The following is a 57441-nucleotide window of genomic DNA, read 5'->3' as shown; positions in this document are numbered from 1 at the left end:
CGCAAGGATCGGTCGGGCGATCGTCGGTCAGGGTATCGAGCAGTGTCTTGTCCGAGTCGGGACCGAGCGAGACGTCCACCGAGGACACTCGCTCGTTAAGGCCAAGCATGCGCTTGACCTCACCCACCGGTTTTTCCAGCAGGTTGGCAATTTCTTCCGCAGAAGGCTCATGGTCGAGCTTCTGGGTCAGTTCCCGAGCCGCACGCAGGTATACGTTGAGCTCCTTGACCACATGAATGGGCAAACGGATGGTCCGCGTCTGGTTCATGATGGCGCGTTCGATGGTCTGGCGGATCCACCAGGTTGCATAGGTCGAGAAACGGAACCCCCGCTCCGGATCGAATTTTTCCACGGCGCGAATCAAGCCGAGGTTGCCCTCCTCGATCAGATCGAGCAGAGAGAGACCACGATTGACGTAACGCCGAGCGATCTTCACGACCAGGCGCAGGTTGCTCTCGATCATGCGCTTGCGCCCGGCAGGATCACCCTTCTGCGCTAGACGCGCGAAGTGCACTTCCTCTTCGGGAGTGAGTAAGGGAGAGAAACCAATTTCGTTGAGATAGAGCTGAGTGGCGTCTAGCGCCCGGGTGTAGTCGATGTATTTGTGCTGCTTGGAGGGGGTGGCGTTCTTGGCCTTGGTACGTGCGACCGGTGCTTCCACCTCATCGCCCTGAACCTCGCCGAAAACGATGCCTGGCTCCATGAGGAGCAGTTCATCGTCGACGTCAAACTCCGGCGCTTCTTTTTTGATGAGAGCCATTGTTGTTGTCCCTAGCTGAGTTCGACAACAGACTCTGGCGGAACCGTCCTGGCCACACCTGAGCCCGTCCCTCCTACGTGATGGAACGGGTCAGCGACGGATCAACGACGTGGCAGATATTGCAGCGGATCGACAGGTTTACCTTGGCGGCGAATCTCGAAGTGCAGCTTCACCCGGTCGGCCCCTGTGGACCCCATTTCGGCAATGCTTTGCCCGGCTTTGACCTGCTGCCCCTCCCGTACCAACAACCTGCGGTTATGACCGTAAGCACTTACGTAGGTATCGCTGTGCTTGATGATGATCAACTCGCCGTAGCCCCGCAAACCACTCCCGGCGTACACCACTGACCCATCAGACGCAGCTAAAACAGGCTGTCCTAATTGCCCTGCGATATCAATGCCTTTATTCAAACTACCGTTTGAGGAAAAACGACTGATCACTGCGCCCTCGGTTGGCCAGGACCACCCACTGGCAGAGCGACTCACTGGTGTTACTGGTGTGGTCGCTGGCGTGTTGGCTACCGGCGGGCGGGCAGGTTGAGTTGCAGGTGGCGCAGTCACGGCAACCGGAGGACGACTGGGCACTGGCTGGGTGACAACGGGCGAGGTGGCTGGAGACGGTTTCGAAACGACTGGCTGAGAGCTACCCAACGGGCGGTTGTCGAAACGGATAGTCTGCCCCACGCGGATCAGATAAGGGTCGCGCAAGCCATTATGAGCAGCGAGTGCCTTCCAATCCCAGCCGAAACGAAAGGCGATCGAATAGAGCGTATCGCCGCGCTGCACCACATAGTGACCGTTGCGCACGGGCTGACGCTGTACCACCGGAGCACGCCCCTGATTCTGCCCACGGTCGACCACCTGCACACCGCCAGGAGGCGAACTGACGCAGCCGACCAACGCGGAGGCAGCAAGCATCGCGAGCGGCAGACGAGCGGCTGCAACTGCGCGGACTAGCACGTGAAGGACGGTCCAACTCACCCAACTGCTCCCTGAATGATTCCGAGTACGGCGCCTATTGTGCCGTATTTATTCCGTGCGGCCAGCATCGACCGGCCGACGACTTGCCAGCCATTCCAGGCCCAGCACCAGGACGATACCGCCGATTGCCAGCAGCACGGCGAGCAACAGCTGCGGATCCTGACCACTGATTTCGGCAAAATGTCCCGGCAACAGATTGTGCTCCAGTAGCGGAACCTGCTCGCCATTGCTGTCGATACGCCAGCTCAGGGTTTCTTTCCAGGGCCAGACCTTGTTCAGCGAACCCAGCATAAGACCGGCCAGAAACGCCAGGCTCATGTCGCGCCAGCGTGACAGCAGCCAGCTGAGCAAGCGAGCGAAACTGAGAATTCCAACCAGACAGCCGCTGGCGAATACCGCCAGGACCAGCATATCGAGGTCCTTCACCGCGCCCAGCACCACCGAATAGAGGCCGAGCAAAAGCAGGATGAAGCTGCCCGAGATACCCGGCAGGATCATCGCGCAGATGGCGATGGCACCGGCCAGGAACAGGGTTGGCAGGTCACTGCCCCACTGCATCGGGGCGGCAACAGTGATCCAGTAAGCGAAAACCAGGCCAAGCAGAAAGCTTGCCGCCCTGCTCCAGCTCCAGCGTTTGATCTCTCGCCCGACCAGATAGGTGGACACCAGAATCAGGCCGAAAAAGAACGACCATACCGGAATCGGATGGTGCTCCAGCAGATAGGTGATCAGGCGCGCGAGTGTGAGGATGCTGGTCAGGATGCCGCACAGCAGCACCAGCAGGAATGTCGCGTTGGCCATCTTCCAGGCGTCCTTGATGCGGCCTCGCAGTAGCAGCAGGAACGCTTCGGGAATACTGGCGATGGAGCGCAACAACTCGTCATAAATGCCACTGATAAAAGCGATGGTGCCACCGGAAACGCCGGGCACGACATCTGCAGCGCCCATCGCCAAGCCCTTGGCATAGAGCAGAAAATGTTTCTTCATGGATCCTTCCGCAGCGAAAAAGCGATCAAGCCAGCGGCCCGTTGAGTAGTGGCACGAAGCGCACCGCATCGAGCACGTGACGGGAGAAACCATCCTCTTCACGCACGATCAACAGCAGTTGCTGCACATCGCCACTGCCGACCGGAATGACCAGGCGTCCACCTGGTGCCAGTTGATCGAGCAGGGCCTGCGGCACTTGCGCGGCGGCAGCGGTGACGATGATGCCGTTATACGGACCGAGCGCGTTCCAACCTTCCCAGCCATCACCCCAGCGAAAGACCACGTTGCGCAGCTTGAGTTCGGCCAGACGCTCCTTGGCGCGGTCCTGCAGCACCTGAATGCGTTCCACCGAGAATACCCGCTCGACCAGTTGCGCCAGTACGGCCGTCTGGTAACCGGAACCGGTGCCAATCTCCAGCACCTTGTCCAGCGGGCCGGCAGCCAGCAGCAGCTCGGTCATGCGCCCAACCATATAGGGCTGGGAAATGGTCTGGTTATGGCCGATGGGCAGTGCAGTATCTTCATAGGCGCGATGCGCCAGGGCCTCGTCGACGAACAGATGGCGCGGTGTACGGCGGATCACTTCCAGTACCCGCGCGTTGGACAGCCCCTCCTCGTAGAGGCGCTGAATCAATCGCTCACGGGTGCGCTGCGAGGTCATGCCGATCCCGCTGCGCTGCATCTCGTCCTGTCCACGCATCAGAAGATGCCCTCCAGCCAGCCATCCATAGATTCGAGGGCCTCATTGAACGTGCGATCGAGCCGTAGCGGCGTGATCGATACATAACCTTGCATCACGGCATGGAAATCGGTGCCCTGACTGCCGTCCTCGACATCACCGGCGGCAGCGATCCAGTAGCCTTCCTTGCCACGCGGGTTGACCACCTTGACCGGTGCAGCCGCGCGCGCGCGATGACCGAGACGGGTCAGTTGCACGCCACGGATATGTTCCAGCGGCAGGTTCGGCACATTGACGTTGAGCACCGTGCGCGGTGGCAAATCCAGGGTCGCATGTGCCTCGACCAGCTTGCGCGCGAAATAGGCAGCGGTAGGCAGGTTATCGGGCAGGCGCGAAAGCAGCGAGAACGCGAACGCCGGTTTGTTCAGGAAACGTCCTTCCAGCGCTGCGGCGACGGTGCCGGAATAGAGCACGTCATCACCCAGGTTGGCGCCCAGGTTGATGCCGGAGACGACCATATCCGGCGTTTGCTCGAGCAGGCCATTGAGGCCCAGGTGCACACAGTCGGTCGGCGTGCCATTGAGGCTGATGTAGCCATTGGCCAAGGCCATGGGATGCAGCGGACGGTCGAGCGTCAGCGCACTGCTGGCACCGCTCTTGTCTTCGGCAGGCGCGATCACCACGCAATCGGCATAGTCAGCCAGCGCTTGGTGCAACGCAGCGATACCGGGCGCGTTCACCCCGTCGTCGTTGGAAATCAGAATTCGCATGGAGTATCCGTCTGCCCTGCTGGCACCAGATCGAGCAATTCGCGCACCACCACGGTGGCGAAACACCCGGCCGGCAGGACGAATGCAAGTTGCAGAATATCGGGTTCGGGATAATGCCATGACAGGCCGCCAATGGGGAGGCGCAGAATTCGCCGTTCGTGCGCCATGTCCGCCTTGATCAGCCATTGCACCAGTTGCGCAGCGTCATCGGCCACGCTTTGCTCGAGCTGCTGGGTAGCGCCGCTGGTCGGCAGAGCGCCATCGCCCCACAGCGGACCGGTGGGATGCAGATCGAGAATGGCCAGGCGCGGGTCAACGCACTCGGCCTCACCGGCCATGAAGAAACTGCGGCTGGCGGTGAAGGCCAGCAAGTCACCCATCTGTGCCTGGTTCCAGGTGCCCGCAGCGACGCGCTTGGCCAGCACCTGATTGAACAGATAGCTGCGCACCGAGGACAGCAGGCGCGAACGCAGGTTGCGCTGCACCGGCAGCTCCAGGCGCGCGGCAAAATCGCGGGCCTGTTCGACATTGCCGCCATCGAAACCGAAGCGCTGCGAGCCGAAATAATTGGGCACACCTTGCGCGGCGATACGCTGCAGGCGCTGCTCCAGCGCATCGCGGTCCGCCTCCAGGGCAGTCAGGCGCAAGGTGAAACCATTGGCGGCATGGGCACCACGCTGCAATTTTCGGTTGTGCCGCTGGCTGCGCAGGATGACCAGATCATCGCCCTGCGCGGCGGCCAGATCGGGATCGGCCTTGCCCGGCAGATGCAGGCTGAACCACTGGCGGGTCAGCGCCTGACGATCCTTGAGGCCCGCATAACTGACCGCCTTGAGCGGCAGGCCGGCAGCACGGGCGATACGCCGGGCGGCCTCTTCGGTATTCAGGCCGCGTTTTTCCACCCATAGCCAGAGGTGCTCGCCCTGACCAGTGAGCGGGATGTCGAGTACCTCGTCGACCTGAAAGTCCTCGGCCGTGGCCTTGAGTACCGCGCGCCCGCAGGCATCGCCGTGGGCACGCGGCCCGAGCAGTTGCAGCTCGTTCATCATGCCTTGACCAGCAAGGACACGGCGTGCACCGCGATACCTTCCTCACGCCCGGTGAAACCCAGCTTCTCGGTGGTGGTGGCTTTGACGTTGACCTGATCCAGCTCGATGCCCAGATCCTCGGCGATGCGCTCGCGCATGCTGTGGATGTGCGGCGCCATCTTCGGCGCCTGGGCGATGATGGTAGCGTCGACGTTACCCACCGCGTAGCCCTTGGCACGCACCAGGCCCATCACATGGCGCAACAGCGCGCGGCTGTCAGCGCCCTTGAAGGTCGGATCGGTATCGGGGAAGTGCTTGCCGATATCGCCCAGCGCCACGGCGCCAAGCAGCGCATCACTCAGGGCGTGCAGCAGCACGTCACCGTCGGAATGAGCGACAAGACCGAATTTATGGGGAATCCGTACGCCGCCGAGGGTGATGAAATCGCCTTCGCCGAAGCGGTGTACGTCATAGCCATGACCGATACGCATAAAGAACAACGCCCTGAAAAAGTCAGGGCGTGATTCTAACCGCATTGCCCGTAGCCCGGATGAAATCCGGGAAATTCGCACCCCGGATTTCATCCGGGCTACGCCGGCTGCCGCTGCAGGGTGCGCCGTGCGCCGTGCGCACCAAGGGCCAGGGTTTGCCCTGATGCGCGCAGCGCAGAACAACCTACGTCAACGCCTCGGCGTGATGACGCAGGTGGTCGTCGATAAAGCTGGCGATGAAGTAATAGCTGTGGTCATAGCCAGGCTGCATGCGCAGCGTCAGCGGATGACCGACAGCCTTGGCTGCCGCCTGCAACGCCTGGGGTTTGAGCTGACCCTCGAGGAAATCGTCACGATCACCCTGATCGATCAGAATCGGCAGCTTCTCGCTGGCCTCGGCGATCAGCACGCTGGCATCCCACTCACGCCAACGCGAACGCTCCTCGCCCAGATAGAGCGAAAAGGCCTTCTCGCCCCAGGGGCAGTTCATCGGATTGCTGATCGGCGAAAACGCTGACACCGACCGATAACGCCCCGGATTCTTCAACGCGCAGATCAGCGCCCCGTGACCGCCCATGGAGTGGCCGGCGATGCCGCGCTTGTCCGAAACCGGGAAGTTGGCTTCGATCAGCGCTGGCAACTCCTGCACCACGTAGTCATACATGCGGTAGTGCCGCGCGAAGGGCTCCTGGGTCGCGTTGACATAGAAGCCGGCCCCCAGACCGAAGTCATAGGCGCCGTTGGCGTCATCGGCCACGCCCTCGCCACGCGGGCTGGTATCCGGCGCGACGATGATCAGCCCCAGCTCGGCGGCCATACGCTGGGCGCCGGCTTTCTGCATGAAATTCTCGTCCGTGCAGGTCAGACCACTGAGCCAGTACAACACCGGCAGCTTGGCGCCCTGCTCGGCCTGAGGCGGCAGGTAGACCGCGAACACCATGTCGCAATTGAGGCTGCTGGAGCGATGGCGATAGCGCTTGTGCCAACCACCGAAGCTCTTGTTGCTGGAAACGATTTCGAGGGTCATGAGCATCTCCGTAGGGTGCGCCGTGCGCACCACTTGATCCTGGTGCGCATGGCGCACCCTACAGTCAGGTCACTCTGAAGTCAGAAATGAATGACGGTACGGATGCTCTTGCCTTCATGCATCAGCTCGAACGCCTCGTTGATGTCTTCCAGCGGCAGATTGTGAGTGATGAAGGTATCCAGCGGGATTTCACCGCTCTGCGACTTCTCGACATAGCTGGGCAGCTCGGTACGCCCCTTGACGCCACCGAAGGCGCTGCCACGCCAGACGCGGCCGGTCACCAGCTGGAATGGACGGGTACTGATCTCGGCACCGGCCGGCGCCACGCCGATGATGGTCGACTCGCCCCAGCCCTTGTGGCAGCACTCCAGCGCGGCGCGCATCAGTTGCACGCTGCCGATGCACTCGAAGCTGTAGTCGACGCCACCGTCGGTCATCTCGACGATGACCTCCTGGATTGGCTTGCTGTGCTCTTTCGGATTGACGAAATCGGTGATGCCCAGTTCACGCGCCACCGCCTCTTTGGCCGGATTGATGTCGATACCAATAATGCGCGAAGCCTTGGCCATCTTGGCACCGATGATGGCAGCCAGACCGATGCCGCCCAGGCCGAAAATGGCCACGGTGGAGCCTTCAGTGACCTTGGCGGTATTGAGCACCGCGCCGATACCGGTGGTTACACCGCAGCCGAGCAGGCAAACCTTCTCCAGCGGTGCATCCTTGGGAATCTTGGCCAGGGACACTTCCGGCAGCACGGTGTACTCGGAGAAGGTCGAGCAGCCCATGTAGTGGTAGACCGGCTCGCCGTTGTAGGAGAAGCGGCTGGTGCCATCGGGCATCAGGCCCTTGCCCTGGGTGGCGCGCACCGAGCTGCACAGATTGGTCTTGTTGGATTTGCAGAATTTGCACTCGCCGCATTCGGCGGTGTACAGCGGGATCACGTGGTCGCCGACCGCCAGTGAGGTGACGCCCTCACCCACTGCCTCGACGATACCGCCACCTTCGTGACCGAGAATGCAGGGGAACACGCCCTCGCTGTCCTGGCCGGACAGGGTGTAGGCGTCGGTGTGGCAGACGCCGGTCGCGACGATACGCACCAGCACCTCGCCGGCCTTGGGCGGCGCCACATCGACTTCGACGATTTTCAGGGGTTCATTCGGGGCGAAGGCGACGGCGGCGCGGGACTTGATCATGACAGTTCTCTCAGGGAGCGTGGACAGTGGTCGGCAGTCTAGTTCATGTCCAATACGAGATAATCAGCAGCAGAGCAAAACATTATTGCCGCACAGGGATAATATTGAGCCTCCTTACATCGCCCGCAAGCGGGCTCCTACAGGTGCAGCCGGATGCAATCGGGAGCACAGGAGAAGAAGCATCGATGAATCGCTGGGAAGGACTCGACGAATTCGTCGCCGTGGCTGAATGCGGGCAGTTCAGTGCCGCGGCCGAGCGCCTGGGATTGTCTACGTCGCAGGTCAGTCGCCAAGTGGCACGCCTGGAAGAACGCCTGCAGAGCCGCCTGTTTTATCGCAGCACCCGGCGAGTGGCGCTGACCGAGGCCGGCCAGTTGTTCCTGCAACACTGCCAGCGCCTGCAGGATGCCCGCGAAGAAGCGCTGCGCGCGGTCGGCGACCTCGGTGCGGAACCCAAGGGACTGTTGCGCATGACCTGTGCAGTGGCTTACGGCGAACGCTTCATCGTGCCACTGGTCAACGACTTCATGGCGCAGCATCCGCAACTGCGCGTGGAAATCGAACTGTCCAACCGCCAGCTCGATCTGCTGCACGAAGGCCTGGACCTGGCCATCCGCCTGGGGCGCCTGCAGGACTCGCGGCTGATGGCCGCGCGTCTCGCACCTCGCGAAATGTATCTGTGCGCTGCTCCCGACTATCTGCAGCGCTACGGGCGCCCGCACTCGCTATCCGAGCTGGCCCGACACAACTGCCTGGTGGGGAGCAGCGACCACTGGAGCTTCGCCGAGAACGGCCGGGAAACCCAGGTGCGAATACAGGGTAACTGGCGCTGCAACAGCGGCCAGGCCGTGCTCGACGCAGCACTGCGCGGTTTTGGTCTGAGTCAATTGCCGGATTATTACGTATTGGAACACCTGCGCAGCGGGAGACTGATCTCTCTGCTGGAGCAGCATCGCCCACCCAATACAGCCGTCTGGGCGCTCTATCCGCAGCAGCGTCATCTCTCGCCCAAGGTACGCCAGTTGATCGACTCGCTGCGCAAGGGCCTGAGCCGGCGCGCCGAGTACAGCGGCCCTGCCTGACGCTCTGCAACGACCCTGTCACCCGGCTGAACAGTCACGGAATGTCACAAGCCGGCGCGAAACTTGAGCGAGGCGACCGCGTCACACTCCATGCACCCCGCCCAAGCGGGGCCTCACGAACTCAGCGACATGAGGACATGGTTATGCAGGTTCTGGTCAACAGCGGTAAGCACGTCACCTCCTCGATGGACTTCAGGGACGGCATTGGCAGTCGCATCCGGGACAAGCTCCAGCGCTATGAGGATCACCTCACCCGGATCGAAATTCATCTCTCCGACGAGAATGCGCTCAAGAGTGGCCCACAAGACAAGCGCTGCAAGGTCGAGGCGCGGATGAAAGGACGCGATCCACTGACGGTCTCCCACGATGCCAGTGAACTGCAGCAGGCGATCGACGGCGCCATGAACAAGCTGACCAACGCGCTGGATCGCACTATTGGCAAAGACGCCAAACCCTGGACGCACTGATGCGGTAAATCCAGTTCAACGGCCTTGCGGCCATATGGACTGTAGATAGTGCAGATCTTCCGGGCGGGTGACCTTGAGGTTGTCCGCCCGGCCTTCTACAAGACGTGGCGCTTGCCCCGTCCATTCCATGGCCGAGGCTTCATCGGTCACTGCCACGCCTTCTTTCAGCGCTTGCGCCAGCGCTTCGCGCAGCGCACCCAGGCGGAACATCTGCGGCGTGTAGGCCTGCCAGATCACGCTGCGATCCACGGTCTCGGCCACGCGGCCGTCGCTTGCGGCACGCTTGAGCGTATCGCGCGCCGGCACTGCCAGCAGGCCGCCGACCGGATCATCGGCCAGACTGTCCAGCAGGCGCTCAAGGTCTTCCCTCGCCAGGTTGGGTCGTGCGGCGTCATGCACCAGCACCCAATCCTCGGCGCGTGCGCCCTCTGCAAGCAGCGCTTGCAGCCCCGCCAATACCGAATCGGCCCGCTCGCGTCCGCCAGGTGCCCGGCGGACACGCGGATCACGCGCCAGTGGCAACTGCGGCCAGTTCGGGTCATCCACGGCAACGCAAACCACCGCGCCCAAGAGGCCGGGATGGTCGAGAAAACAATGCAGGGTATGTTCGAGAATGCAGCGGCCGGCGATCTGCAGGTACTGCTTGGGTCGGTCGGCGGCCATGCGCGCACCAACGCCAGCGGCAGGGATCACCAGCCAGAATTTCGTGGTCATTCGGTCAGCAGATAGAGGGTTTCACCCTCTTTGAGCATGCCCAACTCCTGTCGCGCGCGCTCTTCCACGGTTTCCATACCGCGCTTGAGTTCCATCACCTCGGCCTCGAGGATACGGTTGCGCTCCAGCAGCCGCTCGTTCTCGCCCTGCTGTTCAGCGATCTGCTGTTGCAGACGGCTGGCAGCAGCCAGGCTGCCGTCGCCGATCCACAGTCGATACTGCAGACCGACCAGCAACAGGATCAGCACGATGAACAGCCAATACGGACTACGCATGGAGCGGCTCGCAGATTGAGTCATCGGCATGGTAGGGGCTGCGTTCATGCTTGAAAAGGAGCCGTCTGATGAGTGACATGGGGTTTCGGTACCTGCATCCGTGCATTGGTTCCCAAGGATCGACGAAGCGTCCACGAAAAAGGCCATGCCCGTAATGACGCTGCCTTTGTAGGAGCGGCTTCAGCCGCGAAAAATCGCGGATAAATCCGCTCCTACAGCATGCAGCACCAACGCTGGGATAACCACGAAAAAGGGCGACTTGCGTCGCCCTCTTCAGACTAAACGATCTTGCGAGCCAGAGACCTACAAGGCGCAACGACCAACGGGAGTAACAGCCGAAGGCTGCCCCGAAGGGTGAGCGCCAGCGAATCAAACAGGCGAGGAAGCGCAGTTTACTGAAGTAAATGAGCATTACTCGTTTCACTCGCCCTTCGGGCCGTCCTCCGGACGTTCAGTGACAAGTCACTGTCCGAGCCTGTTTTTAACGCAGTAGGTCCGACGCGCAGCAGATCGTGATCAGCCGCGGAACTCGGCACGGCCCTTGTAGGGTGCCTTGGCGCCGAGCTGCTCTTCAATACGCAGCAACTGGTTGTACTTGGAAACGCGGTCGGAGCGGCACAGCGAACCGGTCTTGATCTGACCAGCGGCAGTACCAACGGCCAGGTCGGCGATGGTGCTGTCTTCGGTTTCGCCGCTGCGGTGCGAGATCACGGCGGTGAAGCCGGCGGCCTTGGCCATCTGGATGGCTTCCAGGGTTTCGGTCAGCGAGCCGATCTGGTTGAACTTGATCAGGATCGAGTTGCCGATCTTCTCGTCGATGCCGCGCTTGAGAATCTTGGTGTTGGTGACGAACAGGTCGTCGCCTACCAGCTGCACCTTGGCGCCGATCTTGTCGGTCAGCACTTTCCAGCTGGCCCAGTCGGACTCGTCCATGCCGTCTTCGATGGAGATGATCGGGTAACGCTCGGTCAGGCCAGCCAGGTAGTCGGCGAAACCTTCACCGCTGAATACCTTGCCTTCGCCGGCCAGGTCGTATTGACCGTCCTTGTAGAACTCGCTCGATGCGCAGTCCAGCGCCAGGGTCACGTCGTCACCCAGGGTGTAGCCGGCGTTGGCCACGGCCTCGGCAATGGCAGCCAGGGCGTCTTCGTTGGAGGCCAGGTTCGGCGCGAAACCACCTTCGTCACCCACGGCGGTGTTCAGGCCACGAGCCTTGAGCACGGCTTTGAGGTGATGAAAGATTTCGGCGCCCATGCGCAGGGCATCGGCGAAATTCTTGGCGCCGACCGGCTGCACCATGAATTCCTGGATGTCGACGTTGTTATCGGCATGCTCGCCGCCGTTGATGATGTTCATCATCGGCACCGGCATGGAGTAGACGCCCGGGGTGCCGTTCAAGTCGGCGATGTGCGCGTACAGCGGCACGCCCTTGGCCTGGGCGGCGGCCTTGGCGGCAGCCAGGGACACGGCGAGGATCGCGTTGGCGCCCAGAGTCGCCTTGTTCTCGGTACCGTCGAGCTCGATCATCGCGCGGTCCAGAGCCTTCTGATCGACGGCGTCTTTGCCGAGCAGCAGATCGCGGATCGGGCCGTTGATGTTGGCGACGGCTTTCAGCACGCCCTTGCCCAGGTAACGGCTCTTGTCACCATCACGCAACTCCAGCGCTTCGCGCGAGCCGGTGGAGGCGCCGGACGGAGCGCACGCGCTGCCGACAATGCCACCTTCCAGAATTACATCCGCTTCCACGGTGGGGTTGCCGCGAGAGTCGAGAACCTCACGACCCTTGATGTCGACGATCTTTGCCATTGTTGTTTGCACTCCAAGGTTTGACGATAAGACTGCAGCAGCGGGCTGCGCGGGGCCGCCGACCACCTCGAGGGGCGGTCGACGACACAGTCTGACTCACGGGTCAGGGGGATCTTTTCTGGGGCGGCACTTTACCGGATTGCGTGCGGTTCAGGCAGTCTCGATCGGCGGAAAACTCTTGATCAGATCGTCAAGCTGCTTGAGCTGGGTGAGGAACGGCTCCAGCTTGTTCAGGCGCAAGGCGCACGGGCCATCGCACTTGGCGTTTTCCGGGTCCGGATGTGCTTCGAGAAACAGACCGGCCAGGCCCTGGCTCATGCCGGCCTTGGCCAGGTCGGTAACCTGGGCGCGGCGACCGCCAGCAGAGTCGGCGCGACCACCCGGCATCTGCAGGGCGTGGGTCACATCGAAGAACACCGGGTACTCGAACTGCTTCATGATGCCGAAGCCGAGCATGTCCACCACCAGGTTGTTGTAACCGAAGGAGGAACCACGCTCGCAGAGGATCAACTGGTCGTTACCGGCCTCTTCGCACTTGGCCAGGATGTGCTTCATTTCCTGCGGTGCGAGGAACTGAGCCTTCTTGATGTTGATTACCGCGCCGGTCTTGGCCATGGCCACCACCAGATCGGTTTGCCGCGAGAGGAAGGCCGGCAGCTGGATGATGTCGCACACCTCGGCCACGGCAGCCGCCTGGTGCGGTTCGTGAACGTCAGTGATCACCGGTACGCCGAAGGTCTTCTTCACTTCCTCGAAGATCTTCATACCCTCTTCCAGGCCAGGGCCACGGAAGGAAGTGACGGAGGAACGGTTGGCCTTGTCGAAACTGGCCTTGAACACGTAGGGGATGCCGAGTTTCTCGGTCACCCGCACGTACTCCTCGCAGGCCTGCATGGCCAGGTCACGCGATTCGAGCACGTTGATGCCACCGAACAGCACGAACGGCTTGTCGTTGGCGATCTCGATGTCGCGAACCTTGATGATCTTCTGCGCCATTGATCAGACCTTCTTCGCTTTCTGCGCCAGGGCAGCGTTGACGAAACCGCTGAACAGCGGGTGACCGTCACGCGGCGTGGAGGTGAATTCCGGGTGGAACTGGCAGGCGACAAACCACGGATGATCCGGTGCCTCGACCACTTCGACCAGCGCGCCATCGCCGGAACGACCGGTGACCTTGAGGCCAGCCTCGGTCAGCTTCGGCAGCAGGTTGTTGTTCACCTCGTAACGGTGACGGTGACGCTCGACGATCACATCCTTGCCGTAACAATCGTGTACCAGCGAACCGGCCTGCAGCTGGCAGTCCTGGGCACCGAGGCGCATGGTGCCGCCGAGATCGGAGCTTTCGCTGCGCTGCTCGGTGGCGCCAGTCGCATCCTGCCATTCGGTAATCAGACCCACCACCGGATGAGCGCTGGCCATGTCGAACTCGGAGGAGTTGGCATCGCTCCAACCCACGACATTGCGGGCATACTCGATCACGGCCACCTGCATGCCGAGGCAGATACCCAGATACGGGATCTTGTTCTCACGTGCGTACTGCACAGTCTTGATCTTGCCTTCAACGCCGCGCAGACCGAAGCCGCCCGGCACCAGAATGGCATCGACACCTTCGAGCAGCGCAGTGCCCTGGTTCTCGATGTCTTCGGAATCGATATAACGCAGGTTGACCTTGGTACGGTTCTGGATGCCAGCGTGGCTCATCGCCTCGATCAGCGACTTGTACGCGTCCAGCAGTTCCATGTACTTGCCGACCATGGCGATGGTGACTTCTTTTTCCGGGTTGAGCTTGGCATCGACAACGCGATCCCACTCGGACAGGTCGGCGCCGCCGCACTCCAGGCCGAAACGCTCGACGACGAAATCGTCCAGACCCTGGGCATGCAGCACGCCCGGAATCTTGTAGATGGTGTCGACGTCCTCCAGGCTGATCACCGCACGCTCTTCGACGTTGGTGAACAGGGCAATCTTGCGCCGCGAGGACACGTCGATCGGATGATCGGAGCGGCACACCAGCACGTCAGGCTGCAGGCCGATGGAGCGCAGCTCCTTGACCGAATGCTGGGTCGGTTTGGTCTTGGTCTCGCCGGCAGTGGCGATATACGGCACCAGGGTCAGGTGCATCAGCATCGCGCGCTTGGCGCCCACTTCCACGCGCAGTTGGCGAATGGCTTCGAGGAACGGCTGCGACTCGATGTCGCCGACGGTGCCGCCGATTTCCACTAGGGCCACGTCGGCATCGCCGGCACCCTTGATGATGCGACGCTTGATTTCGTCGGTGATGTGCGGGATGACCTGAATGGTCGCACCCAGGTAATCACCACGGCGCTCCTTGCGCAGTACATCTTCGTACACGCGGCCGGTGGTGAAGTTGTTGCTCTTGCTCATCGTGGTGCGGATGAAGCGCTCGTAGTGGCCCAGATCGAGGTCGGTCTCGGCGCCGTCGTGGGTGACGAACACCTCACCGTGCTGGAACGGGCTCATGGTGCCCGGATCGACGTTGATATAAGGGTCCAGCTTGAGCATGGTGACCTTCAGGCCCCGCGCCTCCAGGATGGCCGCCAGTGAAGCCGAGGCGATGCCTTTCCCCAATGAAGAAACAACACCACCCGTGACGAAGATGTAGCGCGTCATGAAAAACCCTAGAAGTCTGCGTTTAAGCGGTCAGTGCCGCCGGGGAAAGCGAAGGAGCGCCATCAATGCGAACAATGGCAAGCTCGCCAAGCTCCCTGAGGGAGTCGGCAAAAGCTGTAGTAAGACGGGAGCGTAGTCTACCCGAAAGGCCTTACCAGCTCAAACCTTGCGCACAGATAGGCGGCGACCAGTGCAGATGCGCCCCGCTCGCCTCGATTCCTGCCGGGTGCGACAGATTCGCCACCGCCATCAGCTCATCACCAGCGAACAGCAGCGGCAGACGCGGGCGTACAAATGCCGGCACGCGCAGCTCATTGAGCAGACGCTTGAGATCACGACTGCCACGCCCCGGCACCCGCAACGACTCACCGCCCTGGCGATAGCGCAAATGCCAGCGACCTTGCGGCAACTCGCCCTGTAGATGCACATGACCATTGCCGGGAAGTTCGACCGACGCGCAAAACCGGTCGCAGGGCAGATCGAGAGGATCGAGTGGCCGCAGCCACTGACCACTGAGCCACCAGAGCCGACCATCGGCACGGTGCAACTCACCATCGGCCAGCTTCCAGATCGGCGCCGCATCCAAACCTGCATCACGCAGATCGCACCAACCTGCCCAGTGATCGCTGTCGGGCATGCGCGTCAGCGGCGCCAACCAGTGACGCAGCAGATTGCGCTGACGTGCATCGCTCAGAGCGCTCACCGCCGACAAATCAAGAGATGGTAATGGCAGCCAGGGACATGCCGAGACGCCGCGGGCAGCCGCCAGGTCCATCTCGGCCAACTCTTCCAGCAACTGCTGAGCCTCCGACAGATGGCTTGCGCTGCGCGCCAGAGTGATCGAGGCCTGCGGCCAGCGCTCAGCCAGCACTGGCATCACCCGCCGCCGCAGGAAGTTGCGACTTAACCGTTCGTCGGCATTGCTCGGGTCTTCGATCCAGGCAATGCCATGCCCCTGCGCATAGGCCTGCAGCTCAGCCCGGGAACAGTCGAGCAGCGGCCGAACCAGGCTGCCCCGCCCCAACGGCCGACTGGCCGGCATCGCCGCCAGCCCGCGCACGCCAGCACCGCGCAACAAGCGAAACAACAGGGTTTCGGCCTGATCATCGCGGTGCTGAGCACTGAGCAACACCTCGCCCTGCTGCAGCCTTTCACCGAAAGCGGCGTAGCGCGCGCTCCGCGCAGCCTGTTCGAGACTGGGACCTGGCGCCACCTGAACCCTGACGACTTCGAGAGCGATGCCCAGCTGCTCGCAGACACGCGCGCAGTGCTCGGGCCAGGCGTCGGCGGCAGCCTGCAGGCCATGATGGACATGAATGGCAGAAATCGGCGGCAGGTTCTCGCGCCGAGCCCAGTCGGCGAGCAGGTGCACCAGCACGCTGGAGTCCAGGCCACCAGAAAAGGCAACGCGCCACGCCGGGGCCGCACGCCAGGGCTGCAGGGCCTGGCGTAGGCGAAGTTCGAGAGCAGTCATCAGCCAAGCTTAAACAACAACGGGCCCGAAGGCCCGTGGTGATGTGCGATGAAATTACGTAGGGTGCGCCATGCGCCCCCAAATACCGGCGCTACTGTCATGGGTGCGCACAGCCTGGGCGGCCCCGCGACACCCTACAAAAGCCATCTACGCCAGGCACATTAGCCCGAACTCAAGCGATGCCGTAGCTCATGAGACGGTCATAACGACGCTTGAGCAGTGCCTCGGTGTCGTGCTTCTGCAGGCTGGCCAGTTGCTTGGTCAGCTCCTGACGAATCGACTCGGAAGCCGCCGCCGGGTCACGGTGCGCGCCACCCAGAGGCTCGGCGATGACCTGATCAACGATACCCAGATCCTTCAGCCGCTCGGCGGTAATGCCCATCGCTTCGGCGGCATCCGGCGCCTTCTCGGCGGTACGCCAAAGAATCGAGGCGCAGCCTTCCGGCGAGATCACCGAATAGGTGGAGTACTGCAACATGTTGAGCTGGTCGCAGACACCGATGGCCAGTGCACCACCGGAACCCCCTTCACCGATGACGGTGGCGATGATCGGGGTTTTCAGGCGCGCCATCACGCGCAGGTTCCAGGCGATGGCCTCGCTCTGGCCGCGCTCCTCGGCATCGATACCTGGGTAGGCACCGGGGGTGTCGATGAAAGTGAGGATCGGCATCTTGAAGCGTTCGGCCATTTCCATCAGGCGGCAGGCCTTGCGGTAGCCTTCCGGACGCGGCATGCCGAAGTTGCGGCGCACCTTCTCGCGCACTTCACGGCCTTTCTGGTGGCCGATGATCATCACCGGCTGTTCGCCCAGACGGGCAATGCCACCGACGATGGCGGCGTCGTCGGAGAAGTGACGATCGCCGTGCAGTTCGTCGAACTCGGTGAAGATGTGCTGGATGTAATCCAGGGTGTACGGGCGGCGCGGATGGCGTGCCAACTGGGCGATCTGCCAGCTGGTCAGGTTGCCGAAGATGCTTTCGGTCAGGGTGCTGCTCTTGTCCTGCAGGCGGGCGATCTCATCGCCGATATTCAGCGAGTTGTCGTTACCAACCAGGCGTAGCTCTTCGATCTTGGCTTGCAGGTCGGCGATCGGCTGTTCGAAATCGAGGAAATTCGGGTTCATAGTCATCCGTCTTGCGTCGACGGCCAAGTGGCCGGGGAGCTGTATCCATTAGGCGTCCTACCTTAAGTGATAGGACGCAGCGGGTCGACACCCGCAGGTGTCGATGCCAACACAAAGGGGGATTTTCCCCTCTTGCATCAGCGGTAGTGCAAAAAGACGTTGTCGCGCCCGAACTGGTCACGCAATGCCTGAATCAAAGTGTCGGCCGGATCGATTCGCCAGGCGTCACCAAATTGAAGCAAGGCGCGTGCCTCCTCGCCACTGTAGTCCAGCGTCACCGGGCAGGCCCCCTTGTGCTTGCTGCACAGTTCGGCCAGCCAGCGCAGCCGATCCCCCTTCAATGCCTCACTGGCAACCTTCACCCGCAGGCTGTCAGCCAGCCCCGTGCGCGCTTCTTCCAGGCTCATCACGCGCTTGGCACGCAGACGCAGGCCGCCGGAGAAGTCGTCATTGCTGACCTCGCCCTCTACCACCACCAACGCATCGTTCTGCAGCAACGCCTGATTGCTGGCGAAGGCATCGGCGAACAGCGAGGCCTCGATCCGCCCGGAGCGGTCATCGAGGGTGATGAAACCCATCTTGTCGCCCTTCTTGTTCTTCATCACCCGCAGGTTGACGATCATCCCGGCGATGGTCTGGGTGTCGCGCGCCGGCTTCAGCTCGACGATGCGCTGGCGGGCGAAACGGCGAATCTCGCCTTCGTATTCGTCGATGGGATGGCCGGACAGGTAGATGCCCAGGGTGTCCTTCTCGCCTTTCAGGCGCTCCTTGATCGGCAGTTCGCGCGCCTTGCGATGATTGGCGTAGACGTCCGCCTCGGGTTCGGCGAACAGGCCACCGAACAGATCCATATGGCCGCTCTCGGCGCTGCGCGCGGTCTGCTCGGCGGACTGCACGGCTTCTTCCATGGAAGCCAGCAACACTGCGCGGTTCTTGTCCACACTGGCCTGATAAGCCTTGAGCTCGTCCTGATAGTAAGGACCGAGACGATCCAGCGCGCCGCTGCGGATCAACGCTTCAAGGGTGCGCTTGTTGATGCGCTTGAGGTCTACGCGGTTGCAGAAGTCGAACAGATCCTTGAACGGTCCGCCTTCGGCGCGGCATTCGACGATGGCCTCGACCGGCCCCTCGCCGACGCCCTTGACCGCACCCAGGCCGTAGACGATACGGCCGTCGTCGTTGACGGTGAACTTGAACTCGGACACGTTGACGTCCGGCGGATCGATGCGCAACTTCATGTTGCGGCACTCTTCGACCAGGATCACCACCTTGTCGGTGTTGTGCATATCCGCCGAGAGCACCGCCGCCATGAACGGCGCCGGGTAATGCGCCTTGAGCCAGGCCGTCTGGTAGGACACCAGACCGTAGGCAGCCGAGTGCGACTTATTGAAGCCATAACCGGCGAACTTTTCCACCAGATCGAAGATGTTGCCCGCCAGATTGGCGTCAATGCCATTGTTGGCACAACCCTCGATGAAGCCGCCGCGCTGCTTGGCCATTTCCTCGGGCTTCTTCTTGCCCATGGCACGCCGCAGCATGTCCGCCTGACCCAGGGTGTAGCCACCCATGACCTGGGCAATCTGCATCACCTGCTCCTGATACAGGATGATGCCGTAGGTGGGCTTGAGCACCGGCTCGAGGCCGGCGTACTGGTAGTCCGGGTGCGGATAGGACAGCTCGGCGCGGCCGTGCTTGCGGTTGATGAAATCGTCCACCATGCCGGACTGCAGCGGGCCGGGGCGGAACAGTGCCACCAGTGCGATCATGTCTTCCAGACAGTCGGGCTTGAGCTTCTTGATCAGCTCCTTCATGCCGCGCGATTCAAGCTGGAAGACCGCAGTAGTCTCCGCCTTCTGCAGCATGTCGTAGGTTTTCTTGTCATCCAGCGGGATGAAGTCGATGTCGACCAGATCCTCGTCCGGCGCTCCGTCGCGCTTCTGGATGCGGTGAATGGTCTCCATCGCCCACTTGATGATGGTCAGGGTACGCAGACCGAGGAAGTCGAACTTGACCAGGCCAGCCTGCTCGACGTCGTCCTTGTCGAACTGGGTCACCAGGCCGCCGCCCTCTTCGTCGCAAGCGATCGGCGAGAAGTCGGTGAGCTTGGTCGGCGCGATCACCACGCCGCCGGCATGTTTACCGGTACCACGCACCACGCCTTCGAGCTTGAGGGACATGTCCCAGATTTCGGCGGCTTCTTCGTCGTTCTTGAGGAAGTCGCGCAGCGGCTCCTCCATCTCGTAAGCCTTCTCCAGGGTCATGCCCACTTCGAAGGGGATCATCTTCGACAGACGGTCGGCCAGGCCATAGGACTTGCCCTGGGCGCGAGCCACGTCGCGCACCACCGCCTTGGCCGCCATCGAGCCGAAGGTGATGATCTGACTCACCGCGTTGCGCCCGTATTTCTCGGCCACGTAATCGATCACCCGGTCGCGGCCGTCCATGCAGAAGTCGACGTCGAAGTCGGGCATGGACACCCGCTCGGGGTTGAGGAAGCGCTCGAACAGCAGGTCATAGGCCAGCGGGTCGAGGTCGGTGATCTTCAGTACGTAGGCCACCAGCGAACCGGCGCCCGAGCCACGGCCCGGACCGACCGGCACGCCGTTGTTCTTGGCCCACTTGATGAAGTCCATCACGATCAGGAAGTAACCGGGAAAACCCATCTGGATGATGATGTCGAGTTCGAAGTTGAGGCGATCGATGTAGACCTGCCTCTTGGCCTCATAGTCCGGGGTGTCCTTGGGCAGCAGAACTTCGAGACGCTCCTCCAATCCCTCGAACGAGGCATGGCGCAGGTAGTCGTCGATGCCCATGCCATTGGGCGTGGGGAAATCCGGCAGAAAGTACTTGCCGAGCTGCACATCGATATTGCAGCGCTTGGCGATCTCGACGGTGTTCTCCAATGCCTCAGGCAGGTCGGAGAACAGCTCCCACATTTCCGCAGCGCTTTTCAGGTACTGCTGATCGGAGTAATGCCGTGGCCGGCGCGGATCGTCGAGAGTACGACCTTCACCGATGCAGACGCGTGTTTCGTGCGCCTCGAAGTCGCCCTGCTTGATGAAGCGCACATCGTTGGTCGCCACCAGCGGCGCCTCGACGCGATCAGCCAATGCCACCGCCGCGTGCAGGTACTCTTCATCGCCAACTCGGCTGGTGCGCTGCACTTCCAGATAGAAACGATCCGGGAACGCGGCCATCCATTCACGCAGGCGCACTTCGGCCAGCGCTTCGTCACCAGCCAGCAGCGCCTGACCGACTTCGCCTTCACGCGCGCCGGATAGTGCGATGAGGCCTTCGGCGGCACCCTTGACCCAGTCACGCTGGATGATCACCAGGTCGTTGCTCTGCCCTTCGGCCCAGCCACGGGAAATCAGTTCGGTGAGATTGCGGTAGCCCTTGGCGTTCATCGCCAGCAGGGTCAGGCGCGTCAGCGGGCCGTCTTCCTCGGCGCTGGCCATCCAGATGTCGGCGCCGCAGATCGGCTTGACCCCGGCGCCCATGGCCGCCTTGTAGAACTTCACCAGCGAGCACATGTTGCTCATGTCGGTAACCGCCACCGCCGGCATGCCGGCCCCGACGACGGCCTTGATCAGCGGTTTGACCCGCACCAGGCCATCGACCAGGGAGTATTCGGTGTGCAGACGCAGGTGGACGAACGCTTGAGTCATGGGCGGCCTTGCAGGTGAAAACGACAAAGCGCGGATTGTAACAGGTAGGGCGGCCCGGATCGCCGTCCGCTCGTAGCGCAGCGAACAGTCCGCCGAACCATGTCGAATCCATCCGTCACAGCACGCACCATCGAAACACCAGTGGCGTACTGCTTCGCGACGACTACAAGGATGTAGGAGGTAGAGCGGCGCAGGAGGCCAAAGCCGAGTACGCCCTACACGGCCCCCAGCAGTGCGCGCACCGGGGCGAAGGAACGCCGATGAATCGGTGTAGGTCCCAGGCGTATCAGCGCTTCGAGATGAACGGGCGTGGGGTAGCCCTTGTGACCGGCGATGCCGTAACCGGGATAGAGACGATCCATCTCGAGCATCTCGCGGTCGCGACTGACCTTGGCCAGGATCGAAGCCGCGGCTATTGCCGGTACCCGGCTGTCGCCCTTGACGACCGGGGCGCTCGGCACCGCCAGCTGCGGGCAACGATTGCCGTCGATCAGCGCCAGTTTCGGCGTCACTTTCAGTCCTTCGACGGCGCGCTGCATCGCCAGCATGGTGGCATGCAGGATATTCAAGCGGTCGATTTCCTCCACCTCGGCGCGGGCGATGCACCAGGCCAGAGCTTTCTCGCGAATCTCGTCGAACAGCGCTTCACGGCGCGCCTCGGAGAGTTTCTTCGAGTCGTTCAAACCGATAATCGGGCGAGCCGGATCGAGGATAACCGCAGCCGTGACCACGGCACCGCAAAGCGGGCCACGGCCCACTTCATCGACACCGGCCACCAGTTCTTCGACCAGGGTAAAATCGAGGCCCAGCTGCATCAGCCACGCCCTGCCAGTTTGAGCACAGCATCGGCCGCCGACAACGACGCATCGCGACGCAGCGCTCGGTGAATCACGTCGAAGCCTTCAGTCTGAACCTGCCCGCCGTCGATCAACGGCGCCACGGCCTGGGCCAGAGCCTCTGGAGTCGCCGCATCCTGAATCAGCTCAGGTACCAGCAGGCGCTCGGCCAGCAGATTGGGCAGCGAGATATAGGGGCTCTTCACCAGGCGCTTGAGGATGCGATAGGTCAGCGGCGCTACACGGTACGCCACCACCATCGGCCGTTTGTACAGCAGCGCTTCCAGGGTCGCGGTACCCGAAGCGATCAGTACCGCGTCGCAGGCAGCCAGCGCCTCGTGGGAGCGACCATTGAGCAGCGTCAACGGCAGATCACGCCCGGCCAGCATCTGTTCCAACTGCTCACGGCGCTCGGGTGTGGCGCAAGGCAGCAGGAAACGAATCCCAGGGCGCAGTGCGCGCAGACGAATCGCCGCATCCAGAAACAGCTCACCGAGACGCGCGACTTCACCGCCACGACTGCCGGGCATCAGGGCCACCACCGGCTCGTCCTGCGGCAGGTCCAACGTCTCCCGCGCGGCAGCACGATCAGCCTGCTGCGGAATAGCATCGGCCAGCGGATGACCCACGAAGCGCACCGGCACCTGATGCTCGTCGTAGAACTGCGCCTCGAACGGGAACAGGGTCAACATCAAATCGCAGGCTTCACGGATCTTCAGCACACGCTTCTGCCGCCAGGCCCAGACCGAAGGGCTGACGTAGTGCACGGTCTTGATGCCGGCACGGCGCAGCTTGAGCTCCAGCCCCAGATTGAAATCGGGGGCATCGATGCCGATGAACACGTCCGGCTTGGCAGCAATCAGGTCGCGAGCCAGTTGACGACGGCGGCCGAGCAACTCGAACAGACGCCCCAGCACCTCGACCAGCCCCATCACGGCCAGGCGCTCCATCGGAAAATAGGATTTAAGGCCTTCGGCTTCCATGCGCGCACCACCAACACCGATGAACTCGGCATCTGGATAGCGCTGCTTGATGGCCTGCATCAGGCCGGAACCGAGGATGTCACCGGACGCCTCACCGGCAACCAGTGCGACGCGAAGAGGTCTGTTCATAGGAATCAGCGGGTGATGCCGCGCGTGGAGGCCTGGATCGAATCACGGAAGATCGCCACTTCCGGGAACTGAGCAGCAGACTCGGCCAGCTCGGCCAGTGCCTGCTCGACGGTCAGTCCCTGGCGATAAACCAGCTTGTAGCCTTTGCGCAACGCGGCGATGGCCTCGTTGGAGAAACCACGACGACGCATGCCCTCGAAGTTCATGCTGCGCGCCTCGGCCGGGTTACCGAATACGGTAACGAAAGCTGGCACATCCTTGCCAATCGCAGTGCCCATGCCCGAGAAGCTGTGCGCACCAATGCGGCAGAACTGATGCACCAGGGTATAACCGGACAGAATCGCCCAGTCATCGACCCAGACATGTCCAGCCAGTGCCGTGTTGTTGACCAGAATGCAATGATTGCCGATCACACTGTCATGGCCGATATGGGCATAGGCCATGATCAGGTTGTGGTCGCCAATGGTGGTTTCGCTTCGATCCTGCACGGTGCCACGGTGAATGGTGACCCCCTCACGAATCGTGTTGTGATCACCGATCACCAGGCGCGTCGCTTCGCCCTTGTATTTCAGGTCTGGCGTGTCTTCACCGACCGAAGAAAACTGGTAGATGCGGTTGTGCTTGCCGATCACGGTCGGCCCTTTGAGCACTACGTGCGGGCCGATGACTGTACCCTCGCCGATTTCCACATCGGCCCCGACAATGCTCCAAGGGCCAACGACGACGTCGTCGGCCAATCTGGCACTGGGGTCGATGATCGCGCGGGGGTCAATCAAACTCATAGCTTGCGTTCCGCGCAGATGATTTCAGCGGAGCAGACTTCCTTGCCATCGACAGTCGCGCGGCACTCGAATTTCCAGATGCTGCGACGGTCGCTCAGGTACTTGGCTTCCAACGTCAGTTGATCGCCCGGCAGCACCGGCGAGCGGAAGCGCAGCTTGTCGGAACCGACGAAGTAATACAGGGTGCCATCGGCCGGCTTCACGCCCATCATCTTGAAACCGAGAATACCGGCAGCCTGGGCCATGGCCTCGATGATCAGAACGCCCGGCATGATCGGGTGCTCGGGGAAGTGGCCGTTGAAGAACGGCTCATTGATGCTGACATTCTTATAGGCGCGAATCTGCTTGCCTTCGACGTCCAGGTCCACCACGCGGTCCACCAGCAGGAACGGATAGCGGTGCGGCAAATATTCACGAATTTCGTTGATGTCCATCATGTCCGGTTAAGCCTGTAAGAAAAGAAAAGAGCACGGTCACACCGTGCTCAGGCATCAGATGAGACGTTTGCCGTCTGGGTCACGGCGGCCAGCTGTTTTTCCAGCTCACGCAGTCGCTTGGCCATATCATCCAACTGACGAATACGGGCCGCACTCTTCTTCCACTCGCCCGCCGGTTGCATGGCAGTCCCTGAAGAATAAGCGCCCGGTTCGGTGATCGAACGGGTCACCATGGTCATGCCGGTGACGAACACGTTGTCGCACACCTCGATATGACCCACCATGCCAACACCACCCGCAATCATGCAGTTCTTGCCGATTTTGGTGCTGCCGGAAATGCCACAGCAGCCGGCCATGGCAGTGTTGTCGCCAATCTGTACGTTGTGCGCGATCATGATCTGGTTATCCAGCTTCACGCCATTGCCGATCAAGGTGTCGGACAGCGCACCGCGATCCACCGTGGTGTTGGCGCCGATCTCGACGTCATCACCGATGGTCACCCCACCGATCTGCGCGATCTTCTGCCAGACGCCCTTCTCGTTGGCGAAGCCGAAGCCTTCACCGCCGATCACCGCGCCGGACTGGATCACCACACGCTTGCCGATCTGCACATCGTGGTACAGCGTCACACGCGGAGCCAACCAGCCGCCATCACCCACCACGCTACGTGCACCGACCACGCAATGAGCACCGATGCTCACATCAGCGCCGATGCGGGCACCGTTTTCGATCACCGCAAAGGCGCCGATGCTGGCAGTCGGATCGACCTCAGCATCGCCTGCAACCTGGGCAGTAGCATGGATGCCGGGAGCGGCCTTGGGCTTGCGATCGAACAGGTGCGAGAGCTGGGCGTAGGCCAGATAAGGGTTGGCAACGATCAAGGCATCGCCAGCGTACGCTTCGGCATCGGCTGCGGTCAGCAGCACGGCACCAGCCTGGGTCTGCACCAGGAACTTGCGGTACTGGGCATTGGCCAGGAAGCTCAATTGTTCGGGCCCGGCCTCCTGTAAGGTGGCCAGGCCCGTGATGACCTTAGCTTCGGCGCCACGCAAGGTGGCGCCCAGGCTCTCGGCCAGTTGGCCGAGGGTAAATGTCGCAGTCATGCTCAACGCATCTGATTCATGCGCTCGATGACCTGGCGAGTGATGTCGTACTGAGGTTTGACATCGATCACCGCACCGCGCTCGAGCACCAGGTCGAAGTTACCGTTCTTGATCACTTCTTCGACGGCCTTGTCCAGGTTCGGCTTGAGCTTGGCCAGCATCTCGCGGTCAGCGATGGCCTTGGCTTCGTTCAGTTCCTTGGACTGGAACTGGAAGTCACGGGCCTTCTGCTTGAATTCGAGTTCGAGGCGCTCGCGCTCGGCCTGCTGCATCTTCTCGCCGTCCTTGACCATACGATCCTGGATGCGCTTGGCGTCGCTTTCCAGCGTCTTGAGCTTGTTCAACTGCGGGCCGAATTTTTTCTCGGCATCGACTGCGTAACGCTTGGCCGCGTCAGACTCGAGCAGCGCCATCTGATAGTTCAGCACGGCCACCTTCATCTCGGCGAACGCCGGAGTGGCGATCAGGGCGACGGTGAACAGAACCAGTTGAGTCAACTTACGCACAATGCACTCCTGCAACAAAACTGTTGGCTTTCTGTGAAACGAGATTAGAAGGTTTGACCCAGAGAGAACTGGAATACCTGAGTATCGGCATCATCCGGCTTCTTGATCGGCATGGCCAGACTGAAGCTCAACGGGCCCAGCGCAGTGATCCAGGTCAGGCCAACACCCACGGAGCTGGCCAGGTTACTGAAATCGATGTCGCAGCTCTCGCTGAGCCTCTTCTGAGTCGACGAGCAGTTGGTATCGAAGACGTTACCCACGTCCCAGAACAATGCGGTACGCAGCGAACGCTGATCCTTGACGAACGGCAGCGGGAACAGCATCTCCACACCGCCCTGCACCAGAACATTACCACCGAACGGCAGCGGATCCTGATCCGGGTCAGCCAGTGTACCGGGCTTGGTACCAGTGCTCGGCGTGCTGCGCGGGCCCAGACTGCTGTCCTCGAAGCCACGCACCGAGTTGAAGCCACCCGCGTAGTAGTGTTCGTAGAACGGCAGCTCAGCAGTAGAGCCATAGCTGTCGCCGTAACCCAGCTGGGTATGGAAGCGCAGGGTGTAGTTGTCGCTGATCGGGGTGAACACCTGACCACGGTAGTCGAGCTTGTAGAACGACAGATCGCTACCTGGCAGTGTGGTTTCCAGCACCAGACTCTGCGAATGACCACGGTTGGCCAGTACACCACGGTTAAGGGTCGACTCGGACCAACCGATGGAACCCTTGAAGTTCAGGTAATTGTCACCCTCGGCGTCGATGAAATCGAAAATCTCGTCGACGGTGTAACGGCCGGTGTCGATGCTATCCTGCTGCACGGTCAGACCATAGGTCAGACGCGCGGTTTCGCTGATCGGATAGCCGATGTTGATACCTGCACCCAGGCTGTCGACCGAGTAGCTGGATACGTCGACATCGAGCTCATCGTAGTCGGTGGTGCGGTAGAAGGCGTTGTAACCCAGGCTGACACCGTCGACGGTCCAGTAGGGGTCAACGAAGCCGAAGCTGTATCGGGTCTGGTATTCGCTACGGGTCAGGCCGATGCTGACGCGGTTACCGGTACCGAGGAAGTTGTTCTGGCTGATCGAACCACCGAGGATCAGACCGGCATTCTGGGCGAAACCGACGCTCGCGGTGATGGAGCCGGACGGCTGCTCTTCGACGCTGTAGTTGACGTCGATCTGATCGTCGGTACCCGGCACCTGCGGGGTTTCGACGTTGACTTCCTTGAAGAAGCCCAGACGCTCCAGACGCACCTTGGACTGGTCGATCAGGTAGGTCGAGGCCCAGCCACCTTCCATCTGGCGCATTTCGCGGCGCAGTACCTGGTCTTCGGACTTGGTGTTGCCACGGAAATTGATGCGATTGACGTAGGCGCGCTTGCCCGGATCGACGAAGAAGGTGATCGAGACAGTGTTGTCCTCGTCGTGCGCTTCCGGCACGCCGTTGACGTTGGCGAAGGTATAGCCTTCGTTACCCAGGCGGCGGGTGATCAGCTCACTGGTGGTGGTCATGATCTTGCGTGAGAAGACCTGCCCTTCCTTGACCAGCAGCAGTGCACGCACGTCTTCTTCCGGGACCTTGAGGTCACCGGACAGTTTCACGTCACGGACGCTGTACTTCTCGCCCTCTTCGACGTTGACGGTGATGTAGACGTGCTTCTTGTCCGGGGTGATGGATACCTGGGTGGAGCTGATATCCATGTTGATGTAGCCGCGGTCCAGGTAGTAGGAGCGCAGACGCTCGAGGTCACCGGACAGTTTCTCGCGGGCATACTTGTCGTCGTTCTTGAAGAACGACAACCAGTTGGTGGTCTTCAGCTCGAACAGGTCGACCAGATCTTCATCGGAGAACACGGTGTTGCCGACCACGTTGATGTGGGAGATGGCAGCAACGGTGCCTTCGTTGATAGTGATCTTCAGCGCCACGCGGTTACGCGGCTGCGGAATCACTTCGGCTTCGATCTCGGCCGAATAGCGGCCCTGAGCGACATACTGGCGCTGCAGCTCGTTGCGTACGCCCTCGAGGGTGGCACGCTGGAAGATCTCGCCCTCGGCCAGACCAGACTGGTTCAGGCCCTTGAGCAGGTCTTCGGTGGTGATGGCCTTGTTGCCTTCGATCTCGATACCGGAGATGGAAGGACGCTCGACCACGGTAACCACCAGCACGTCGCCATCGCGACCGAGCTGGATATCCTGGAAGAAGCCGGTACGGAACAGGGAGCGAGTGGCATCGACCAACTGGCGATCATCGACCTGTTCGCCCACATTCAGGGGCAGTGCGCCGAATACGCTGCCGGCGGATACCCGCTGCAGGCCGTTGACGCGTATATCGGAGATGGTGAAGGACTCGGCGTGAACTTCGGCGATCATCAATGCGGACAGTACCGCAGGTAGCAGCAGACGTTTCATGAAGTCCTTTCTTATTCCAACTGACGATAAAAACTGCCGCTCAAGCGACACATCTTTTAAATCTCAAGAACGTATTCAGCAATGCTCACAGGCGGCTGAGGTCGTTGACCAGGGCAAGCAACATGACCCCGATGACCAGACTGATGCCGATCTGCATCCCCCAACCCTGAACCCGCTCAGACAAGGGGCGACCACGCACCCACTCGACCAGATAAAACAGCAGATGCCCACCATCCAGTACGGGAATGGGCAGCAGATTGAGAACCCCCAAGCTAATACTCAGATATGCAAGGAATTTCAGGAAATCCCCCAGCCCTGACTCAGCTGAAGCGCCCGCCACTTTAGCAATGGTTATCGGCCCACTCAAGTTTTTTACCGAGAGCTCTCCGAACAGCATTTTCTTCAGCGAATCGAGGGTCAGCAGGCTCATGGACCAGGTTTGCCGCATGCCTTCGACAACCCCCTCGAGCGGACCGAAGCGCACCTCACGCAACATCTCCGGCGGCCATTCGACGCCCTGCACACCCGCGCCCAGGTAGCCACTGCGGGCTTCCCCTTCTCCGCGCGAAGCCAGCGTCAGCTGCACGCCCTGCGTTTGCCCGGCGCGCTCGAAGCGCAACGTGACCGCTTCGCCCGGCAATGCCCGTACACGGTCGACCAGGTCCTGCCAATCGGCAAGCGGCTCACCATCGAGCGCCAGCAGTCGATCTCCGGCTTGCAGACCCGCGGCATGGGCAGGCCCCTTGGAATCGACCTCTGCCAGCACCGGCTCCAGCACCGGACGCCAGGGACGAATGCCCAGCGAGCCAATTGGGTCCGGCTCGTCGGCACCGCGCAGCCAGTTATCCAATTGCACCTGCTTGGACGTCTCGACGGTAGAGCCCGGCTCCAGCACACGCACATCGAGCGTACCGCTCTCACCCAGGCGACTTACCAGTTGCAGATTGACCGCCGCCCAGCCGCTGGTGGCCTCGCCGTTGACCGCAACGATCTCCTGCCCTGCACGCAGCCCGGCCACTTGCGCCAGACTGTCCGGCTGCACACCACCGATAATCGGCCGCACCTGCTGACTGCCGAGCATGGCGACGAACCAGAAGAACAACAACGCCAGCAGGAAATTGGCCAGAGGACCTGCAGCCACGATAGCGATGCGCTGACGCACGCTCTTGCGATTGAAGGACTGCTCGACGAGCTCGGGCGGTACATCGCCCTCGCGCTCATCGAGCATCTTGACGTAACCGCCCAGAGGAATGGCCGCCACCACGAATTCGGTGCCCTGACGGTCGTGCCAGCGCAACAGCGGTGTGCCGAAGCCAACGGAGAAGCGCAGCACCTTGACGCCACAGCGCCGAGCCACCCAGAAGTGTCCGTACTCGTGAAAGGTCACCAGGACACCCAGTGCGATCAGGGTGCCAAGCAGCATGTACAACCCACTCATTTCACTTCTCCAGCTCTACGAGCCGCTCAAGTTCCGGCCAGGCCGATACGGGCGTCATCAACGACCAGCTAGCCACTGCCCAGCCAGTTCACGCGCACGGGCATCGGCCTCGAATACCGCATCGAGCGCTTCGACAGCCTGCACAGGCTGGGCGTTCAACACGGACTCAATCATACGCGCGATATCCACGAAACGGATGCGCCGCTGCAGGAAAGCCTCGACCGCCACCTCGTTGACGGCGTTGAGCATCGCCGGCGCACTGCCACCGGCCTGCGCCGCCTCCCGCGCCAGGCGCAGACAGGGGAAGCGCTGCTCGTCGGGGCGCTCGAAATCCAGACGACCGACGGCAAACAGATCCAGAGGCGATACGCCCGAGTCGATGCGCTCCGGCCAGGCCAACGCATGAGCGATGGGCGTGCGCATATCCGGATTACCCAACTGGGCCAGCACCGACCCGTCGATATAATCGACCAGCGAATGAATCACGCTCTGCCGATGGATGACCACTTCGATCTGCTCGGGGCGGGCATCGAACAACCAGCAGGCCTCGATCGACTCGAGTCCCTTGTTCATCATGCTGGCCGAATCGACCGATATCTTGCGCCCCATCGACCAGTTCGGATGCGCACAGGCCTGCTCTGGAGTGACGCACTCCAGATCGGCCAATGGCGTTTCACGAAAAGGCCCACCAGAAGCCGTCAGCAGTACGCGACGTACACCGACAGCCGGAAGCCCTCGCGAATAGTCACCGGGCAGGCACTGGAAAATGGCGTTGTGTTCACTGTCGATAGGCAACAGCACCGCCCCACTCTGCTTGACCGCCTGCATGAACAAGGCGCCGGACATCACCAGCGCTTCCTTGTTCGCCAGCAGCACTTTCTTGCCGGCCTGCACCGCCGCCAGCGTTGGCTTGAGGCCTGCAGCGCCAACGATGGCCGCCATCACGCAATCGACGGCGGCATCGGCAGATACCGCGCACAGCCCTGCTTCGCCGACCAGTACCTCGGTCGCCAGCCCGGCAGCACGCAGATTGTTCTGCAACTCGAGCGCCGAAACGTCATCAGGCACCACCGCGTAACGCGGCCGATGCTGCACGCACAGCACCTGCAGCTCTGCCAGGCGCGAAAAGCCCGTCAGCGCGAAAACGCTGTAGCGCCCGGGATGGCGCGCAATCACATCCAGCGTGCTGAGGCCGATGGACCCGGTCGCCCCCAGCACGGTGACCTGCTGCACTGCGCTCACAGCGAACCCCAGCCTGCCAGCCAGAGCAATGCAGCGAACAGCGGAATGGCCGCCGTCAGACTGTCGATACGATCCAGCACTCCACCATGCCCCGGCAGCAGATTGCTGCTGTCCTTGATCCCGGACTGACGCTTGAACATGCTCTCGGTCAGATCGCCAACCACGGAAATCAGCACCACCACAGCAGCACCTGCCAGAGCCAGCAGCAGCCCACCAGCAGACCAGCCCTGCTGCAGACCGACCACAAGCGTGATCAGCAGACTGGCAGCCAGACCACCATAGAGCCCTTCCCAGCTCTTGCCCGGGCTGACCTTGGGCGCCAGCTTGCGCTTGCCGAAGGTCTTGCCGGAGAAATAGGCGCCGATGTCCGCCCCCCAGACCAGCACCATCACCGCGATGATCAGCGCATTGGCCTGCGGCCACTGCTTGAGCAGGATCAGCCCCTGCCAGGCCGGCAGCAGGATCAGCAAGCCAATCAGCAAACGCCCCGGCACACCACCCCAGTAACGACTGCTATCGGGGTAGGTCAGCACCAGGAAGGTCGCTGCCAACCACCACAACACCGCCACCACCAACAGCACTGGCGCGAACACCGGAACCAGGTAAAGCGCACCGAGTAACACGGCCACCACTGCGGCATAGGCTACGCGTTTGGGCTGCGCCTCGAACCCCGCCAGGCGCGCCCATTCCCAGGCCCCCAGCGTGACCACCACACCGATGAACAGGGCGAAGGCACCGCCGTCGAGCAGAAAAAAACCGCCCAGGGCGATGGGCAACAGCACCAGCGCCGTGATGATTCGTTGTTTCAACATTAAGAGCGCGCCTCAGCTTCCACCTGCTCGCTGGTCTTGCCGAAGCGACGCTGGCGGGTAGCGAAATCGGCCAGCGCCTTGCGCATGGCCTCGTGCTTGAAGTCCGGCCAATAGAGGTCGGAGAAGTACAGCTCGCTGTAAGCCAACTGCCACAGAAGGAAGTTACTGATGCGGCGCTCGCCGCCCGTACGGATGCACAGGTCGGGCAGAGGCAGGTCACCGGTAGCCAGGCAGCCCTGGAGCAACTGCGGGGTGATGTCCTCGGGCTGCAAATGACCTGCCTGCACTTCACGCGCCAGGCGCTGAGCGGCCTGGGCGATATCCCACTGACCGCCGTAATTGGCCGCGATCTGCAGGGTGAAACGACGATTGCCGGCCGTCAGCAGCTCGGCTTCGCGCATGGCAGCCTGCAACTCGGGATGAAAACGCGAGCGATCACCAATGATGCGCAGGCTGATGTCGTTATCCAGCAGGCGCTTGGCCTCACGACGCAGCGCCCCCAGGAACAACTCCATCAGCGCACCGACCTCGTCGGCCGGACGCTGCCAGTTCTCGCTGGAGAAGGCGAACAGGGTCAGTACCTCGACGCCCGACTCGGCACACACCTCGATCACTGCGCGAACCGCATCGACCCCAGCCTTGTGCCCAGCCACACCCGGCAACAGGCGCTTCTTCGCCCAACGATTGTTGCCATCCATGATGATGGCGACATGCCGCGGCACCGCCCCCTGCTTGTTCTTGTCCATGTATGGGCGCCCAGCCGTCAAACGGCCATCAGGTCCGCTTCTTTGACCTCGAGCGCCTTGTCGACATCACCGATGAACTTGTCGGTGATCTTCTGCAGCTCGTCAGCGGCGCGACGCTCTTCGTCCTCGCTGATTTCCTTGGCTTTGGACAGTTTCTTCAGTTCGGCCAGGGCATCACGACGCACGTTGCGCACAGCGACCTTGGCATCTTCGGCGACGCCACGCGCCTGCTTGGTATAGCCCTTGCGGGTTTCCTCGGTCAGCGCAGGCATCGGCACGCGAATGGTGGTACCGGCGCTGCTCGGATTCAGACCCAGATCGGAGGTCATGATGGCCTTCTCGATGGCTGCACCGAGGGTCTTGTCATGCGCAACGATCTTCAGGGTGCGCGCATCCTCAACGGTGATCGCTGCCACCTGATTGAGCGGCATGTCGCTACCCCAGGCCGGCACCTTGATGCTGTCGAGAATGCTCGGATGGGCACGACCGGTTCGAATGGAGGCCAGGTTACGACCCAGCGATTCCAGGGACTTGCTCATGCGTTCCTGAGCGTCTTTCTTGATGTCGTTGATCATTGTGCATCCTCCTCGATCAGAGTTCCTTCGGCGCCACCCACTACAACGTTAAGCAGTGCGCCGGGCTTGTTCATGTTGAAAACCCGCAGCGGCATGTTGTGATCGCGGCACAGGCAGATGGCGGTCAGATCCATCACGCCCAGCTTGCGATCGAGCACCTCGTCATAGGTCAGGCGCTCGAACTTCTCGGCATGCGGGTCCTTGAACGGGTCGGCAGTGTACACGCCATCGACCTTGGTCGCCTTCAGTACCACGTCCGCATCGATTTCGATGGCGCGCAGGCAGGCAGCCGAATCGGTGGTAAAGAAGGGGTTGCCGGTGCCAGCAGCGAAAATCACCACCTCACCGGTCTTCAGGTGGCGCATGGCCTTGCGGCGGTCATAGTGATCGGTCACGCCGACCATGGAGATCGCCGACATGACGATGGCCGGGATGTTCGAGCGCTCTAGCGCATCACGCATGGCCAGCGCGTTCATCACGGTGGCCAGCATGCCCATGTGGTCGCCGGTGACGCGATCCATGCCGGCAGCGGACAGCGCCGCGCCACGGAACAGGTTGCCACCACCGATCACCAGGCCAACCTGCACGCCGATACCGACCAGTTGGCCGACTTCCAGCGCCATGCGATCGAGCACCTTGGGATCGATGCCGAAATCTTCCGAGCCCATCAGGGCTTCGCCGCTAAGTTTGAGCAGAATGCGTTTGTAGCGAGGTTGGCGACCAGTTGTCTGCTGAGCCATTGCAAGTCTCTCCTGCGGCGATATGAAATTCGTCAGCAGCGCCTCTGAGGGCTGCAGTTATCCGGCACTTCGACAGCGCCAACGGCCGTTCGTTGAAACGACCGATACTTTATTCGTCACCCCTTATTCGGCAAAGAGGCCGCCCGCGTAAACGGGCAGCCTCTTTGGGGCACATGCCGAAAAACCGATTACTGCTTGCTGGCGGCCAGCTGGGCAGCAACTTCTTCAGCAAAGTTGTCGACCGGCTTCTCGATGCCTTCGCCTACTTTGAAGTAAGTGAAGGAAACGATTTCTGCGCCGGCTTTCTTGGCCAGCTCACCGACCTTGATCTCAGGGTTCTTGACGAACGCCTGCTCAACCAGGCTGGCTTCTGCCAGGAACTTGGAGATACGGCCGGCAACCATCTTCTCGGCGATATCGGCAGGCTTGCCCTTGAGCTTCTCTTCGTTCAATTGCAGGAAGACAGCCTTCTCGCGCTCGATTGCTTCAGCCGAAACGTCGCTGGGCAGCAGGAACTCCGGGTTGCTTGCAGCAACGTGCATCGCGATGTCTTTGGCCAGCTCGACGTCGCCGCCTTTCAGGACAACGGCAACACCAATCTTGTTGCCGTGCAGGTAGGAACCGACAACGTCACCCTCAACGCGCACAAGGCGACGGATGTTGACGTTTTCGCCTACTTTGGCAACCAGAGCGGTACGCTCGGCTTCCTGAGCCTCGATCAGCGGAGCGACGTCGGTCAGCTTGTCGGCGAATGCCTTGTCCACACTGCTGGTGACGAAGTTCTTGAAGTCGTCCTGCAGAGCCAGGAAGTCGGTCTGCGAGTTGACTTCGATAAGGACCGCGGCCTGACCGTCGGCCTTGACGGCGATAGCGCCTTCAGCTGCAACGTTGCCAGCCTTTTTGGCAGCCTTGATGGCGCCGGAGGCGCGCATGTCATCGATGGCTTTTTCGATGTCGCCGCCAGCCTTGGTCAAGGCCTTTTTGCAATCCATCATGCCTTCGCCAGTACGCTCGCGCAGTTCTTTAACCAGGGCTGCAGTAATCTCTGCCATCTTGAAAATCCTCTCGGTAGGTCTTCAACCATTCACCCGCATGGCGGGCGATCAAATCTGTGAGTGGCAAAAAGGGGGCTTAGCCCCCTTCTTGCACAGCGCGTAACGCTAGATGCTTTGCGTTACCGCTTAGCCTTCGGCGCTCTCGGCAGCCGCGGCTTCTTCGACGAACTCTTCAGTGCCGCCGCCAGCATTGCTGCGACCACGGATCACGGCGTCGGCCATGGCACCCATGTACAGCTGGATGGCGCGGATGGCGTCGTCGTTACCTGGGATGATGTAGTCAACGCCTTCCGGGCTGCTGTTGGTATCGACGATGCCGATAACCGGGATGCCCAGCTTGTTGGCTTCGGTGATAGCAATGCGCTCGTGGTCAACGTCGATCACGAACAGAGCGTCCGGCAGACCGCCCATGTCCTTGATACCACCCAGGCTGCGATCCAGTTTTTCCAGATCACGGGTACGCATCAGGGCTTCTTTCTTGGTCAGCTTGGCGAAAGTACCGTCCTGGGACTGAACTTCCAGCTCACGCAGACGCTTGATCGAGGCGCGGATGGTCTTGTAGTTGGTCAGCATGCCGCCCAACCAGCGGTGATCGACGAACGGCGAGCCGCAACGAGCAGCTTCTTCGCGAACGATCTTGCCAGCGGAACGCTTGGTGCCGACGAACAGGATCTTGTTCTTGCCAGCAGCCAGCTTCTCAACGAAAGCCTGGGCTTCGTTGAACATCGGCAGGGTTTTTTCGAGGTTGATGATGTGAATCTTGTTACGCGCGCCGAAAATGTACTTGCCCATTTTCGGGTTCCAGTAACGGGTCTGGTGGCCGAAGTGCACACCGGCCTTCAGCATATCGCGCATGTTGACTTGGGACATGGTAGTTCCTTGATAAGTCGGGTTAGGCCTCCACGTATCCCAGCTTCCAACCCTCGAACTTGTCGAAAGGCACCCAGGAAACCGTGTCGATACGTGTGTGGGTTTGAGCTTTCGGGCTTAGTGCCCGTAAAGCGGCGCGTTTTATACCACACAAAGCCGGCTCAAGCTACAAAAGCTGGCAAACAACGCAGTAACGCCTCGCAGCGGTTGCAGCGCCTTTGGGGCTGGCACGGTGAAGCTGCTAATATATCGCCCTTTCCGTTCGTGCCCGAGAGCTTCATATGACCGTCACCATCAAATCCGCCGAAGAAATCGAGAAAATGCGCGTGGCCGGCCGTCTGGCCGCCGAAGTGCTGGAGATGATCGGTGAACACGTCAAGCCAGGCGTCACCACCGAGGAAATCGACCGCATCTGCCACGACTATATCGTCAACGTGCAGCAGGCCATTCCCGCACCGCTCAATTACAAGGGCTTCCCCAAGTCGATCTGCACCTCGATCAACCATGTGGTGTGCCACGGCATCCCCAATGACAAGCCGCTGAAAGACGGCGACGTGCTGAACATCGACGTCACCGTGATCAAGGACGGCTACCACGGCGATACCAGCAAGATGTTCATGGTCGGCAAGGTCGCCGAGTGGGCCGAGCGCCTGGCCAAGGTCACCCAGGAATGCATGTATAAAGGCATCGAGCTGGTCAAACCCGGCACCCGCCTGGGCGATATCGGCGAAGTCATCCAGAAGCACGCGGAAAAGAACGGTTTCTCCGTGGTCCGCGAATACTGCGGCCATGGCATCGGCGCGGTATTCCATGAAGAGCCGCAGGTGTTGCACTACGGCAAGGCCGGCACCGGTATGGAGCTCAAGGAAGGCATGACCTTCACCATCGAGCCGATGATCAACCAGGGCCGCCCGGAAACCCGCCTGCTCGGCGACGGCTGGACCGCCATCACCAAGGACCGCAAGCTGTCGGCACAATGGGAGCACACCGTGCTGGTCACCGCTGACGGCTATGAGATCCTGACCCTGCGCAGCGACGACACCCTGCCGCGCACCTCGGCCTGATCACCATCCGTAGGGTGCGCCGTGCGCACCATTGAAGCTTGTGGTGCGCATCGCGCACCCCACTCTATATAAGGAAGGCAACTGCATGCCGCAGATGGACCCCGAACTGTTTGACCGTGGTCAGTTCCAGGCCGAGCTGGCCCTGAAATCCAGCCCCATCGCTGCATTCAAGAAGGCCATCCGCGGCGCGCATGACGTGCTGGATGCGCGCTTTCGAGCCGGTCGCGACATTCGCCGCCTGGTCGAAGACCGCGCCTGGTTCGTCGATCAGATCCTGCAGGAAGCCTGGAAACGCTTCACCTGGAGTGAAGATGCCGACATCGCCCTGCTCGCCGTTGGCGGCTACGGCCGCGGTGAGCTGCATCCCTATTCCGATATCGACCTGCTGATCCTGCTCGACAGCAGCGATCACGAAATCTTCCGCGAGCCCATCGAAGGCTTTCTCACCCTGCTCTGGGATATCGGCCTGGAAGTCGGCCAGAGCGTGCGCTCGGTCGACGAATGCGCCGAAGAGGCGCGCGCCGACCTGACGGTGATCACCAACCTGATGGAAAGCCGCACCATCGCCGGCCCCGAACACCTGCGCCAGCGCATGCAGCAGGTGACCAGCACCGATCAGATGTGGCCGAGCAAACACTTCTACCTGGCCAAGCGCGACGAACGCAGAGCGCGTCATGCCAAGTACAACGACACCGAGTACAACCTCGAACCCAACGTCAAGGGCTCGCCCGGCGGCCTGCGCGATATCCAGACCGTGCTCTGGGTGGCGCGCCGACAGTTCGGCACGCTCAATCTGCAGGCCCTGGTCAGTCACGGCTTCCTGCTGGAAAGCGAATACGCCCTGCTCTCCTCCAGCCAGGAGTTCCTGTGGAAGGTGCGCTACGCCCTGCACATGCTGGCCGGGCGCGCCGAGGACCGCCTGCTGTTCGATTACCAGGTGAAGATCGCCGCCCTGTTCGGCTATCAGGACGGCGACGGCAAACGCAGCATCGAACACTTCATGCAGAAGTACTACCGCGTGGTGATGGGGATTTCCGAGCTGTCGGACCTGATCAACCAGCACTTCGAGGAAGTCATCCTGCGCGCCGGCGAAAGCGGCCAGGCCACGCCGCTGAACAGCCGTTTCCAGGTGCGCGACGGCTACATCGAAGTCACCCACCCGAACGTGTTCAAGCGCACGCCCTTCGCCATCATCGAGATTTTCGTGCTGATGGCGCAGCACCCGGAAATCAAAGGTGTACGCGCCGACAGCATCCGCCTGTTGCGCGACAGCCGCCACCTGATCGATGACGAGTTCCGCAAGGACATCCGCAACACCAGCCTGTTCATCGAACTGTTCAAGTGCAAGGAAGGCATTCACCGCAACCTGCGCCGGATGAACCGCTACGGCATCCTCGGCCGTTACCTGCCGGAGTTCGGCCATATCGTCGGGCAAATGCAGCACGACCTGTTCCACATCTACACGGTCGACGCGCACACGCTCAACCTGATCAAACACCTGCGCAAGTTCCGCTGGCCGGAGCTGGCGGAGAAATTCCCGCTGGCCAGCAAGCTGATCGACAAGTTGCCCAAGTCGGAGCTGATCTACCTCGCCGGCCTGTATCACGACATCGGCAAGGGCCGCGGTGGCGATCACTCGGAACTGGGCGCGGTGGACGCCGAAGCCTTCGCCCGCCGTCATCACCTGCCAGCCTGGGACAGCGCACTGATCGTCTGGCTGGTGCAGCACCACCTGGTGATGTCCACCACCGCCCAGCGCAAGGACCTTTCCGACCCACAGGTGATTCACGATTTCGCCCAGTTCGTCGGCGACCAGACCCACCTGGACTACCTCTACGTGCTGACTGTGGCCGACATCAACGCCACCAACCCCAGCCTTTGGAATTCCTGGCGCGCCAGCCTGCTGCGCCAGCTCTACACCGAGACCAAGCGCGCCCTGCGCCGTGGCCTGGAAAACCCGCTGGATCGTGAAGAGCAGATTCGCCAGACCCAGAGCGCGGCCCTGGACACCCTGGTACGGGGCGGCACCGACCCGGACGATGCCGAACAACTGTGGAGCCAGCTCGGCGACGACTACTTCCTTCGCCACACCGCCACCGACGTGGCCTGGCATACCGATGCCATTCTTCAGCACCCCAACGATGGCGGCCCGCTGGTGCTGATGAAGGAAACCACCCAGCGCGAGTTCGAGGGCGGCACGCAGATCTTCATCTACGCACCGGACCAGCATGACTTCTTCGCCGTGACCGTGGCCGCGATGAGCCAGCTCAACCTGAACATTCACGACGCACGGATCATCACCTCCACCAGCCAGTTCACCCTCGATACCTACGTGGTGCTGGATGCCGACGGCGGCTCGATCGGCAACAACCCGGCACGCATCCAGCAGATTCGCGAAGGCCTGATCGAAGCGCTGAAGAACCCGGACGACTATCCGACCATCATCCAGCGCCGCGTACCGCGCCAGCTCAAGCACTTCGCCTTCGCGCCGCAGGTGACCATCCACAACGACGCGCAGCGCCCGGTGACCATCCTCGAACTGACCGCACCGGACCGGCCCGGACTGTTGGCGCGGATCGGGCGAATCTTCCTCGAATACGACCTGTCGCTGCAGAACGCCAAGATCGCCACCCTCGGCGAGCGCGTCGAGGACGTATTCTTCGTCACCGACGCCAACAACCAGCCGCTGTCCGACCCCGAACTCTGCGCGCGCCTGCAGGAAACCATCGTCCGCCGCCTGTCCGAGCCCAGCGCTCAGCCGCAAACCCTGCAGATCAACATATGATTGCGCCGCCCCGTTTTCCGAAGTACGCGAGATAACGATGAATCCAGCCCTCGACCAGCTCCAGCCCTACCCTTTCGAGAAACTGCGCGAACTGCTCGGCAGCGTGCAGCCGGCCGCCGACAAGCGCCCGATTGCCCTGTCCATCGGTGAACCCAAGCATCGCTCGCCCGAGTTCGTCGGCCAGGCGCTGACCGCCAATCTCGACAAGCTCGCTGTCTACCCGACCACGATAGGCCTGCCGGAACTGCGCCAGAGCATTGCCAGCTGGTGCGAACGCCGCTTCGGCGTACCGACCGGCTGGCTGGATGCCGCGCGCCATGTGCTGCCGGTCAATGGCACGCGCGAAGCCCTGTTCGCCTTCACCCAGGCGGTGGTCGACCGCAACGCCAAGGGCCTGGTGGTCAGCCCCAACCCCTTCTATCAGATCTACGAAGGCGCAGCGTTCCTCGCCGGCGCCGAGCCGCACTACCTGCCGTGTCTGGAAGCCCATGGCTTCAATCCGGACTTCGATGCCGTGCCGGCCGAGATCTGGAAGCGCTGTCAGATCCTGTTCCTCTGCTCGCCAGGCAACCCCACCGGCGCACTGATCCCGTTGCAGACGCTGAAGAAGCTGATCGCCCTGGCCGACGAGCATGACTTCGTCATCGCCGCCGACGAGTGCTACAGCGAACTGTATTTCGATGAGGACGCACCACCGCCCGGCCTGCTCAGCGCCTGCGCCGAACTGGGCCGTAGCGATTTCGCCCGTTGCGTGGTGTTCCATAGCCTGTCCAAGCGCTCCAACCTGCCGGGTCTGCGCTCGGGCTTCGTCGCCGGCGACGCCAGCATCCTCAAGCACTTCTTGCTGTACCGCACCTACCACGGCTGCGCCATGCCGGTACAAACCCAGCTGGCCAGCGTTGCCGCCTGGAATGACGAAGCGCATGTACGCGCCAACCGCGACATGTACCGCGAGAAGTTCGCTGCCGTGCTGGACATCCTCGCCCCGGTGATGGACGTGCAGCGCCCGGATGGCGGCTTCTACCTGTGGGCACGTACCCCGGGTGACGACACCCTGTTCACCCGCGACCTGTTCGCCACCGAGCACGTTACCGTGGTGCCTGGCTCGTACCTGTCGCGTGAAGTGAACGGCGTCAACCCGGGCGCCGGCCGCGTGCGCATGGCGCTGGTGGCGCCACTGGCCGAGTGCATCGAGGCCGCCGAGCGCATCGCCCGCTTCATTCGCAACGCCTGAGCCACTTCAACTGTCGCGGCTAAAGCCCCTCCCACAGCTACTTGGCTTGCAGGAGAGGCTTTAGCCGCGAGCTTTCGACCCCGTAGCCCGGATGCAATCCGGGGATAGCCGGCATACGGCTTCCCGGATTGCATCCGGGCTACGCGTATCTGTTATCGCCGCTGGCTGCGGCCCTGTAACACATCGCAGCGACTGCCGCCGCCACGTCAGGACGCGACGTGGCATAATGGCCCGCCGTATTTCCCGGACCTTCCGGCACGCCACTCATCAGAGGAAGATCAATGAGTTACGTCCTGTATGGCATCAAGGCCTGTGACACCATGAAAAAGGCCAGAACCTGGCTCGATGAACACCAGGTCGACTATGCCTTTCACGACTACAAGAGCGTCGGAATCGACCGTGCAAACCTGGAAAAGTGGTGCAACGAGCATGGCTGGCAGACCGTCCTGAACCGCGCCGGCACCACCTTCCGCAAGCTGGATGACGCGCATAAAGCCGATCTCGATCAGGCCAAGGCCATCGAACTGATGCTGGCCCAACCCTCGATGATCAAGCGCCCGGTACTCGACCTGGGCGACAAGACCCTGGTCGGCTTCAAGCCGGATAACTACCAAGCCGCGCTGGCCTGATCAACCTCACACGATTTCGTTGCAAGGAACCCCATCTAATGAGCACCTCCCTTTACAGCATCGCCTTTGGTGTTGGCACCCAGAACCGCCAGGGCAACTGGCTGGAAGTCTTCTACGCCCAGCCGCTGCTCAACCCGGCCAGCGAGCTGGTGGCCAAGGCCGCCGAGAAGCTCGGCTACCAGGGCGGCAACCAGGCCATCGCCTTTACCAGCACACAGGCCGCTGACCTGGCCGAAGCGCTGAAAGGCGTGGACGCCGCTCAAGCGGCGCTGCTGACCCGCCTGGCCGAAAGCCACAATCCGCTGGTCGCCACCTTCCTGGCTGAAGATGCCGCGCTGACCAGCACCCCGGAGGCCTACCTCAAGCTGCATCTGCTGTCGCACCGCCTGGTCAAGCCTCATGGTCTGAGCCTGGCCGGTATCTTCCCGCTGCTGCCCAACGTGGCCTGGACCAGCCAGGGCGCCGTCGACCTCGCCGAGTTGGCCGAGCGCCAGCTGGAAGCCCGCCTGAAGGGCGAGCTGCTGGAAGTGTTCTCGGTGGACAAGTTCCCGAAAATGACCGACTACGTGGTGCCGGCCGGCGTGCGTATCGCCGACAGCGCCCGCGTGCGCCTGGGCGCCTACATCGGTGAAGGCACCACCGTGATGCACGAAGGTTTCGTCAACTTCAACGGCGGCACCGAAGGCCCGGGCATGATCGAAGGCCGCGTTTCCGCTGGCGTATTCGTCGGCAAGGGTTCCGACCTGGGCGGCGGCTGCTCGACCATGGGCACTCTGTCCGGCGGCGGCAACATCATCATCAGCGTCGGCGAAGGCTGCCTGATCGGTGCCAACGCCGGTATCGGCATCCCGCTGGGCGACCGCAACACCGTCGAAGCCGGCCTCTACATCACCGCCGGCACCAAGGTGAACCTGCTCGACGAAGGCAACGCCCTGGTCAAGGTGGTCAAGGCGCGCGACCTGGCGGGTCAGCCGGATCTGCTGTTCCGTCGCAACTCGCTGACCGGCGCCGTGGAGTGCAAGACCCACAAGTCGGCTATTGAGCTGAACGAAGCCCTGCACGCCCACAACTGAAAAAGTTGGTTTAACGCTGCTGCGCTAGCCCATACTGCGTTGCAATAAGGCTCGGACGCTCATTTACACCAGTAAACTCGGCGTCCTCGCCTTATTGCGCCTTGTCTGGCCGTCGCTCGCGACACGTTAAACCCAACTTTTAACTGCCAGATGATCTCTGGAAGCATCCATGTCACTGATCTCCCTCTGGCGCGCCGACTTCCCCGGCATTCTCGCCCTCGAAGCCGAAGGCCAGACCTATCTGGACAGCGCCGCCACTGCGCAGAAACCGCAGGCGGTGCTGGACGCTCTGCTCGCCTATCTGAGCAGCGGCGTGGCCAATGTGCACCGTGCCCAGCACCTGCCGGGCGAACGTGCCACCCGCGCCTTCGAGGCGACACGCAGCAAGGCGGCGCAGTGGCTGAACGCGGCCAGCGCCGAGGAGATCATCTTTACCCGCGGCACGACCGAATCACTGAACCTGCTTGCCTATGGCCTGGAGCATTTGCTGCAGCCTGGCGAGCAAATCGTCGTCAGCGCGCTGGAGCACCACGCCAATCTGCTGCCCTGGCAGCAACTGGCCAAGCGGCGCAATCTCGAGCTGCTGGTATTGCCGCTGGATAACACCGGCAGCATCGATCTGCAGCAAGCGGCTCGCCTGATCGGCCCGCGTACCCGCTTGCTGGCGGTTTCGCAGCTGTCCAACGTACTCGGGTGCTGGCAACCGCTGAGCGAGCTGCTGAGCCTGGCTCGCACGCAAGGCGCACTCAGCGTGGTCGACGGCGCCCAGGGCGCGGTGCATGGTCGTCATGACATGCAGGCGCTGGGCTGCGACTTCTACGTGTGTTCGTCGCACAAGCTCTACGGCCCGGATGGCGTCGGCCTGCTTTATGGGCGCCGCGAAGCGCTGGGCCAACTGCAGCACTGGCAATTCGGCGGCGAGATGGTGCTCGATGCCGGCTACCACGAGGCGCGCTTTCGCCCTGCACCACTGGGTTTCGAGGCCGGCACACCAGCGGTTTCAGCGGTCATCGCCCTGGGCGCTGCACTGGATTGGTTGGGCAGCCAGGATCACCTGGCCGTGAGTCAGCATGAAGCGGCTCTGCATGCCGAACTGCTGGCCGGCCTGCAAGCGCGTGACGGTGTTCGCCTGCTGGGCGCGCCGCAGTTGGCCCTGGCCAGTTTCTGCGTCGAGACCGTGCACAACGCCGACCTGGCCCACTTGCTGAGCGAACAGGGTATCGCCGTGCGCGCCGGGCATCACTGCGCCATGCCACTGATGAAAGGTCTCGGCCTGAGTGGTGCCATCCGCGTCTCGCTCGGCCTGTACAACGACAGCGAGGATCTGCGTCGATTCTTCAGCGCCCTGGATAACGCCCTGGAGCTGCTGCGATGAAGCGCGGCCAATGGTTCGTCGTAGGGACGGCTTCAGCCACGAAATGCCCGGCATCATTGTCATTCGCGGCTGAAGCACAATGCCGCCCAGCCACTCCTGCGGGCACAGGGAGCATTTCAAGATGAACCTGCCGCCTGCCGCCCAACAAGCGCTCGGCGCCTTCAGCGCCTGCCCCGGCTGGGAGCAGCGCGCGCGCCTGCTGATGCAATGGGGCGAGCGTCTGGAGCCATTGAGTGATGCCGAACGCGTCGATGAGCACCGCGTGCATGGCTGCGAGAGCCTGGTCTGGCTGGTGGCAGAAAACCAGGATGGCATCTGGCATTTCCGCGCTGGCAGCGAAGCTCGTCTACTGCGCGGCTTGCTTGCCGTATTGCTGGCCCGGGTCGATGGGCTTAGCGGTGACAAACTGGCAGCGCTCGACCTGGTCGACTGGTTCAACCAGTTGGGCCTGCAACGGCAGCTCTCGCCGTCACGCAGCAATGGTCTCAATGCGGTGCTGCAGCGTATGCGCGAGCTGGCGCAAGAAAGCTAGAAGCAGGTTCCGCCTCGCCCGGCGTCGATGATGTATGCTCGCCTCCCCCCGAACTCATGGAGCGAGTCATGCCTGTCTTTATCCGCGTAGGGCTAGCCGCCCTGCTCAGCATCGCCTTGGTTTACTTCGGCCCACAGTTGCTTGGAGGAATACTGGCATTTCTGCCGGATGCCCTCTACGAGGTGCTGCCGATGCATCCCTTCATCTTGATCCTGCTCTTGTCCGGACTGCTTGCCGGGATTTGCCTGGCGCTGATCGCTCCGAATCGGCGCCTCGTCAGCAGCGGCTTGGTCGCGTTCGGCTTGATAGCTCTTGGCAGCATCAGTTTTTACAGCAATCTATGCAGCCCAGAAGAAACGCAGCGTATCCATGACGAGTGGGCTGCCATACCCCAGTACAACCTGGGACAACCGCTGGATCAGCAACCCGTGCAATCCGCTGCGCTCACCAGCGTCAGCTACGACTGCCTATTGCCTGAGACTGGCTGGGAAAGCGCAGGCGCCATCGCAGGGGATCTGTTGACCAGTTTTCTGGGAGTGGCCCTGGGCATATTGCTGGTCCCGCGCCGCCGGCAGCGGCCAACCTCCGAAATCATCTAGGGAATCTCTGAAAAAGCCGTCATCCCCGCGCAGGCGGGAATCCAGGACCTGCGGATTTCCTGGTATCCCGCATTCGCGGGAGTGACGAACACTGCTTTTTCAGAACATCCCCAGGCAATGTGCAGCGGGGGTTCAGCCCCGCTCGCGTAGCGTCAGCCCGCGCAGAAAATTGCGCAGGATCTGGTCGCCGCACTCGCGAAAATGCTTGTGACCCGGCGCGCGGAACAGGGCACTGAGCTCGGTCTTGGTCATCGGCAGGTCAGCCAATTGCAGAATCACCTGGATATCGTCGTCACGCAGCTCGAAGGCCACGCGCAGCTTCTTCAGGATCAGGTTGTTACTCAGGCGTTTTTCCACCGCCAGGCGCGGCCGGCTATCGTCCTTGCCACGCTTGTAGAACACCAGGCCTTCGAGCACGTGCGCCAGCAGCACATCGCTGCAGGATCGATAACCGGGTTCGTCCTCACGCAGCAGACAGGCCGGGATCAGACCCGGCTCGACGGGATAGTCCGCCAACCGGCAAAGCTCTTCCAGCTTGCCATCGCTGACATCCAGCAGGTAGCGCAGGCTGCGCAGTACATCGTTATTGAGCATGCAGAAAACTCTTGGAGGAGGAGGTAGGTGCGGTTCAGTTCCGCACGGCATGGGCCGAGGTACTGGGCTTCCAGTCATCGGCGTTACCGGAATTAAGCGCCTGCTGTAAACGCTGCAGGTCACCACGCCGGGCAAAGTCACGCAGCCTGGCATTGAACACGCGCAGCAGCTTGACGCTCTGAGGATCGTCCTTGCGAAATAGCAAGCGCAGCGGCTCGGTATTCAACTGACGCGGATGATGCACGATATTACCGCCATCTTCCGGAAACAAACGACTCAACATCGCATAGCCAACAGCACGGTCCTGAGGATGCAGGTCGATGCGGCCTAACTCCAGAAGACGAAAGCTGGTGTCCTCCTTGCCATTTTGCTCGACGCTCAAGCGGCCGGCCTGCAATGCCTCGTCGAACGCCGGGCCGTAGGAGTAACCCAGCGTCGTGCCGATGTGATACTTCAGCAAGTCCTCGACCGAGGTCCAGTCGAACGTCTGATCGCGACGATGGAACAGGACGATCTCTCCGCGTACCAGCGGGTCGCTACAAATGCCGTAATTGAGCCGACTGGGGCTGCAGCTATAGGGCATGATCGCGTGCAACTGGCCCTGCTGCAGCATCAATACGTTGCGGTCCCAGGGATGGAAGATGAATTCGACCTGGTAACCCGCTTCAGCGAACACTGCGCTGATCAGTCGCGCCAGAGCGCCACCATCACTGCGCTCCTGATCGACATAAGGCGCCCAGTCGCCGGTACCGATACGCAGCTTTCGCGCCTCGGCCTGAACGGGCTCCAGGGCTACCAGCAAAACAGGCAGCATCAGGGAGGCGAGCATCCGTGCCCAGCGTCTTCTCAGTGCGACGCTACAAAACAGGTACGACACAAATCACCTCTGATACGGTCATGTTCGACGTCTCCCTGTCGGCTACTGCAACCTCTCCCTTCGCCCAGCATAGTCAAACGCCGCGCCCGGGCGTTTCTCAAGTTGTCGATTGGCGCTCTGCCGGACGACGGGCGCCGGCTACCAGTTTGTCTACCAGCTTGGCCGCAGCGGCCATGCCGAAGCTGGCGGTGACCATCATCACCGCGCCGAAACCGCCAGCGCAGTCCAGCTTCACACCCTCACCCACGAAACCCTTGGCCTGACAAACCGTGCCGTCCGGCTTGGGATAGCGCAATTGCTCGGTGGAAAACACGCAGGGCACGCTGTAGGTGCGCCCCGGCGTACGCGAAAAGCCATAGTCGCGGCGCAACATGCTGCGCACCTTGGCCGCCAGCGGGTCGTTGAAGGTCTTGTTCAGGTCGGTGATCTGAATCTGCGTCGGATCGACCTGCCCACCCGCGCCGCCGGTGGTGACGATCTGGATCTTGCGCCGCTTGCACCAGGCGATCAGCGCCGCCTTGGCGGGCACGCTGTCGATGCAGTCGATCACCCCGTCGAGCTGCTCGGTGATGTACTCGGCCATGGTTTCGCGGGTGACGAAATCCGCCACCGCGTGCACCACGCAGGCCGGATTGATGGCGCGGATGCGCGCCGCCATCTCGTCAACCTTGGCCTTGCCCACCGCGCCTTCGACAGCATGCACCTGACGATTGGTGTTGGTGATGCAGACGTCGTCCAGGTCGAACAGGGAAATCTCGCCGACCCCCGAACGTGCCAGCGCCTCGGCCGCCCATGAGCCCACGCCGCCGATACCGACCACCGCCACGTGCGCCGCCGCCAGTCGTTGATAGCCCTCCTGGCCGTAAAGCCGGGCTATGCCGCCGAATCGCTGATCGTCAGTACCCATTACACCCCCCCCCGAACCAAGCCGCGCATTATAGGGATACCACCCTGCCCACCCAAGCCCGGCGCACAGGTCAGCCGTCGGTCTGTCATAGCCAGTCGCATTGACCGCGAATGCACCGCGCCACGCGCCTTATGACCTGATCGGTAACGACCTTTGCTTTAACGCGCTTGCCGCGCCGGCCCCCGACGGCCCTACCTCATCCGGCGCTTCGCGCCACCTTCTCCCGCTGGGAGAAGGGCATCAAGGATGGCGTCGCTGCGCGACTTTCACGGTAATATGGCCGGCCTTCACGCTAGCCGCCGCACCGGAGCCGCAATGACCGCCACACTCACCCCGACCCTGGAACTCGCCTTCGACCTGATCCGCCGCCCGTCCGTGACCCCGGTCGACGAAGGTTGCCAGGAGCTGATGATGCGCCGTCTGGCCGCCTGCGGCTTCGAGGTCGAGCCCATGCGCATCGAAGAGGTGGAGAACTTCTGGGCCAAGCGCGGTGGTGACGGCCCGGTGCTGTGCTTCGCCGGCCACACCGATGTGGTGCCCACCGGCCCACTGGATGCCTGGCAGTACCAACCGTTCGACGTGCGTATCGATGAAGACGGCATGCTCTGCGGCCGTGGCGCGGCCGACATGAAGGGCAGCCTGGCGAGCATGATCATCGCGGTGGAGCGCTTCGTCGCCGACCACCCGAACCACAAGGGCGCCATCACCTTCCTCATCACCAGCGACGAAGAAGGCCCGGCCCAGCACGGCACCAAGGCGGTGGTCGAACGCCTGCGCGAGCGCAACGAGCGCCTGGACTGGTGCATCGTCGGCGAGCCGTCGAGCACCACCCTGCTCGGTGACGTGGTGAAGAACGGCCGTCGTGGCTCCCTCGGTTGCACCCTGACCGTGTACGGCAAGCAGGGCCATGTCGCCTACCCGCACCTGGCGAAGAACCCGATTCACCTGGCCGCCCCGGCGCTGGCCGAGCTGGCCGCCGAGCACTGGGATCACGGCAACGACTACTTCCCGCCGACCAGCTTCCAGGTGTCCAACCTCAACTCCGGCACTGGCGCGACCAACGTCATCCCCGGCGAGCTGAAAGCGGTGTTCAACTTCCGCTTCTCCACCGAATCCACCGTCGAGGAACTGCAGCAGCGCGTCACCACCATCCTCGACAAGCACGGCCTGGACTATCACCTGGAATGGGCGCTGTCCGGCCTGCCCTTCCTCACCCAGCCGGGCGAATTGCTGGACGCCGTGGCCGCCAGCATCAAGAACGTCACCGGTCGCGAGACCACGCCGTCCACCAGCGGCGGCACCTCCGACGGCCGCTTCATCGCCACCCTGGGTACCCAGGTGGTCGAGCTCGGCCCGGTCAACGCCACCATCCATCAGATCAACGAGCGCGTGCTGGCCAGCGATCTGGACCTGCTCACCGAGGTTTACTACCAGACCATGGTGAAGTTGCTGGCATGATGGGTGGGTCACGTCCGATGCCCGGCGTCCTCCCAACTTGATCCGCCCATTGCCCTCATCCGGCGCTGCGCGCCACCTTCTCCCAGGGGGAGAAGGACTCAAGGAGGAAGTCGCTACGCGACTTGCACACCCATGCTGATCTGCCCCATCTGCCAAGCGCCGCTGATGCCCAGCGGCAACGGGCTGGCCTGCGAAAACCGGCACAGCTTCGACCGCGCGCGCCAGGGCTACTTCAACCTGCTGCCGGTGCAACACAAGAACAGTCGCGACCCCGGCGACAACGCCGCCATGGTCGAGGCCCGCCGGCGCTTTCTCGACGGTGGCCACTACGCGCCGCTGGCCGCACGCCTGGCCGCACTGGCAGCCGAGTACAAGCCGGCGCGCTGGCTGGATATCGGCTGCGGCGAGGGTTACTACACCGAACAGATCGCCCGCGCCCTGCCCGCTGCCGACGGCTACGCCCTCGACATCTCCCGTGAGGCGGTCAAGCGCGCGTGCAAACGTACTCCAAACATCAGCTGGCTGGTGGCAAGCATGGCCCGCGTACCGTTGGCCGATGCCAGTTGCGAGCTGCTGGCCAGCGTTTTCAGCCCGCTGGACTGGAGCGAAGCCAAACGTCTGCTCGCACCCGGCGGCGGCTTGCTGCGCATGGGCCCAACCCGCGTGCACCTGATGGAACTGCGGCAAAAGCTCTACGACGAAGTGCGTGACTATGACGACAAGAAGCACCTGGCGTTGATTCCGCCCGGCATGCACCTGGCCCATAGCGAAACCCTCGAGTTTGCGCTGCACCTGAGCGATGCCCAGGCTCGCGCCGACCTGCTGGCCATGACGCCACACGGCTGGCGTGCCAGCGCCGAACGCCGTGAAGCGGTGATCGCCGCGCCCTTCGAAGTTACCGTTGCCATCCGCTACGATTGGATCATCAAAACTTAGAGCACCAGCCCTCAGGATCAGAAGCCATGCGCCAACCCGATATCGAGATCTACCTGAAAGACGCCGAACGCGATGCCGTGGCGCAATGGCTGGGTGAAGCCCTTGGCCCGTGCAGCGACTGGCAGCAAAAGGGCCAGACCTTCAAGTGCCAGGCCGGCGACGTGCCGGTAACCTGGCTGCCGAAAGCCGTGGGCAAATGGCACAGCCTGTACCTGGAAAGCGATGCCACCCCCTGGGCCGACGACCTCGCCTGCGCCCGTGCTGCCCATGCCGCACTCGGCGTGCAGGTGCGTTGCGCACCCGGCACCTGGGTGGAAGATGAAAGCGATGAAGAAGCCGACCGCTGGATCAAGGTCGATGCCGATGGTGAAACCGAGATCGTCTGGCGTACTGAATAAAAGCGGCCGCTGAGCGGCCATCTGATGACCCTCTCCCATTTATGGGAGAGGGTAAGTCTCGCGCTGCGAATTTTTGAACCGACAGCCCGTAGCCCGGATGAAATCCGGGGGCCAGCGCATTTCCCGGATTTCATCCGAGCTACACGTCTGCGCTGGCCCATGCTTTCGCGAACCACCGTACACCACAAACAACAAGGCCCGTCATCGACGGGCCTTGTTGTATTTCGAGTTGGAGCTCAGACCGCAGAGACGTCTTCCGCCTGCAGGCCCTTCTGGCCCTGGGTCACACCGAACTCGACCTTCTGGCCTTCGACCAGGGTGCGGTGGCCGTCGCCGCGAATGGCGCGGTAGTGAACGAATACGTCCGGGCCGCTTTCGCGCTGAATGAACCCGTAACCCTTGGAATCATTGAACCATTTGACGGTTCCCGTCTCACGATCTGCCATTACCAACTTCTCCAAACTCGCTATGTTTTTATTGTCCCGAAGGCGCTTTGACGGCTCGGTAAAAACGTTCTTCTCAGCGTTCGCCACCCCCGGCAATCGAGCATGGAGCAGGTCAAGCGATTCGCGTTCTTGCTGCAGCCGAAGGCCGAGTATAAAGCATGGATTGTGACTGAAAAGCACTTTTTCAAAACCGCCATGAACCCAGAAGATACGCGGGTTACAGCTTGTTTTATGAGCTTTTTGCTAACAGATCGCGCAACTTCTTCGCCAGCCGCTGCACCTGATCAGGCGCCAGTCGATATGCCCGCTCACTGCGCGCACGGTTGAGAATGCCCAAGGGTGGATGTCGCTCTTTACATCCACCACAACGGTGGATCGGTGAAGCGTGATCCACCCTACTCCCACAGGTGAACATCAAGCGCGGCGGCGGCGCCGCCACAGCCACAGCGCCAACACGCCAAGGGTCAGCAGCGCGGGCACCAGGGCGATGTTGATGATCTTCAGCGCCCGGCCCAGCGCCTCGATATCGGCATTGAGCTGATAACGCACGTCGCGCAGCTCCTTGCGAATCTCCAGCTTCTGCTGGATGAAGCGCTGCAACGCGCCCTGCTGCTCCGGCGTCAGCTCCAGGTTTGGATCGTCGCTTTGCTGCAGCGCCGCCAGTTGCTGCTCGGTCTCGGCCAGGCGCGCCTGCAATGCCTGCTCCTTGTCGCGAAAGCGTTGTTCGGCGGCTCGCTGCAACTCCTCGACCACCACGAACGGACGGCTGAAGCGACCACGCGAACGCACGCTGATCAGCGCCTCGGAACCGCTCAGGTTGTCCAGCGCGTTGATGGTGAAGCTGCCGTTGTCAGCCCAGGGTTGCGGCATGCGCTGACCGAAGAAGTCCTGCACCTGCACCCACATGCGGTCGCTCAAGATGTCGGTATCGGCCACGGCGATGACGTTGATGTTGTCGGCCTGCTTGAGCCCGTCCTTGCGCCCCTCGATGCCATCGGGGAAGGCGCTCTGCGCCGGGCCGTCGATGCGGGCGGCGATAGCGTAGCGCTCGCCGGTCGGCTCCAGCTCGCGGATCAGCTCCTCGGGGTTGCTGAGCATGGCGAAGCGTTGCGCGTCAAAGGGCATGGCGTACTCGGAGCTCTGCATCAGCGGGGTAAAGCGCGTCTTCGCCCCCTCCACCGGTTCGAGAATGCCAGCCGTGGCAACGGTGACGCTCTCCAGCCCGGCCGTGGCGATATCGGTCTGATCCAGCTCCTTGCGCGGCAAGCTCAGCCAGGCAGCGTGACGAACCGGACGCTGACCCTGACCACGGTTGACCGACATGGCATAGGAACCGTCACCGAGCACCTTGTCCGGCACCAGGCGCAAGCCCCAGGCCTTGAACAGCGGCTCGATGTTCGAGGCCCTGTCCGGTGCCATTTCGCCCGGCATATCACCCGTATCGGCCTCGGCGTAAGGATCGACGAACACCATCAACTTACCGCCGCGCAGCACGAACTGATCGATGGCATACAGGGTCTGCTCGGGCAGGTTCTTCGGATGCACCAGCCACAGCACCGAGACGTTCTCGGGGATCAGGTCGACGTCACTCTTGAGCTGCTCGATTTGGAACAACTGGCGCACCTGCTCCAGCACCATCCACGGTGGCGTCGGCTGCCGCACCATCATGTCGAAACCGCCCGTCATCGGCAGCCCGGAGAGCACGCCAACCACCGGCAGCTCCGGCTTGGCCAGGGTCTGCACCAGGCGGCTCAGCTCGTATTCCAGGTGCTCCTCCTGATCCAGGGCGAAGAACGGGATCACCTGGGTGTCGTCCTGGCCGTTGCTACCGGCCAGGCCGAAGTAGATCGAGTCGCCGCCCTGCTGCAGCGGGATGCCCTGCAGGCCGAATTCGGCCGCCTTATCCTCGTCCTCGGAGAACGGCTCGGGGTCGATGATGTGCAGGCGTATCTTGCCATTCGCCTGGGCCTGGTAGGCCTTGAGCATCTCCTCCACACGCTGGGCGTAGGTGCGCAGCGCCGGCAGGTTCTTGGCCACCTTGTCCGAGTAGAAGAAGTACAGGTCGATCGGCTCGTTCAGCTCACCAAGGATCTGCTGGGTGCCACCGGAGATGGTGTAGAGCTTCTGCTCGGTCAGGTCCAGGCGTGCACCGCCCAGGCCCAGGCCGGCCAGCAGGTTGAAGGCGAAAAAGGCCACCGCGATCAGCAGCAACCCGGCGCCGGAATAGATCAGCTTTTTCATGGGCGCATTCCTTCAGTCGGCTTTCTTCAGGTCGATGACCACGGCGGTGGCGGTCAGCCAGGCGGCGATCAGCGAGAGGAAATACAGCAGGTCGCGCAGATCGATCACGCCCTTGCTGATGGCATCGAAGCGCACCAGGAAGCTCAGCGAGGCGATGGCGTCCACCAGCCACTGCGGCGCCCAGGCGAAGGCGTCGAGCACCATGGGAAAGCCGCTGACGATGAACAGGAAGCAGGCGCTGACCGCGAGAATGAAGGCGATCACCTGGTTCTTGCTCAGCGCCGACATGCACGAGCCGATGGCCAGATAGGCACCGGCCAGCAGCCAGCTGCCGATGTAGCCGGTGATGATGGCGCCGTTGTCCGGCTCGCCCAGGTAGTTGACCGTGATGATCATCGGGAAAGTCAGCAACAACGCGAGGCCGGCGAACACCCAGGCCGCCAGGAACTTGCCGGTGACCGCCTCGAAGCGGGTAATCGGCAAGGTCATCAGCAGCTCGATGGAGCCGGACTTGCGCTCCTCCGCCCACAGGCGCATGGCGATGGCCGGCACCAGGAACAGATAGAGCCACGGGTGGAAGTTGAAGAAGGCGGAAAGATTGGCCTGACCGCCCTCGAAGAAGCCGCCCAGGTAGAAGGTGAACACCCCGGACAGCACCAGGAAGATGACGATGAACACATAGGCCAGCGGCGTGGCGAAGTAGCTCGCCAGCTCGCGCTTGAAGATCACGGGCAACTGGGTCATGGCTGCTCTCCCCGGGTCAGTGTGCGGAACACTTCATCGAGCCGACCGCGTTCCACATTGAGTTCGCGCACCTTCCAGCCGCGCTCGGCAATCAGCGCATTGACCTGCGGGAAGATCACCTCGCCTGGCTGCGCCAGCACGCTCAGGCTGTGCTCGCGGGCGTTCTCCTCGACGCCGGCGACGCCTGGCAGCGCCGCGAGGGCAGCCTGATCCAGCGCCTCATCGGCCACCAGCGTCACCGCCTGGTGGTAGCGCGAACGGCTTTCCAGCTCCAGCGGCGTGCCATCGGCCAGCAAGCGGCCCTGGGCGATCACCACCGCACGGGTACACAGCGCCGTGACCTCTTCGAGGATGTGGGTGGAAATGATCACGATCTTGTCGCGGGCCAGCCCCTGAATGAGCTGGCGCACCTGATGTTTCTGGTTGGGGTCGAGGCCGTCGGTGGGCTCATCGAGAATCAGCACGCGCGGGTCATGCAGGATCGCCTGGGCCAGGCCGACGCGGCGCTTGAAGCCCTTGGACAACGTCTCGATGCTCTGCTCCAGCACCTTTTCCAGCTCCACCTGCTCCATCGCGCGCTGCACGCGCAATTTCTTCTCGGCGCCACGAAAACCGCGTACCTCGGCAATAAATTCAAGAAAGCCGCGCACCGTCATATCGCCATAACACGGCGCGCCTTCCGGCAGATAACCGATCTGCCGCTGGGCCTTGAGCGTCTGAGTCTGGATATCGCAACCGAGAATGCTCGCCGTGCCGGAAGTCGGCGCGAGAAAGCCGGTGAGCATCTTCATGGTGGTGGATTTGCCGGCCCCGTTGGGGCCGAGAAAGCCCAGCACTTCCCCTGGCTGGACCTGGAACGACAAGTCATCGACTGCCGTGTGCTGCGCAAAACGCTTGGTCAGGTTTCTTATATCGATCATGGCCTCTCACCGTCGCGAAGGGCACTGCGCTCAGCGAAACCATCGCTAAAGCGCAGGCCGCAAGAACGCCGGACGCGAACAAAAGCACACGCCCGGACGAGGGCAAGACCGTAGCAAAATCAAAAAGTTCAGTCAGCAGTCCGAAACAAGTAGTAAATGGAATATGTGCTCAGCGATCCAGAGGGCTCAACACCGCCAGACCACCTCGGTTGAGCACATGGGTGTAGATCATGGTGGTTTTCACGTCCGAGTGGCCGGGCAACTCCTGCACCGTACGAATGTCCTGGCCAGCTTCCAGCAAATGAGTCGCGAAACAATGGCGCAGGGTATGCGGTGAAATGGGCCTTACGATACCTGCCTCCCTGGCAGCGCGCTTGAGGTTGCGCTACACACGCTTCTCGTCCAGATGATGACGCCGTACGGCCCCGGAACGCGGGTCGACCGAAAGCCCGGCAGCCGGAAAGACGTACTGCCAGCCCAGCTCACGAGGTGCATTGGGATATTTGCGCGCCAGGGCAAAAGGCAACCATACATCGCCACGCCCTTTCGCCAACTCCGCCAGGTGCAGAGCCTTCACTACTGCAAGGTGATTTCGCAGTGCCTGCTCCAAGCGCTGCGGCAGCATGGTGACGCGATCCTTCATGCCTTTGCCGTCACGAATGAGAATTTCGTGCCGGGAAAAATCCACATCCTTGATGCGCAAACGCACTGCCTCCATCAAACGCATCCCTGTGCCATAGAGCAGGCTACACAGGAGCCAAACCTCACCATCCAGCCGCTCCAGCACCTGGCGCACCTCATCGACAGTCAATACCACTGGCAATCGCTGCGGCTTCTTCGCCCGGACAATATCGGCTAACCACGGCAAATCGAGCGCCAATACTTCCTTGTAAAGAAACAACAAGGCCGCCAATGCCTGATTTTGAGTAGATGCCGATGCATTTCGCCGCACGGCAAGATCGGTGAGAAAGGCCTCAATCTCGGCAGCGCCCATATCCTGAGGATGCCTGTAGCGGTGAAAGCGGATAAAACGCTTCACCCACTCGCAATAGACGCGTTCAGTCCGGATGGAGTAGTGTTTGAGGCGAATTCGATCACGCATCTGATCGAGTAAACGAGGCTTATCATCCATGGTGCATAACCTTCCAAAATGGTCGTCCTGACCCGGAAGGCACCAGCCTAGACAGGGAGTCGAACGATGGCAAGGAAGGTTATCCACCAAAATCGCCCGCAGGTTATGCACCATTTGGTGTCTATTTATAGTTAGGCCTCATGAATAAAATCGCAATAGACCCCATCGAGGTCCAGTTCGGTTTGGTACACGACTGTATTAGGGCCTGCGTATATGCCGACCATATTCACCAAGTCCCTAACAAGAAAGATGCTTGGTTAAGCATCATGGATATGTGTTATTCCGATGCAATTATGTCTTGGAATACAATTTTCGGAACGAACTCTCAGGAAACCCACTGGAAAAAGCTAGCCGCCGCACTGCCTGTACCCAAACAGTCACAACTCAAACCATTCGACAAAGCAATGATCATCGACTACCTGAACATCTCAGATGGCGAGTGGAACGAATATTATAAAAGAATGGTTGATTTTAGAAACCACCGACTGGCTCACTTTCAGCACACCATTATTGAGCAAGAACCGCCGAATATAACTTGGGCGCTTCACTCTGCTTATTTATATCGCGAATGGTTGCTTTCATTGCTTCGAGCACATCAGGCAGCAGGGGTAAAAATGAAAATCACGAAGACCTCCGGAGCGGATATGCTTGCACTTTTCAAAAAGCAAATTGAAGAGCTATGCAAATGAGGTCTAACTAGTGGTTCAAGTCGTTCGCTTCGCTCACTCGGGACCGGCTAAAGCCGGCCCCTTAACCAAACGTTAGAGAAACGTCATGGTCACCCTAGACTGCGGAACATACGAGTCAACAATTAATAGTGTTTGTCACGTCTACGGCATAGAGCGAAGTGCAGCAGAACAATTCTTGTCTGGTATTGATCTTGATGCCGCATATGAAAGCAGCACTATTTATAGCAACTGTGACGACTATCTGCGCGAACTATTTGAGAGCGAATTCGGGCAACCTAAATTGCAGCTGGAGGAAGTTGCTTGGTTCCACCTCACAAGAACGGCCAGGAGCTCTAATTTTTCAGAAGGTATTTTGCCGCTAGGGCAGATCTTAGGCAGGGTCTGGAAAATGCTCAACTCACTATTAGAAGACCCTGAGCAGAAAGCAAACCTAGCAATAATGCAAACAAATGGGGTTAGAGATTTTCAGTTTGGATTGAAAACAGGAAATAGCATTCATCACGGGCCTTATGCAATGCTCGTGCGTGAAGCTGCTTTTAACTCAGAGAAAATCTGCAATCACGACTACCTCGAAGTACCTGAAATAATTGAGGACATTTGCAACGGTTACCGAGAGCAGTTTGGCCACTGCATCTATGACACCGTGACCTCAAAATTAGAAAAATGCATTGTGAAATTCAAATCCAATAAGTACACAAGCTTGAACTTGCTTGCCCCCGCCCTTCTGTACTGCTGGTGCATTGTAAGAAAAGAAGAATTTATCTCGTTCGCCAACACTTGCTTTGACTCTGAAGGTACGCCAATTTCTAGGGAACAAATAATTTCCGTGGATTTTCTCTAACAACTGTATATGGACTCTCCACACAAGTAGTGAGCAAAGCTTTGCTTTTGCACCTGTCGTCAGCGCGGTTGCATTCGTATATCCGGCCTGTTTTTGGACTTTTCCGCCCTGGCCATTCTGTAGTTCGCGCAGCGGGGGCCAAGCGTTCAATCG

Annotated in this window: 55 protein-coding genes and 1 pseudogene (1 of these 56 only partly in view); 16 read left to right on the top strand and 40 right to left on the bottom strand. The window is 61.5% G+C overall.

From position 1 onward, the window contains the following. From rpoS to INS93_RS22325, 9 genes are all read right to left on the bottom strand, one after another. On the bottom strand, window positions 1-760 hold the 5' portion of the coding sequence (gene rpoS / locus INS93_RS22365; protein WP_004424060.1) for an RNA polymerase sigma factor RpoS. Its footprint begins 248 nt before the window's first position; the window shows 760 of its 1008 coding nt (coding positions 1-760); it begins with the start codon at window positions 758-760; the stop codon falls past the left edge of the window. A gap of 101 nt (window positions 761-861) precedes the next feature. After that, the gene (locus INS93_RS22360) at window positions 862-1740 is read right to left on the bottom strand and encodes a peptidoglycan DD-metalloendopeptidase family protein (RefSeq protein WP_192985574.1); all 879 of its coding nucleotides are present in this window, start codon (window positions 1738-1740) and stop codon (window positions 862-864) included. A gap of 48 nt (window positions 1741-1788) precedes the next feature. Continuing rightward, window positions 1789-2727: a DUF368 domain-containing protein gene (locus INS93_RS22355; protein WP_192985573.1), complete on the bottom strand. Its 939-nt coding sequence runs from the start codon at window positions 2725-2727 to the stop codon at window positions 1789-1791. A gap of 25 nt (window positions 2728-2752) precedes the next feature. Then, entirely contained in the window at window positions 2753-3388 is a 636-nt protein-coding gene (locus tag INS93_RS22350) for a protein-L-isoaspartate(D-aspartate) O-methyltransferase (protein WP_161627115.1), read from the bottom strand. 38 nt (window positions 3389-3426) lie between these two features. Further along, the gene (surE, locus tag INS93_RS22345; RefSeq protein ID WP_192985572.1) at window positions 3427-4176 is read right to left on the bottom strand and encodes a 5'/3'-nucleotidase SurE; all 750 of its coding nucleotides are present in this window, start codon (window positions 4174-4176) and stop codon (window positions 3427-3429) included. Next, window positions 4164-5222 carry a tRNA pseudouridine(13) synthase TruD gene (gene truD, locus INS93_RS22340; protein WP_192985587.1) on the bottom strand — a complete coding sequence of 353 codons (1059 nt, stop codon included), beginning with the start codon at window positions 5220-5222 and terminating at the stop codon, window positions 4164-4166. Before truD ends, surE begins: the two co-directional genes overlap by 13 nt. Continuing rightward, complete coding sequence (gene ispF, locus INS93_RS22335; RefSeq protein WP_160019625.1) at window positions 5222-5695, bottom strand: 2-C-methyl-D-erythritol 2,4-cyclodiphosphate synthase; 474 nt, start codon at window positions 5693-5695, stop codon at window positions 5222-5224. Before ispF ends, truD begins: the two co-directional genes overlap by 1 nt. Before the next feature lie 184 nt (window positions 5696-5879). Continuing rightward, a complete protein-coding gene (gene fghA, locus INS93_RS22330) occupies window positions 5880-6722 on the bottom strand; it encodes an S-formylglutathione hydrolase (protein WP_192985571.1) in 843 nt (280 codons plus the stop codon). An 80-nt stretch (window positions 6723-6802) separates the two neighbouring features. Further along, the gene (locus tag INS93_RS22325; RefSeq protein ID WP_160019627.1) at window positions 6803-7915 is read right to left on the bottom strand and encodes an S-(hydroxymethyl)glutathione dehydrogenase/class III alcohol dehydrogenase; all 1113 of its coding nucleotides are present in this window, start codon (window positions 7913-7915) and stop codon (window positions 6803-6805) included. 185 nt (window positions 7916-8100) lie between these two features. On the opposite strand from INS93_RS22325, the gene INS93_RS22320 reads away from it, so the two are divergent. Further along, window positions 8101-8997 carry a LysR substrate-binding domain-containing protein gene (locus INS93_RS22320; RefSeq protein ID WP_192985570.1) on the top strand — a complete coding sequence of 299 codons (897 nt, stop codon included), beginning with the start codon at window positions 8101-8103 and terminating at the stop codon, window positions 8995-8997. Window positions 8998-9140: 143 nt separating this feature from the next. Next, a complete protein-coding gene (locus tag INS93_RS22315) occupies window positions 9141-9464 on the top strand; it encodes an HPF/RaiA family ribosome-associated protein (RefSeq protein WP_160019629.1) in 324 nt (107 codons plus the stop codon). A gap of 15 nt (window positions 9465-9479) precedes the next feature. On the opposite strand, the gene ispD is transcribed toward INS93_RS22315, so the two are convergent. The 23 genes from ispD to rpsB all read right to left on the bottom strand — a co-directional run bounded on the left by ispD (window position 9480) and on the right by rpsB (window position 35814). Further along, window positions 9480-10178: a 2-C-methyl-D-erythritol 4-phosphate cytidylyltransferase gene (ispD, locus tag INS93_RS22310; protein ID WP_192985569.1), complete on the bottom strand. Its 699-nt coding sequence runs from the start codon at window positions 10176-10178 to the stop codon at window positions 9480-9482. Continuing rightward, window positions 10175-10453 carry a septum formation initiator family protein gene (locus tag INS93_RS22305; protein ID WP_074918152.1) on the bottom strand — a complete coding sequence of 93 codons (279 nt, stop codon included), beginning with the start codon at window positions 10451-10453 and terminating at the stop codon, window positions 10175-10177. The genes ispD and INS93_RS22305 overlap by 4 nt, the downstream gene beginning before the upstream one ends. Window positions 10454-10969: 516 nt before the next feature. Further along, window positions 10970-12259, bottom strand: a complete 1290-nt coding sequence (gene eno / locus INS93_RS22300; protein ID WP_192985568.1) for a phosphopyruvate hydratase — start codon at window positions 12257-12259, stop codon at window positions 10970-10972. A 150-nt stretch (window positions 12260-12409) separates the two neighbouring features. Next, on the bottom strand, window positions 12410-13255 hold the full coding sequence (gene kdsA / locus INS93_RS22295; RefSeq protein WP_017674773.1) for a 3-deoxy-8-phosphooctulonate synthase: 846 nt from the start codon (window positions 13253-13255) through the stop codon (window positions 12410-12412). A gap of 3 nt (window positions 13256-13258) precedes the next feature. Beyond that, on the bottom strand, window positions 13259-14890 hold the full coding sequence (locus tag INS93_RS22290) for a CTP synthase (protein ID WP_192985567.1): 1632 nt from the start codon (window positions 14888-14890) through the stop codon (window positions 13259-13261). 151 nt (window positions 14891-15041) lie between these two features. Then, on the bottom strand, window positions 15042-16364 hold the full coding sequence (gene tilS / locus INS93_RS22285; RefSeq protein ID WP_192985566.1) for a tRNA lysidine(34) synthetase TilS: 1323 nt from the start codon (window positions 16362-16364) through the stop codon (window positions 15042-15044). A gap of 172 nt (window positions 16365-16536) precedes the next feature. Then, window positions 16537-17487, bottom strand: coding sequence for an acetyl-CoA carboxylase carboxyltransferase subunit alpha (locus INS93_RS22280; RefSeq protein ID WP_160019634.1), 951 nt, complete (start codon window positions 17485-17487; stop codon window positions 16537-16539). 137 nt (window positions 17488-17624) lie between these two features. Further along, window positions 17625-21155: a DNA polymerase III subunit alpha gene (dnaE, locus tag INS93_RS22275; protein WP_192985565.1), complete on the bottom strand. Its 3531-nt coding sequence runs from the start codon at window positions 21153-21155 to the stop codon at window positions 17625-17627. A gap of 215 nt (window positions 21156-21370) precedes the next feature. Further along, window positions 21371-21970 carry a ribonuclease HII gene (gene rnhB, locus INS93_RS22270; protein WP_160019636.1) on the bottom strand — a complete coding sequence of 200 codons (600 nt, stop codon included), beginning with the start codon at window positions 21968-21970 and terminating at the stop codon, window positions 21371-21373. Beyond that, window positions 21970-23103: a lipid-A-disaccharide synthase gene (lpxB, locus tag INS93_RS22265; RefSeq protein WP_160019637.1), complete on the bottom strand. Its 1134-nt coding sequence runs from the start codon at window positions 23101-23103 to the stop codon at window positions 21970-21972. Before lpxB ends, rnhB begins: the two co-directional genes overlap by 1 nt. 5 nt (window positions 23104-23108) lie before the next feature. Then, on the bottom strand, window positions 23109-23885 hold the full coding sequence (gene lpxA / locus INS93_RS22260; protein ID WP_160019638.1) for an acyl-ACP--UDP-N-acetylglucosamine O-acyltransferase: 777 nt from the start codon (window positions 23883-23885) through the stop codon (window positions 23109-23111). Then, window positions 23882-24322 carry a 3-hydroxyacyl-ACP dehydratase FabZ gene (gene fabZ, locus INS93_RS22255; RefSeq protein WP_003244215.1) on the bottom strand — a complete coding sequence of 147 codons (441 nt, stop codon included), beginning with the start codon at window positions 24320-24322 and terminating at the stop codon, window positions 23882-23884. Before fabZ ends, lpxA begins: the two co-directional genes overlap by 4 nt. 47 nt (window positions 24323-24369) lie before the next feature. Further along, the gene (gene lpxD / locus INS93_RS22250) at window positions 24370-25431 is read right to left on the bottom strand and encodes a UDP-3-O-(3-hydroxymyristoyl)glucosamine N-acyltransferase (protein WP_192985564.1); all 1062 of its coding nucleotides are present in this window, start codon (window positions 25429-25431) and stop codon (window positions 24370-24372) included. After that, window positions 25428-25931, bottom strand: a complete 504-nt coding sequence (locus INS93_RS22245) for an OmpH family outer membrane protein (RefSeq protein WP_160019640.1) — start codon at window positions 25929-25931, stop codon at window positions 25428-25430. Before INS93_RS22245 ends, lpxD begins: the two co-directional genes overlap by 4 nt. A 44-nt stretch (window positions 25932-25975) precedes the next feature. Next, the gene (gene bamA, locus INS93_RS22240; protein WP_192985563.1) at window positions 25976-28336 is read right to left on the bottom strand and encodes an outer membrane protein assembly factor BamA; all 2361 of its coding nucleotides are present in this window, start codon (window positions 28334-28336) and stop codon (window positions 25976-25978) included. A gap of 85 nt (window positions 28337-28421) precedes the next feature. After that, window positions 28422-29774, bottom strand: a complete 1353-nt coding sequence (gene rseP / locus INS93_RS22235) for a sigma E protease regulator RseP (RefSeq protein ID WP_192985562.1) — start codon at window positions 29772-29774, stop codon at window positions 28422-28424. 57 nt (window positions 29775-29831) lie between these two features. Further along, complete coding sequence (gene ispC / locus INS93_RS22230; RefSeq protein ID WP_192985561.1) at window positions 29832-31016, bottom strand: 1-deoxy-D-xylulose-5-phosphate reductoisomerase; 1185 nt, start codon at window positions 31014-31016, stop codon at window positions 29832-29834. Further along, complete coding sequence (locus tag INS93_RS22225; protein WP_192985560.1) at window positions 31013-31828, bottom strand: phosphatidate cytidylyltransferase; 816 nt, start codon at window positions 31826-31828, stop codon at window positions 31013-31015. The genes ispC and INS93_RS22225 overlap by 4 nt, the downstream gene beginning before the upstream one ends. After that, the gene (gene uppS / locus INS93_RS22220; protein WP_160019645.1) at window positions 31828-32574 is read right to left on the bottom strand and encodes a polyprenyl diphosphate synthase; all 747 of its coding nucleotides are present in this window, start codon (window positions 32572-32574) and stop codon (window positions 31828-31830) included. The genes INS93_RS22225 and uppS overlap by 1 nt, the downstream gene beginning before the upstream one ends. 17 nt (window positions 32575-32591) lie before the next feature. Continuing rightward, a complete protein-coding gene (gene frr, locus INS93_RS22215) occupies window positions 32592-33149 on the bottom strand; it encodes a ribosome recycling factor (protein WP_160019646.1) in 558 nt (185 codons plus the stop codon). Beyond that, window positions 33146-33889, bottom strand: coding sequence for a UMP kinase (gene pyrH / locus INS93_RS22210; protein ID WP_004424012.1), 744 nt, complete (start codon window positions 33887-33889; stop codon window positions 33146-33148). The genes frr and pyrH overlap by 4 nt, the downstream gene beginning before the upstream one ends. Window positions 33890-34077: 188 nt before the next feature. Then, entirely contained in the window at window positions 34078-34941 is an 864-nt protein-coding gene (tsf, locus tag INS93_RS22205) for a translation elongation factor Ts (protein WP_160019647.1), read from the bottom strand. Window positions 34942-35070: 129 nt separating this feature from the next. Then, window positions 35071-35814 carry a 30S ribosomal protein S2 gene (gene rpsB, locus INS93_RS22200; protein ID WP_017674791.1) on the bottom strand — a complete coding sequence of 248 codons (744 nt, stop codon included), beginning with the start codon at window positions 35812-35814 and terminating at the stop codon, window positions 35071-35073. A gap of 281 nt (window positions 35815-36095) precedes the next feature. Between rpsB and map the strand changes: the two genes are divergently transcribed. The 8 genes from map (at window position 36096) to INS93_RS22160 (ending at window position 45105) form a co-directional block, all read left to right on the top strand. Next, window positions 36096-36878: a type I methionyl aminopeptidase gene (map, locus tag INS93_RS22195; RefSeq protein WP_045735080.1), complete on the top strand. Its 783-nt coding sequence runs from the start codon at window positions 36096-36098 to the stop codon at window positions 36876-36878. Window positions 36879-36963: 85 nt separating this feature from the next. After that, a complete protein-coding gene (locus tag INS93_RS22190; RefSeq protein ID WP_192985559.1) occupies window positions 36964-39663 on the top strand; it encodes a [protein-PII] uridylyltransferase in 2700 nt (899 codons plus the stop codon). Between the two features lie 37 nt (window positions 39664-39700). Next, on the top strand, window positions 39701-40897 hold the full coding sequence (gene dapC, locus INS93_RS22185) for a succinyldiaminopimelate transaminase (RefSeq protein ID WP_192985558.1): 1197 nt from the start codon (window positions 39701-39703) through the stop codon (window positions 40895-40897). Between the two features lie 281 nt (window positions 40898-41178). Continuing rightward, window positions 41179-41526: an ArsC family reductase gene (locus INS93_RS22180; RefSeq protein WP_192985557.1), complete on the top strand. Its 348-nt coding sequence runs from the start codon at window positions 41179-41181 to the stop codon at window positions 41524-41526. 38 nt (window positions 41527-41564) lie between these two features. After that, a complete protein-coding gene (gene dapD / locus INS93_RS22175; RefSeq protein ID WP_160019651.1) occupies window positions 41565-42599 on the top strand; it encodes a 2,3,4,5-tetrahydropyridine-2,6-dicarboxylate N-succinyltransferase in 1035 nt (344 codons plus the stop codon). Window positions 42600-42768: 169 nt separating this feature from the next. After that, entirely contained in the window at window positions 42769-43974 is a 1206-nt protein-coding gene (locus tag INS93_RS22170; protein WP_192985556.1) for an aminotransferase class V-fold PLP-dependent enzyme, read from the top strand. 121 nt (window positions 43975-44095) lie between these two features. Next, entirely contained in the window at window positions 44096-44506 is a 411-nt protein-coding gene (locus tag INS93_RS22165) for a SufE family protein (protein ID WP_192985555.1), read from the top strand. A 68-nt stretch (window positions 44507-44574) separates the two neighbouring features. Then, window positions 44575-45105, top strand: a complete 531-nt coding sequence (locus INS93_RS22160) for a hypothetical protein (protein WP_192985554.1) — start codon at window positions 44575-44577, stop codon at window positions 45103-45105. Window positions 45106-45237: 132 nt separating this feature from the next. Here INS93_RS22160 and INS93_RS22155 read toward each other — a convergent pair whose 3' ends face one another. From INS93_RS22155 to tcdA, 3 genes are all read right to left on the bottom strand, one after another. Next, a complete protein-coding gene (locus INS93_RS22155; protein ID WP_192985553.1) occupies window positions 45238-45699 on the bottom strand; it encodes a DUF1456 family protein in 462 nt (153 codons plus the stop codon). Window positions 45700-45733: 34 nt separating this feature from the next. Continuing rightward, window positions 45734-46513, bottom strand: a complete 780-nt coding sequence (locus tag INS93_RS22150) for a substrate-binding periplasmic protein (RefSeq protein ID WP_226945675.1) — start codon at window positions 46511-46513, stop codon at window positions 45734-45736. Window positions 46514-46673: 160 nt separating this feature from the next. Beyond that, complete coding sequence (gene tcdA, locus INS93_RS22145) at window positions 46674-47483, bottom strand: tRNA cyclic N6-threonylcarbamoyladenosine(37) synthase TcdA (RefSeq protein WP_192985551.1); 810 nt, start codon at window positions 47481-47483, stop codon at window positions 46674-46676. Window positions 47484-47798: 315 nt separating this feature from the next. Between tcdA and dapE the strand changes: the two genes are divergently transcribed. The 3 genes from dapE (at window position 47799) to INS93_RS22130 (ending at window position 50275) form a co-directional block, all read left to right on the top strand. Beyond that, window positions 47799-48941, top strand: a complete 1143-nt coding sequence (dapE, locus tag INS93_RS22140; RefSeq protein WP_192985550.1) for a succinyl-diaminopimelate desuccinylase — start codon at window positions 47799-47801, stop codon at window positions 48939-48941. Window positions 48942-49073: 132 nt separating this feature from the next. Beyond that, on the top strand, window positions 49074-49877 hold the full coding sequence (locus INS93_RS22135) for a putative RNA methyltransferase (RefSeq protein WP_192985549.1): 804 nt from the start codon (window positions 49074-49076) through the stop codon (window positions 49875-49877). Between the two features lie 26 nt (window positions 49878-49903). Then, a complete protein-coding gene (locus INS93_RS22130) occupies window positions 49904-50275 on the top strand; it encodes a hypothetical protein (protein ID WP_160019660.1) in 372 nt (123 codons plus the stop codon). 236 nt (window positions 50276-50511) lie between these two features. Here INS93_RS22130 and INS93_RS22125 read toward each other — a convergent pair whose 3' ends face one another. Beyond that, a complete protein-coding gene (locus INS93_RS22125) occupies window positions 50512-50721 on the bottom strand; it encodes a cold-shock protein (RefSeq protein ID WP_004423973.1) in 210 nt (69 codons plus the stop codon). A 102-nt stretch (window positions 50722-50823) separates the two neighbouring features. Here INS93_RS22125 and INS93_RS22120 point away from each other — a divergent pair, with 102 nt between their 5' ends. After that, window positions 50824-51048: a hypothetical protein gene (locus INS93_RS22120; RefSeq protein ID WP_192985548.1), complete on the top strand. Its 225-nt coding sequence runs from the start codon at window positions 50824-50826 to the stop codon at window positions 51046-51048. A gap of 87 nt (window positions 51049-51135) precedes the next feature. On the opposite strand, the gene INS93_RS22115 is transcribed toward INS93_RS22120, so the two are convergent. The 4 genes and pseudogenes from INS93_RS22115 to INS93_RS22100 form a co-directional block, all read right to left on the bottom strand. After that, window positions 51136-52962: a Gldg family protein gene (locus INS93_RS22115; RefSeq protein WP_192985547.1), complete on the bottom strand. Its 1827-nt coding sequence runs from the start codon at window positions 52960-52962 to the stop codon at window positions 51136-51138. A gap of 12 nt (window positions 52963-52974) precedes the next feature. Further along, window positions 52975-53706 carry an ABC transporter permease subunit gene (locus INS93_RS22110; RefSeq protein ID WP_192985546.1) on the bottom strand — a complete coding sequence of 244 codons (732 nt, stop codon included), beginning with the start codon at window positions 53704-53706 and terminating at the stop codon, window positions 52975-52977. After that, window positions 53703-54626 carry an ABC transporter ATP-binding protein gene (locus INS93_RS22105; RefSeq protein ID WP_192985545.1) on the bottom strand — a complete coding sequence of 308 codons (924 nt, stop codon included), beginning with the start codon at window positions 54624-54626 and terminating at the stop codon, window positions 53703-53705. Before INS93_RS22105 ends, INS93_RS22110 begins: the two co-directional genes overlap by 4 nt. 169 nt (window positions 54627-54795) lie before the next feature. Further along, window positions 54796-55758 (bottom strand): annotated as a pseudogene (locus INS93_RS22100) (integron integrase). Between the two features lie 140 nt (window positions 55759-55898). On the opposite strand from INS93_RS22100, the gene INS93_RS22095 reads away from it, so the two are divergent. Beyond that, complete coding sequence (locus tag INS93_RS22095; protein WP_192985544.1) at window positions 55899-56447, top strand: hypothetical protein; 549 nt, start codon at window positions 55899-55901, stop codon at window positions 56445-56447. Window positions 56448-56532: 85 nt separating this feature from the next. Beyond that, window positions 56533-57288, top strand: a complete 756-nt coding sequence (locus INS93_RS22090) for a hypothetical protein (RefSeq protein WP_192985543.1) — start codon at window positions 56533-56535, stop codon at window positions 57286-57288. The last annotated feature ends 153 nt before the right edge of the window (window positions 57289-57441 follow it).

It is taken from the genome of Pseudomonas sp. EggHat1 (assembly GCF_014892995.1).
GTDB classification, from domain to species: domain Bacteria; phylum Pseudomonadota; class Gammaproteobacteria; order Pseudomonadales; family Pseudomonadaceae; genus Aquipseudomonas; species Aquipseudomonas chaetocerotis.
The sequence above is the reverse complement of the archived record's forward strand: the minus strand, read 5'-3'. Positions and strand labels throughout refer to the sequence as shown.

Coding starts and splice junctions, on each gene's coding strand:
- INS93_RS22355 (WP_192985573.1), bottom strand. CDS start 2,727: ATGAAGAAACATTTTCTGCTCTATGCCAAGGGCTTGGCGATGGGCGCT.
- INS93_RS22350 (WP_161627115.1), bottom strand. CDS start 3,388: ATGACCTCGCAGCGCACCCGTGAGCGATTGATTCAGCGCCTCTACGAG.
- surE (WP_192985572.1), bottom strand. CDS start 4,176: ATGCGAATTCTGATTTCCAACGACGACGGGGTGAACGCGCCCGGTATC.
- truD (WP_192985587.1), bottom strand. CDS start 5,222: ATGAACGAGCTGCAACTGCTCGGGCCGCGTGCCCACGGCGATGCCTGC.
- ispF (WP_160019625.1), bottom strand. CDS start 5,695: ATGCGTATCGGTCATGGCTATGACGTACACCGCTTCGGCGAAGGCGAT.
- fghA (WP_192985571.1), bottom strand. CDS start 6,722: ATGACCCTCGAAATCGTTTCCAGCAACAAGAGCTTCGGTGGTTGGCAC.
- INS93_RS22325 (WP_160019627.1), bottom strand. CDS start 7,915: ATGATCAAGTCCCGCGCCGCCGTCGCCTTCGCCCCGAATGAACCCCTG.
- INS93_RS22320 (WP_192985570.1), top strand. CDS start 8,101: ATGAATCGCTGGGAAGGACTCGACGAATTCGTCGCCGTGGCTGAATGC.
- INS93_RS22315 (WP_160019629.1), top strand. CDS start 9,141: ATGCAGGTTCTGGTCAACAGCGGTAAGCACGTCACCTCCTCGATGGAC.
- ispD (WP_192985569.1), bottom strand. CDS start 10,178: ATGACCACGAAATTCTGGCTGGTGATCCCTGCCGCTGGCGTTGGTGCG.
- INS93_RS22305 (WP_074918152.1), bottom strand. CDS start 10,453: ATGCGTAGTCCGTATTGGCTGTTCATCGTGCTGATCCTGTTGCTGGTC.
- eno (WP_192985568.1), bottom strand. CDS start 12,259: ATGGCAAAGATCGTCGACATCAAGGGTCGTGAGGTTCTCGACTCTCGC.
- kdsA (WP_017674773.1), bottom strand. CDS start 13,255: ATGGCGCAGAAGATCATCAAGGTTCGCGACATCGAGATCGCCAACGAC.
- INS93_RS22290 (WP_192985567.1), bottom strand. CDS start 14,890: ATGACGCGCTACATCTTCGTCACGGGTGGTGTTGTTTCTTCATTGGGG.
- tilS (WP_192985566.1), bottom strand. CDS start 16,364: ATGACTGCTCTCGAACTTCGCCTACGCCAGGCCCTGCAGCCCTGGCGT.
- INS93_RS22280 (WP_160019634.1), bottom strand. CDS start 17,487: ATGAACCCGAATTTCCTCGATTTCGAACAGCCGATCGCCGACCTGCAA.
- dnaE (WP_192985565.1), bottom strand. CDS start 21,155: ATGACTCAAGCGTTCGTCCACCTGCGTCTGCACACCGAATACTCCCTG.
- rnhB (WP_160019636.1), bottom strand. CDS start 21,970: ATGCAGCTGGGCCTCGATTTTACCCTGGTCGAAGAACTGGTGGCCGGT.
- lpxB (WP_160019637.1), bottom strand. CDS start 23,103: ATGAACAGACCTCTTCGCGTCGCACTGGTTGCCGGTGAGGCGTCCGGT.
- lpxA (WP_160019638.1), bottom strand. CDS start 23,885: ATGAGTTTGATTGACCCCCGCGCGATCATCGACCCCAGTGCCAGATTG.
- fabZ (WP_003244215.1), bottom strand. CDS start 24,322: ATGATGGACATCAACGAAATTCGTGAATATTTGCCGCACCGCTATCCG.
- bamA (WP_192985563.1), bottom strand. CDS start 28,336: ATGAAACGTCTGCTGCTACCTGCGGTACTGTCCGCATTGATGATCGCC.
- rseP (WP_192985562.1), bottom strand. CDS start 29,774: ATGAGTGGGTTGTACATGCTGCTTGGCACCCTGATCGCACTGGGTGTC.
- INS93_RS22225 (WP_192985560.1), bottom strand. CDS start 31,828: ATGTTGAAACAACGAATCATCACGGCGCTGGTGCTGTTGCCCATCGCC.
- uppS (WP_160019645.1), bottom strand. CDS start 32,574: ATGGACAAGAACAAGCAGGGGGCGGTGCCGCGGCATGTCGCCATCATC.
- frr (WP_160019646.1), bottom strand. CDS start 33,149: ATGATCAACGACATCAAGAAAGACGCTCAGGAACGCATGAGCAAGTCC.
- pyrH (WP_004424012.1), bottom strand. CDS start 33,889: ATGGCTCAGCAGACAACTGGTCGCCAACCTCGCTACAAACGCATTCTG.
- tsf (WP_160019647.1), bottom strand. CDS start 34,941: ATGGCAGAGATTACTGCAGCCCTGGTTAAAGAACTGCGCGAGCGTACT.
- rpsB (WP_017674791.1), bottom strand. CDS start 35,814: ATGTCCCAAGTCAACATGCGCGATATGCTGAAGGCCGGTGTGCACTTC.
- map (WP_045735080.1), top strand. CDS start 36,096: ATGACCGTCACCATCAAATCCGCCGAAGAAATCGAGAAAATGCGCGTG.
- INS93_RS22190 (WP_192985559.1), top strand. CDS start 36,964: ATGCCGCAGATGGACCCCGAACTGTTTGACCGTGGTCAGTTCCAGGCC.
- dapC (WP_192985558.1), top strand. CDS start 39,701: ATGAATCCAGCCCTCGACCAGCTCCAGCCCTACCCTTTCGAGAAACTG.
- INS93_RS22180 (WP_192985557.1), top strand. CDS start 41,179: ATGAGTTACGTCCTGTATGGCATCAAGGCCTGTGACACCATGAAAAAG.
- dapD (WP_160019651.1), top strand. CDS start 41,565: ATGAGCACCTCCCTTTACAGCATCGCCTTTGGTGTTGGCACCCAGAAC.
- INS93_RS22170 (WP_192985556.1), top strand. CDS start 42,769: ATGTCACTGATCTCCCTCTGGCGCGCCGACTTCCCCGGCATTCTCGCC.
- INS93_RS22165 (WP_192985555.1), top strand. CDS start 44,096: ATGAACCTGCCGCCTGCCGCCCAACAAGCGCTCGGCGCCTTCAGCGCC.
- INS93_RS22160 (WP_192985554.1), top strand. CDS start 44,575: ATGCCTGTCTTTATCCGCGTAGGGCTAGCCGCCCTGCTCAGCATCGCC.
- INS93_RS22155 (WP_192985553.1), bottom strand. CDS start 45,699: ATGCTCAATAACGATGTACTGCGCAGCCTGCGCTACCTGCTGGATGTC.
- INS93_RS22150 (WP_226945675.1), bottom strand. CDS start 46,513: ATGCTGCCTGTTTTGCTGGTAGCCCTGGAGCCCGTTCAGGCCGAGGCG.
- tcdA (WP_192985551.1), bottom strand. CDS start 47,483: ATGGGTACTGACGATCAGCGATTCGGCGGCATAGCCCGGCTTTACGGC.
- dapE (WP_192985550.1), top strand. CDS start 47,799: ATGACCGCCACACTCACCCCGACCCTGGAACTCGCCTTCGACCTGATC.
- INS93_RS22135 (WP_192985549.1), top strand. CDS start 49,074: ATGCTGATCTGCCCCATCTGCCAAGCGCCGCTGATGCCCAGCGGCAAC.
- INS93_RS22130 (WP_160019660.1), top strand. CDS start 49,904: ATGCGCCAACCCGATATCGAGATCTACCTGAAAGACGCCGAACGCGAT.
- INS93_RS22125 (WP_004423973.1), bottom strand. CDS start 50,721: ATGGCAGATCGTGAGACGGGAACCGTCAAATGGTTCAATGATTCCAAG.
- INS93_RS22120 (WP_192985548.1), top strand. CDS start 50,824: ATGGAGCAGGTCAAGCGATTCGCGTTCTTGCTGCAGCCGAAGGCCGAG.
- INS93_RS22115 (WP_192985547.1), bottom strand. CDS start 52,962: ATGAAAAAGCTGATCTATTCCGGCGCCGGGTTGCTGCTGATCGCGGTG.
- INS93_RS22110 (WP_192985546.1), bottom strand. CDS start 53,706: ATGACCCAGTTGCCCGTGATCTTCAAGCGCGAGCTGGCGAGCTACTTC.
- INS93_RS22105 (WP_192985545.1), bottom strand. CDS start 54,626: ATGATCGATATAAGAAACCTGACCAAGCGTTTTGCGCAGCACACGGCA.
- INS93_RS22095 (WP_192985544.1), top strand. CDS start 55,899: ATGAATAAAATCGCAATAGACCCCATCGAGGTCCAGTTCGGTTTGGTA.
- INS93_RS22090 (WP_192985543.1), top strand. CDS start 56,533: ATGGTCACCCTAGACTGCGGAACATACGAGTCAACAATTAATAGTGTT.